35 protein-coding genes are annotated in these 44,234 nt (G+C 49.3%); 13 read left to right on the forward strand and 22 right to left on the reverse strand.

The genetic code is table 11. The annotated features are described in order from the left end of the window. A partial coding sequence (gene ppk1, locus EII41_RS07230) for a polyphosphate kinase 1 (RefSeq protein WP_124790045.1) occupies nt 1–1,816 on the forward strand: 1,816 nt, incomplete at its 5' end. On the opposite strand, the gene EII41_RS07235 is transcribed toward ppk1, so the two are convergent. Together EII41_RS07235 and EII41_RS07240 are read right to left on the reverse strand one after the other, a co-directional pair. Continuing rightward, nucleotides 1,813–3,159, reverse strand: a complete 1,347-nt coding sequence (locus EII41_RS07235) for a methyltransferase RsmF C-terminal domain-like protein (RefSeq protein ID WP_124790046.1) — start codon at nt 3,157–3,159, stop codon at nt 1,813–1,815. The two genes, ppk1 and EII41_RS07235, sit on opposite strands and share 4 nt — an antisense overlap. A gap of 49 nt (nt 3,160–3,208) precedes the next feature. Further along, nucleotides 3,209–5,032, reverse strand: coding sequence for an LTA synthase family protein (locus EII41_RS07240; RefSeq protein ID WP_124790047.1), 1,824 nt, complete (start codon nt 5,030–5,032; stop codon nt 3,209–3,211). A 134-nt stretch (nt 5,033–5,166) separates the two neighbouring features. On the opposite strand from EII41_RS07240, the gene EII41_RS07245 reads away from it, so the two are divergent. Both EII41_RS07245 and aroC read left to right on the forward strand, forming a co-directional pair. Continuing rightward, on the forward strand, nt 5,167–5,784 hold the full coding sequence (locus tag EII41_RS07245; RefSeq protein WP_124790048.1) for a peptidylprolyl isomerase: 618 nt from the start codon (nt 5,167–5,169) through the stop codon (nt 5,782–5,784). A 21-nt stretch (nt 5,785–5,805) separates the two neighbouring features. Beyond that, nucleotides 5,806–6,894 (forward strand): chorismate synthase, encoded by a 1,089-nt coding sequence (gene aroC / locus EII41_RS07250; RefSeq protein ID WP_124790049.1) that lies wholly within the window; start codon nt 5,806–5,808, stop codon nt 6,892–6,894. Here aroC and EII41_RS07255 read toward each other — a convergent pair. Both EII41_RS07255 and EII41_RS07260 read right to left on the reverse strand, forming a co-directional pair. After that, nucleotides 6,871–8,304: a S41 family peptidase gene (locus tag EII41_RS07255; RefSeq protein WP_124790050.1), complete on the reverse strand. Its 1,434-nt coding sequence runs from the start codon at nt 8,302–8,304 to the stop codon at nt 6,871–6,873. The two genes, aroC and EII41_RS07255, sit on opposite strands and share 24 nt — an antisense overlap. Before the next feature lie 135 nt (nt 8,305–8,439). Next, the gene (locus tag EII41_RS07260) at nt 8,440–8,682 is read right to left on the reverse strand and encodes a DUF4834 family protein (protein ID WP_124751223.1); all 243 of its coding nucleotides are present in this window, start codon (nt 8,680–8,682) and stop codon (nt 8,440–8,442) included. A gap of 484 nt (nt 8,683–9,166) precedes the next feature. On the opposite strand from EII41_RS07260, the gene EII41_RS07265 reads away from it, so the two are divergent. Further along, on the forward strand, nt 9,167–10,207 hold the full coding sequence (locus tag EII41_RS07265) for a 6-bladed beta-propeller (protein ID WP_124790051.1): 1,041 nt from the start codon (nt 9,167–9,169) through the stop codon (nt 10,205–10,207). A 29-nt stretch (nt 10,208–10,236) separates the two neighbouring features. On the opposite strand, the gene rseP is transcribed toward EII41_RS07265, so the two are convergent. The 6 genes from rseP to EII41_RS07295 form a co-directional block, all read right to left on the reverse strand. Then, nucleotides 10,237–11,556 carry an RIP metalloprotease RseP gene (gene rseP / locus EII41_RS07270; protein ID WP_124751221.1) on the reverse strand — a complete coding sequence of 440 codons (1,320 nt, stop codon included), beginning with the start codon at nt 11,554–11,556 and terminating at the stop codon, nt 10,237–10,239. Nucleotides 11,557–11,655: 99 nt separating this feature from the next. Further along, nucleotides 11,656–12,810 (reverse strand): 1-deoxy-D-xylulose-5-phosphate reductoisomerase, encoded by a 1,155-nt coding sequence (locus EII41_RS07275; RefSeq protein ID WP_124790052.1) that lies wholly within the window; start codon nt 12,808–12,810, stop codon nt 11,656–11,658. Nucleotides 12,811–12,812: 2 nt separating this feature from the next. Beyond that, the gene (locus EII41_RS07280) at nt 12,813–13,691 is read right to left on the reverse strand and encodes a M23 family metallopeptidase (RefSeq protein WP_124751219.1); all 879 of its coding nucleotides are present in this window, start codon (nt 13,689–13,691) and stop codon (nt 12,813–12,815) included. A 4-nt stretch (nt 13,692–13,695) separates the two neighbouring features. Beyond that, nucleotides 13,696–14,217, reverse strand: a complete 522-nt coding sequence (gene rimM / locus EII41_RS07285; RefSeq protein ID WP_124751218.1) for a ribosome maturation factor RimM — start codon at nt 14,215–14,217, stop codon at nt 13,696–13,698. Nucleotides 14,218–14,234: 17 nt separating this feature from the next. Next, nucleotides 14,235–15,539: a UDP-N-acetylglucosamine 1-carboxyvinyltransferase gene (gene murA / locus EII41_RS07290; protein ID WP_124790053.1), complete on the reverse strand. Its 1,305-nt coding sequence runs from the start codon at nt 15,537–15,539 to the stop codon at nt 14,235–14,237. Continuing rightward, nucleotides 15,536–16,144: a DUF4290 domain-containing protein gene (locus EII41_RS07295; protein WP_124790054.1), complete on the reverse strand. Its 609-nt coding sequence runs from the start codon at nt 16,142–16,144 to the stop codon at nt 15,536–15,538. Before EII41_RS07295 ends, murA begins: the two co-directional genes overlap by 4 nt. Nucleotides 16,145–16,363: 219 nt before the next feature. Here EII41_RS07295 and EII41_RS07300 point away from each other — a divergent pair, with 219 nt between their 5' ends. Together EII41_RS07300 and EII41_RS07305 are read left to right on the forward strand one after the other, a co-directional pair. Further along, nucleotides 16,364–17,905: a phosphomethylpyrimidine synthase ThiC gene (locus EII41_RS07300; protein WP_185711863.1), complete on the forward strand. Its 1,542-nt coding sequence runs from the start codon at nt 16,364–16,366 to the stop codon at nt 17,903–17,905. An 18-nt stretch (nt 17,906–17,923) separates the two neighbouring features. Next, nucleotides 17,924–20,044 (forward strand): Tex family protein, encoded by a 2,121-nt coding sequence (locus tag EII41_RS07305; protein ID WP_124790056.1) that lies wholly within the window; start codon nt 17,924–17,926, stop codon nt 20,042–20,044. Nucleotides 20,045–20,433: 389 nt separating this feature from the next. On the opposite strand, the gene EII41_RS07310 is transcribed toward EII41_RS07305, so the two are convergent. Continuing rightward, nucleotides 20,434–21,678 (reverse strand): hypothetical protein, encoded by a 1,245-nt coding sequence (locus EII41_RS07310; RefSeq protein ID WP_124790057.1) that lies wholly within the window; start codon nt 21,676–21,678, stop codon nt 20,434–20,436. 181 nt (nt 21,679–21,859) lie between these two features. On the opposite strand from EII41_RS07310, the gene EII41_RS07315 reads away from it, so the two are divergent. From EII41_RS07315 to galK, 3 genes are all read left to right on the forward strand, one after another. After that, nucleotides 21,860–22,939: an aldose epimerase family protein gene (locus EII41_RS07315; RefSeq protein WP_124790058.1), complete on the forward strand. Its 1,080-nt coding sequence runs from the start codon at nt 21,860–21,862 to the stop codon at nt 22,937–22,939. Between the two features lie 47 nt (nt 22,940–22,986). Continuing rightward, on the forward strand, nt 22,987–24,294 hold the full coding sequence (locus EII41_RS07320; RefSeq protein WP_185711864.1) for an MFS transporter: 1,308 nt from the start codon (nt 22,987–22,989) through the stop codon (nt 24,292–24,294). A gap of 75 nt (nt 24,295–24,369) precedes the next feature. Beyond that, nucleotides 24,370–25,509, forward strand: a complete 1,140-nt coding sequence (galK, locus tag EII41_RS07325; protein ID WP_124790060.1) for a galactokinase — start codon at nt 24,370–24,372, stop codon at nt 25,507–25,509. A 139-nt stretch (nt 25,510–25,648) separates the two neighbouring features. On the opposite strand, the gene EII41_RS14740 is transcribed toward galK, so the two are convergent. Further along, the gene (locus EII41_RS14740; RefSeq protein WP_124790067.1) at nt 25,649–25,738 is read right to left on the reverse strand and encodes a transposase; all 90 of its coding nucleotides are present in this window, start codon (nt 25,736–25,738) and stop codon (nt 25,649–25,651) included. A gap of 240 nt (nt 25,739–25,978) precedes the next feature. Between EII41_RS14740 and EII41_RS07335 the strand changes: the two genes are divergently transcribed. Together EII41_RS07335 and EII41_RS07340 are read left to right on the forward strand one after the other, a co-directional pair. Then, nucleotides 25,979–29,086, forward strand: coding sequence for a glycoside hydrolase family 2 TIM barrel-domain containing protein (locus EII41_RS07335; protein WP_124790061.1), 3,108 nt, complete (start codon nt 25,979–25,981; stop codon nt 29,084–29,086). 334 nt (nt 29,087–29,420) lie between these two features. Beyond that, nucleotides 29,421–30,500, forward strand: coding sequence for a retron St85 family RNA-directed DNA polymerase (locus EII41_RS07340; protein ID WP_124751208.1), 1,080 nt, complete (start codon nt 29,421–29,423; stop codon nt 30,498–30,500). A 115-nt stretch (nt 30,501–30,615) separates the two neighbouring features. Here the strand turns inward: EII41_RS07340 and EII41_RS07345 are convergent, their stop codons facing one another. Genes EII41_RS07345 through EII41_RS07365 form a run of 5 tightly spaced genes read right to left on the reverse strand, consistent with a single transcriptional unit; the run spans nt 30,616 to nt 33,924 of the window. Continuing rightward, a complete protein-coding gene (locus EII41_RS07345; RefSeq protein WP_124790062.1) occupies nt 30,616–31,155 on the reverse strand; it encodes a DJ-1 family glyoxalase III in 540 nt (179 codons plus the stop codon). 36 nt (nt 31,156–31,191) lie between these two features. Beyond that, entirely contained in the window at nt 31,192–32,028 is an 837-nt protein-coding gene (locus EII41_RS07350) for an energy transducer TonB (protein WP_124751206.1), read from the reverse strand. Further along, nucleotides 32,025–32,444, reverse strand: a complete 420-nt coding sequence (locus tag EII41_RS07355; protein ID WP_124751205.1) for an ExbD/TolR family protein — start codon at nt 32,442–32,444, stop codon at nt 32,025–32,027. The genes EII41_RS07350 and EII41_RS07355 overlap by 4 nt, the downstream gene beginning before the upstream one ends. A 5-nt stretch (nt 32,445–32,449) precedes the next feature. Then, nucleotides 32,450–33,163: a MotA/TolQ/ExbB proton channel family protein gene (locus EII41_RS07360; protein ID WP_124790063.1), complete on the reverse strand. Its 714-nt coding sequence runs from the start codon at nt 33,161–33,163 to the stop codon at nt 32,450–32,452. Nucleotides 33,164–33,192: 29 nt separating this feature from the next. After that, nucleotides 33,193–33,924: a pyridoxine 5'-phosphate synthase gene (locus EII41_RS07365; RefSeq protein ID WP_124751203.1), complete on the reverse strand. Its 732-nt coding sequence runs from the start codon at nt 33,922–33,924 to the stop codon at nt 33,193–33,195. Between the two features lie 112 nt (nt 33,925–34,036). Here EII41_RS07365 and EII41_RS07370 point away from each other — a divergent pair, with 112 nt between their 5' ends. Both EII41_RS07370 and secDF read left to right on the forward strand, forming a co-directional pair. After that, entirely contained in the window at nt 34,037–34,912 is an 876-nt protein-coding gene (locus EII41_RS07370; protein WP_124751202.1) for an NAD kinase, read from the forward strand. 291 nt (nt 34,913–35,203) lie between these two features. Then, nucleotides 35,204–38,233, forward strand: a complete 3,030-nt coding sequence (secDF, locus tag EII41_RS07375) for a protein translocase subunit SecDF (protein WP_124790064.1) — start codon at nt 35,204–35,206, stop codon at nt 38,231–38,233. A 720-nt stretch (nt 38,234–38,953) separates the two neighbouring features. On the opposite strand, the gene EII41_RS07380 is transcribed toward secDF, so the two are convergent. The 5 genes from EII41_RS07380 to EII41_RS07400 form a co-directional block, all read right to left on the reverse strand. Beyond that, nucleotides 38,954–39,862 carry a hypothetical protein gene (locus EII41_RS07380; protein WP_124790065.1) on the reverse strand — a complete coding sequence of 303 codons (909 nt, stop codon included), beginning with the start codon at nt 39,860–39,862 and terminating at the stop codon, nt 38,954–38,956. Between the two features lie 41 nt (nt 39,863–39,903). Further along, entirely contained in the window at nt 39,904–40,440 is a 537-nt protein-coding gene (locus EII41_RS07385) for a hypothetical protein (RefSeq protein ID WP_124751198.1), read from the reverse strand. Between the two features lie 531 nt (nt 40,441–40,971). Further along, complete coding sequence (locus EII41_RS07390; RefSeq protein WP_124751197.1) at nt 40,972–41,349, reverse strand: DUF805 domain-containing protein; 378 nt, start codon at nt 41,347–41,349, stop codon at nt 40,972–40,974. 151 nt (nt 41,350–41,500) lie between these two features. Continuing rightward, on the reverse strand, nt 41,501–42,550 hold the full coding sequence (locus EII41_RS07395; protein WP_221620704.1) for an Ig domain-containing protein: 1,050 nt from the start codon (nt 42,548–42,550) through the stop codon (nt 41,501–41,503). 53 nt (nt 42,551–42,603) lie between these two features. Further along, complete coding sequence (locus tag EII41_RS07400) at nt 42,604–43,803, reverse strand: hypothetical protein (RefSeq protein WP_124790066.1); 1,200 nt, start codon at nt 43,801–43,803, stop codon at nt 42,604–42,606. Nucleotides 43,804–44,234 lie beyond the last annotated feature (431 nt).

Raw genomic sequence — 44,234 nt, forward strand, 5'->3', positions numbered from 1 at the left:
GGAAGAAACGCTGAGCGAGATTACGGATGAGGTCAACCGTCAGCAGCAGGCCTTCTACCGGATTTTTAACGAAGGAATCCTGCCTGAGTTGCGTCGGCAAAAGATCTGCCTCTATCAGGGTGAAGAGCCGGAGCCGTTTCATCGCGAGTTTGTCCGCAATTATTTTAACGAGGAAATATTTCCGTATCTTTCCCCCGTAACGATTCATGCCGGTTTTCGCACCTTTATTCGTGATCGGCGTCTATATCTGATTACCCGCATCATCCGGAAAGAGACGGGAGAGCCGCTTTATGTACTCATTAAAGTGCCGCATTCGAAGGTGCCGCGTTTTATAGCCTTGCCTCCGCATGAGGGCATGCACTATTTTATGTTTATCGATGATGTGATTCGTTACAACTTGCCCAGCATTTTTCCGGGTTATGAATTGGACGGATGCTACAGCATCAAGATCTCGCGCGATGCCGATATCTACGTCGAAGAGGAGACGTCGCAGAGCATTGTGCAGGCCATCCGTCGCAAGGTGGAGAAGCGCAAGATCGGGGCTTTGAGCCGCTTTATGTACGATCGTGCCATGCCGCGCGATTTTCTGGCGTATATTTGCGAGGCTTTCGATATCGTTGATGATGATCTTGTCGTCGGCGGCCGTTATATGAATCTTCAGGATATGAGCAAACTGCCGAATCCTGTCGGCAAGGTACTCGAACAGCAGGTTCCGTCGCCTATGCGTGTGCCGTATCTCGAAGAGGCGACATCGATGTTTGGCGCCGTGAAAGCACGTGACGTGTTGCTCTACTTCCCTTATCAGTCGTTCGACTATCTGTTGCGTTTCCTGATGGAAGCGGCGTTCGATCCTGACGTGGAGGAGATCAAGATCACGCAGTATCGCGTAGCCGAGAACTCGGCGGTGATCCATTCGCTGATCAGTGCCGCCCAAAACGGAAAGAAAGTGACGGTGTTCGTCGAGTTGAAAGCGCGTTTTGATGAAGAGAACAACATGAGTACGGCCGAAAAAATGAAAAAGGCCGGCATCAAAATCATCTACAGTATTCCCGGGCTCAAGGTGCATGCGAAGGTGGCCGTCATTCTGCGTAAAGGAGATGCGACGGATTTTGCCTATGTGAGTACGGGTAATTTTAACGAGAAAACGGCGAAAATCTACGCCGACATGGCTTTACTGACATGCAACAAGGCGATTGTCGATGATATCAACCGGGTCTTTTCTGTGCTGGAAGGGACGCTGCAGGAGCCGCAATTTAGTTGTTTGCTTGTCGCACGTTTCAATATGGTGCCGGAACTGATTCGTATGATCCGGCGCGAAACGGAACATGTGAAAGCCGGCAGGAAAGGTCGAATTATTTTGAAGATGAATGGGCTGCATGACCGGCGGATGATCGACGAACTGTATCGTGCCGGCTCGGCGGGTGTAGAAATCGACCTGTTGGTACGTGGTATCTGCTGTCTGGTGCCCGACCAGCCGTATAGTCCGAATATTCGTGTGACGCGGATTGTCGACATGTTTCTTGAACATGCGCGCATCTGGTATTTTTATAACGATGGGGCAGAGGACTTGTACCTTACCTCGTCGGACTGGATGAACCGTAACCTGAATCGTCGTATCGAGACGGCTGCTCCCGTACTGTTTCCATCCGTCAAACGTGAAATAATCGACATCCTGCATATCCAGTTGCGGGATAACGTCAAGGCTTACCGTATCGACGCGCAATTGCGGAATATCTTCGTTCGTAACGACGCGCCGCCCGTGCGTTCGCAGCAGGCCATTTACGATTACATCCAAGCAAAGACCGAGGGCTGTTAGCCGTTCTTTTTACGTATCCGCCACTCGTTGGGATAAAGATTGTTGGCACGTGTGCCGAGGTTTTTCACAAAGCCCAGCGGGACATCTCGGTAGGTCACCAACGTGAAACCGCGCGGTACATCGCCGGGCAGCGTGAGCGCTTCGTTTTGCAGGTAACGGATGGCTTCCTCGCGCGATACATCCACACGGGCGAACGCGTCGCGGCGCATCGCCGTGCTGAGCGCCAACGCCGGTGACGGCAGCACGTCTTTCCCTTTGACTTCGCCGATTGTCATGCCGGCCGACAGAACATGCAATTGTTCGCCGAGAAGCTGTACCGTCTCCCGATGGACTGACGGAATGCCTCTTACCACATCCCCGATTCGTTCAAGATGATAGGCCTCCGGTTCTGTAAGCCATTTTTTCGCCTGCGCAGGGACCGGTTGTGGAATATGTTTCTGTCTACGCTTACGACAAGCAGCATGCTCTGCCCCGCACGGCTTGCGCAGTACGGCCAGACAGAACCCTTCGCCTCTCGTGCGGTGCGGGAAAAACCGATAGATGGGAAGTGTGCCGGACAAAGCTCCGGATATGCTCCACTCGGAGGGTAGGTCAAGGGATACGGCTTCCGCCCCGAAGGTCTCGGCGATATATGCGATGTTTTCTTCGTTTTCTTCCGTGTTGAATGTGCACGTGCTGTAAATCAGCAGTCCGCCGGGCTTCAATGCGTCCCATACGTCGTGAATGATCCTCCGTTGACGGGCGGCACAGTGCCGGACATTCGCGACGCTCCATTCCTCGCGACCGGCCGGGTCTTTGCGAAACATCCCTTCGCCCGAACAGGGCATATCGGCCACGATCAGATCGAACAGTTCGCGCAGGGCACTGAAATCTTTCGGGTCGTTGTTCGTTACGACGCAGTCCGGTATTCCCCATTTTGTGATGTTTTCGGCCAAGATACGGCTCCGGCTTCGGATCACTTCATTCCCCACCAGCAGGCTGCCTGCCGGCAATACGCTCAGCAGATGGGTTGATTTGCCACCGGGAGCGGCACAGAGGTCGAGCGTGAGAGCCGGAAAAGAGAGGAGTTGTCTGACAGCTTCTCCGACGAACATCGATGCGGCTTCCTGCACATAATACGTGCCGGCGTGAAACAACGGGTCGAACGTAAAGGATGGACGTTCGTGTAGATAGTACCCCTGTTCACACCACGGAACCCGTTCTCCGTCGACCACATCGAATCTCTTCGACGGGTTCAGGCGGATGCTTACGGGCGGATCCGTTTGCAGCGCCTGTTCAAGCAGATCATATTCGTCATCGAGTAACCGGCGGGTACGTGCTGTAAATTCGGAAGGAAGTATCATATTGCTTTAAGTGCTGAAACAAGGTTGTGAAAGTACGTGTATCTGAGATTTAACGCGCAAAATAGTCGTAACGGATGATGGCGTCGGAGACTTTCCATGCGTCTTTGAGATGTCGGATTTCCGTTTCCGATACGTGACCGGTTTCACCGTAAATATTTCCCTGTGCATCGATAGCCACTCGTTTGTTATTCGCATCAATGATGCTTACACCTAACCCCTGCCATGTGTAGTCGGTCAGTCCGAGGAGTTGCAGCAAGGTCGGATAGATATCGACCTGTCCCATCACCTGCTCGTAACGCCCCCCTTTCGGAGCGTTGAGAATAATGAGCGGTACCATCGGATCTTCGGAAACAAGCCCGCGTCCCCCTCTGCTGGTACACCATTCGCTCCGCATATCGACGAGGCCTTCATGATCGCCGGTGATGACGATGAGCGTATGCTCGTAGATACCGGCACTTCGTAAGTGTTCTACAAACTGTCCGAGTGCTCGGTCGGTATAATTCGCCGTCATCATGTAATCGCGCATCCGTGAAGGGAAGCGATCGGAGAATGTGACTTGTCGCAAATATTCGGGCAGGGCGAAAGGGAAATGTCCGGAGTACGTGACACATTGCAGCAGCATCTGTCCGTTGTCGTCCCACACCTCCCTGCGACGTATCTTATCGGCTATCTGACGCATCAGAGAGCCGTCGCCAATCTGTGGCCGGTAATGTGGTCCGACCGGTTCGTCATTCACAAAGTCGGCTTTCGAAAGCAGACCATCGTAACCGAACGCCGGTTCGATAACGCTCTGATTCCAGACCATCGGTTTATCGCCCGTCAGGGTGTACGCCTTGGCCGAGGCGCCGTATTTCTGCTTCATCGCCTTGGCCAGCGAGGGGTAGGTAGAGTGAGGATATTTCAGACTGTAAACGCCATTATCTATCGGTAACAGCCCCGTATTCAACATCAGTTGAGCATCGATCGAACGTCCGCCTTTTACCTGCGAGACGACGTAAGGAGCGTAAATGGTCGTCGAATCTTTCAACAGGCGATTCAGATAAGGGGTCAGCTCCTGTCCCTCGACGGTTTGCTCCAGCACCCAGCTTTCGAGCGATTCGGCAAGAATCACGATGCAATGCGTGCGGGTTACCGTATCGGCAGGGATACTTATCGGCGGGTGTTGCTTGAGCCAATCGTCGATGTATATGCCGATCTCAGGCGTATAAGTCTCCGCATCTCGCATATAGTCATAACATACGGATCCGAATACGGTGTACATCGGGGTTCCGCACGTATGCGTGTAAGAGCCTTGCAATGCTTCGTAAGCTTTTTTGAAACCGCCTTGCACCCAAAGCATACTTCCGGCAATGAATACAAGTCCTCCCGTGAGTAATGCGTAGACACGTATCTCTTTCGTGTTTCGGGATGAGGCGGCAGAACCTTTCATTCTCCTACGCGCCATGACGACTGCTGCGGTCGACAGCGGAAAAACAAGATCGGTCATTCTGAACGATCCCCATACGCTGTCTGTAAAGTCTTTCAAGTTGCCTACGAGCCAATAACTGTCTAATGGAATCGCCGTATAATACGTTCGGAAATACATCAAGTTGCAGACAAGCAGTATATCAAGCAGTATGGCGGTGATCCACATTGTCCGCTCCATACGCCAGACTACGAAAAGAAACAGCAGGGTCAGGCTGGCCAGTGCCGCATAGAGATACGTTTCCGGCGATGAAAACGGCCGGAAGGTCGAAAGCAGGCACCAGCAGAAATCGAACCACAGGAATTTGAAAAACAGCAATCCTCCCAAAAGGTAAAGCAAAGTATGCCGCCCCTTGACGGAAGGGGAAGAGGATGGCGATAACTTACGGATTACATGATGCTCACTCATCGGGTATGCTTGATTTCAGTCTATGTTTTTAAAAATGCGCAAAAGTACAAATAATAATGAATGCTGCGACATCATCTTGCCTTTTTCGTCAAATCTTTCTACCTTTGCCCCTTCATTTTAAAAAAGAACAATATATGAAAATCTCAAGAAATAAATTCGTTGTGGTCACTTATGACCTCAACGTGGGCGAAGCGGGTGAATATGAACTGATGGAACGTGCGACGAAAGAGAACCCGTTGAAGTTCATTTTCGGAACCGAGATGATGCTGAAAGACTTTGAAGAGAATCTGAGCGGTCTGGCAGTTGGCGACAAATTTGAATTTACACTTACTCCCGATCAGGCATACGGCGAACGAAATGAAGACCATGTGATGGAATTGCCGAAACATATCTTCGAGATTGACGGCAAATTCGACAGCGAGCATATCAAAGAAGGCGAAACCGTACCGATGATGAGTACGGACGGCAACCGTATGAACGGTTCTGTGCTGGAAGTGAGGGACGATATCGTCGTGATGGATTTCAATCATCCGCTGGCCGGCGAGACGCTTCATTTCAGTGGTGAGGTCATCGATGTACACGAACCGACGGATGAGGAAATTATAGAACTGAATCAGCTGATGAGCGGAGGTTGCGGAAGCGGCGGATGTTGTGGCTGCGAAGACGACTCGTGTGGTTGCGGAGACGATTCTTGTGGCGACCATGCGCACGGGAGCGGCGACTGCTGTGGTGGTGGATGCCATTGCGGATAAAGATGAATCAAGCATTTTGAGGTGAATACTTTTGGTACGAAATATCGGCTGACCTCGTTCGGTGAATCGCACGGGGCGGCCATTGGGGGCGTTATTGACGGCTGCCCGGCAGGAGTGGTGCTCGATATGGATTTTATCCAGCGTGATTTGAGCCGTCGCCGTCCGGGACAGTCAGCGCTTACCACCCCGCGCAACGAAACCGATACGGTCGAGTTTCTTTCGGGTATTTACGAAGGTAAGACGACGGGGGCACCGATCGGCTTTATCGTTCGAAACAAAGATCAACATCCGGCCGACTACGACGAGATGAAGAAAGCCTTTCGCCCCTCGCATGCCGATTACACGTATCAGACCAAGTATGGGATTCGCGATCCGCACGGAGGCGGTCGGAGTTCTGCCCGGACAACGATCGCACAATGTGTGGCCGGGGCTGTTGCCAAGCTGATTCTGCGGCAACACGGAGTCGCGATACAAGCATATACTTCGCAGGTCGGGAACATACGTCTGGAAGGAAGTTACAAGGAGTATGACCTGAACCTGACGGAGAGCAATGCCGTGCGTTGTCCCGACACCCGGAAAGCGGCCGAGATGGAGGCGTTGATTCGCGAGGTGAAAGCCGACGGCGATACGGTGGGAGGAGTCATCACGTGCGTGGTCACGGGGGTTCCCGCCGGTCTTGGCGAGCCGGTTTTCGGAAAGCTGCACGCGGCGCTCGGCGCGGCGATGCTCAGCATCAATGCCGTCAAGGGCTTTGATTACGGCGACGGTTTCGATGGCGCCTATTATCGCGGCTCGGAGCATAACGATCTTTTCTTTAACGACAACGGAAAAGTGAGTACGCGCACGAATTATTCGGGGGGCATACAGGGAGGTATCTCCAACGGGCAAGATATCTATTTCCGTGTGGCGTTCAAGGCTGTGTCTACCGTTTTACGCCCACAGGCTACCGTCGATACGGATTATAACGAGACGATATTGGAAGCAAAAGGACGCCACGATCCGTGCGTCCTTCCGCGTGCCGTTCCCATCGTTGAAGCGATGGCGGCGATGACTATACTCGATTACTGGTTAGAAGCAAACTGCCGGTTATTCCGTCAAGGGGGAGCTTAAGAGCTCCATCCCCGATGGCATGGTGGAAATCATTTTTTCGTTCAATGCCCGGCGGTCTTCTGTCGGCAAAATCGTATAAGGAGGAATCTGTTCCTGCGAACGCACTTTTATCATCGGCTGGCCTGTAATCAATGAAACCGCTTTACCGAACAAATGGTCGCGCTCGTCTCCGAAGGGGTAGAGTGCATAGTAATTTTCCTCTTCTACATGCTTGGGAACAATACCGTTTATAAACTCATCGTCGTTGATGTTGGCAAATCGGTACACCATCATATATATTCCCCAGTCTTTGATATCATCGGCTTTTCCTTTGCCCCACAAATCTTCAGGATTCACCAGAATGCCGCCACAGAATTTGCCGCTTGTCGTATCGCCAATCTGTACCAGATCGAGGTAGGGATGGAGTCCCGTAATCGTCGACTCCGAGGCGGATGCCGTGCGGCGTGTTGTCAGGACATACAGACGGTTGAGGTTCATATTGACGGATAGCGTATCGATGAAATATTCGGTAATCCGGTCTTCCATCTTTTTCTCTTTCCAGTATTTCATATACTTGTCGTTCCATACCTGCGACAGCAGCTTTGCCTTCTTCTTCACGGCCGATTGCGGGCCGAGAATACTGCAAAGAAGACGCGAGGTACGTGCCGTTCCTCCTCCGTTGTAACGCAGATCGAGTACGACGTCGGTAACTCCCTGGGATTTGAACTTCGAGAATACTTCAAGCAGACGAGGCTCCGACTTCAAGGTGTAGTCCGCGTAGCAGAGGTAGCCGATTTTATGCGAGCCTTTTACGATGACGGAGTCTTTCAGAATCGGGTCTTCATACATCTCTAAGGCTTTCATTGAAATCGCAGCCGGCAGAGTACTTATCTTTCCGTCTACCAAGACTCCTTTTTTTACGGAAATGGAAGATGCATTGTAAAGATTCCGGTAGTTCGTTTCTGTGATGTCTCCTCCGTTTAATCCTACGAGCAGATCGCCGCGCTTGATACCGGCTTTCTCAGCCGGCGTGTTCGGATAAACGAATAACACAATAGCGAATAGAGCCTCTTTGTTTGAAAACCTTCCGAAAATCAGTTGATAACCGAATGTGGTCGAAACCCCCTGAAACGCGTTTTGGAGTTCTGATACGCGGTCTGTCAGCATCGACCAGCGGTCGTGTTTATGACGTATTTTTTTAAAAAGCTTCTGTGAGTTTTCTTCGGTTTTGTAATCAATCGCATCCCAATTTACCGTCTTGGTCCATAAATAAGCGTCCGACATCATATCGACAATAAAATGGTTCACCCGCTGAGTCTTTGTTTCCTCGTCGATAATGCCTTTTCCTTTGTCCGAGCATGCGCTGACTATGCAAAGGCATCCGATGCCCCATGCTATTGCTCCATATTTCCATCCATTTTTTTTCATCATGCAATCATCGTTTAAAGTTTATACTGATATGTTATTTCTCTCGGCCGTAATCGTCTCAACGATCAGCGATAGAACGAGGCAAAGGTAAGAAAATGTATCAGAAATGCCATATCTTCTTTATCTTCAACCGACGCCTTATTTTATTTCTTCGTAATCGACGTATTCACCTTCATCCTCCGCAATGACTTTTTTCCGGGCAGGCGTTCGAGAGGACGAAGCTTGATCGGATCGACGAGAAGAGGACGCCGTATGACGTTTGGCATGCGTAGTGTTTGAAGGCCCGAAGAAAAAAGACTTCACTGTACGTATGATGGAAAATCCTGCTAACAGAAGAAGCAAGATGACGAAAAAAATGATAAAGAAAAAAATCTTGAACATAGTCCGGTCTGTATTTATATTTTACGGACACAAATCTACCGAATAATTTCGAATTATGAAAACGTAAGGAAGAATTTCATACTAAGTCTTTTCGTTTTGCGTTATTAGCTTAAAGTAAGGATGACGTCCTTAATCTTAAGGAATACTTCCTTAAGATTAAGGAGCCTTTCCTTAAGATCAAGGAACGCTTCCTTAAGGTCAAGGAGTCTTTCCTTAAGATCAAGGAACACTTCCTTAAGGTCAAGGAGACATTCCTTAAGATGAAGGACGCTTCCTTAAGGTCAAGGAGCCATTCCTTAAGATGAAGGAATGCTTCCTTAAGGTCAAGGAGACATTCCTTAAGATGAAGGAACACTTCCTTAAGGTCAAGGAGACATTCCTTAAGATGAAGGAATGCTTCCTTAAGGTCAAGGAGACATTCCTTAAGGTCAAGGATTGTCTCCTTATGATAGAGAATAAAAGAAGTTTTTAAATAAATCGTACGATGAAGATCGCATATTGGGTGGTGTTTTTGGGGATTGCTTCGTGTGTGAACCGGAGCGTGGTATCGGTAGAGGAAACGAGCGAAGCCTCTCTTTCGGAGATTGCGGAACATGTGGTAGCTATTCCGCTGGAGACGAATGAACGGTGCCGGATGGGGCACGTAGATGCGGTGAAACGTGCCGGGAACGAATTCTTTATGCTCAGCAACCGGAAGCTTTATCGTTTCGATCGTGAAGGGCGGTTTCTCAGCCGCATCGCTTCGGACGAGGACGGACGCGATTCAGCCATCCGCGATTTTGCGGTAGATCCGCAGCGCGGACAGGTCGTGGCCATCGACACGTGTGGGAATGCGCTGTTTTTTACATACGACGGAACTCTGATTCGTCGCAAAGCTCTTGCCGACAAGCCGTGGCAGAGTCTGCTGAAGATCGCGTATCACGACGGACACTTTTGGGCAACGACCGAGCAATGCGCTACCTCGGCATCGGGCGGGGAGAGGAAGATCGAGAAGTGGCTCTATCGACTCGATGCGTCGTTCGATGTGGTGGACGGCACACCGTTGTGCGACGTCGATTTAAAACGTTTTCACCTGAGTAGTCATTTTGAGCCTGAGTTATGCGTATCTCCACACGGACTGTATGCCTACACCGCTTCGTATGAGCCGGAAAAACTGTTGGCCGACACGCTCGCCCTGATCGAGGGCAATGGACTGAAAAAGATTTTGCATGCCTCGACTGACTATCCCGTCCCGATGCTGCCTTTCCGTTTTGGACAACGTTTCCTGATGGCATCGAACGGAAAAAACGGAGAGGAAAGCTACTATTTCTATTGCTACGACCAGCTTGAACAGCGTGCGTTTCGGTTGAAGAACGGCTTTACGGACGACTTCTATCAAACAGGCCATGTGCCCGACCTGCAAGCACTCGATGTGTATTGCAACGAGTTCTGCTATTGTCGTTCGGGGCAAGCTGTCTCTCGCTTATGCCCCGAACGCGCGGCAACAGATAATCCCGTATTATTTTTGGTACGCCTGAAAGCATGAAAGCAGCGCTTCCCTTACCCCTTTCCGTGTTAACGGGAGAAATAACGGAAGATATCGTTGCCGTTGGCGTAAATAAGCAGTCCGAAGAGAAGGATCATCCCGGCAATCTGCGCGTATTCGAGGAACTTTTCACTCGGTTTGCGTCGCGTCACCACCTCGTAGATCAGGAACATGATATGTCCGCCGTCCAGCGCGGGGATGGGAAGAATATTCATAAACGCCAGAATGATACTCAGGAAAGCCGTTCGCATCCAGAACACCTGCCAGTTCCATTCGGCCGGGAAAAGACTGCCGAGCGTCCCGAAGCCGCCGATCGAAGAAGCGCCCTCTTTCGTAAAGACATATTTCATATCGCTCACGTAGCCTTTCAACGTCGTGATACCGAGATTCACCCCGGCCGGGAACGACGAAAAGAAGCCGTACCGCACAGTGGTCATCTCATAAAGCGAAGCCGGCATTTTCATATGAACGCCGATGCGACCGAGCGAGTCGACCGGTACGGTCAGCGCCATCTCCGCGCCGTCACGCACGACGCCGATACGCACCGTCTGTCCGCGATACGCATACAGCGCTTCTCTTGCTTCGAGCGACATGACTGCCAGAGAATCACCGACCGACACGACACGGTCGCCCGCCCATACTCCGGCCTCCTTCGCCGACGGACTTACCACCTCTTCGATGACCATCGGGAAGCGATAGTCCGCAAATCCGTCTTTATTCCGAAGCAGCCGTTGCATCATATCGGCCGGGATCGTGATCGTCACCTCCTGACCTTCGCGGAGCACGGTTACCGACTGCGCGTTGACTACCTGACGGAAGTTGTGCTCGTTGAGGCGTAGCAGCTCTTCGCCGTCGGCACGAAGAAGAATATCACCGTCTTTGAAACCGACTTCCTTGAACGTCGCGCTGTAATACATGCCGTCCGTCGCGTTCTTAAGCGGCAGGTACGTATCTCCCCACGTGAAAAGCACCATCGAATAGATGAAGAGTGCCAGCAGGAAGTTGAATAATACGCCACCGACCATGATCAGCAGGCGCTGTGCGGACGACTTGGAACGGAATTCCCATGGTTGCGGCGGCTGCGCCATCTGCTCCTTGTCCATCGACTCGTCGATCATCCCGGCAATCTTGCAATATCCGCCGAGTGGCAACCACCCGAGACCATACTCCGTATCGCTGTTTTTAGGTTTGAATTTGAAGATCGAAAACCACGGGTCGAAAAAAAGGTAAAACTTGTCGACACGTACTTTGAAGAGCCGTGCAAAGAGAAAATGCCCGAACTCATGTACTAATACCAGAATCGATAAACTTAAAATCAGCTGTAAGGCCTTAATCAAAAATATTTCCATAAAATCTATTCCTTATTATTTGTTTTTTGTTTGTTCAATCGATGTCAGCAGACAGATACCAGAGGTTTCTACCCGGGCTTTTTTGACTACCTGACATTTTCACCTGTTTAAAAACTCCGCTGCGATCCGTCGCGCTTCGGCATCGGTTTGTACATAATCCTCATACGTCGGTCGGGCGACGAATGTCGCTCGCTCCATCGTTCGGGCGATTACGTCGCTCATCTCCAAAAAACCTGCTCGCTCTTCGAGAAAAGCGGCTACGGCGACTTCGTTGGCCGCGTTGAGAATGCACGGCATGTTACCTCCCTTACGGATAGCCTCGAAGGCATACGCCAAATTACGGAAACGCTTCATATCGGGCTCTTCGAATGTGAGCGAGGCGTACTGCCGGAAGTCCAGTCGCGGCATCGCGTTTTTCAGACGCCTCGGATACGACAGTGCGTACGCGATGGGCAATTTCATATCAGGTAATCCCAGTTGGGCCAGTACCGCACCGTCTTCGAACTGCACCATCGAATGAATGATCGACTGCGGATGCACTACGACTCCGATCCGTTCGGGCGGGAGATTGAACAACCATCGCGCCTCGATCATCTCGAAGCCTTTGTTCATCATCGAGGCCGAATCGATGGTTACCTTGGCTCCCATATCCCAATTGGGATGACGAAGTGCCTGGTCTCTTGTAACTGTCGCCAGCTCGTCGAGTGTTTTCGTGCGGAACGGACCTCCGGAAGCCGTCAGCCATATTTTTTCCAGCGGATTGTCCCACGTTCCCGAGAGACATTGGAAGATGGCCGAATGCTCGGAGTCGACCGGCAATATCGGTGCATTCTTTTCTTTGGCCAGTGTCGTGATCAGTTCGCCCGCGACGACGAGGGTTTCCTTGTTGGCCAGTGCGATCACTTTTCCGGCTTCGAGGGCGGCGATGGTCGGACGCAAGCCCGCATACCCCACCAGCGCCGTGAGTACCATATCGATCGGCTCCATCTGTACGACTTGCGCGATGGCGTCGACGCCTGCCCACACCTTCACGGGCCAATCGGCAAGCGCCTCTTTTAATTCGGGATAGTGCTGTTCGTTGGCAATCACAACGACTTCGGGCATGAAGCGGCGTGCTTGACGGATCAGCAAATCGACCTGATGATGAGCGGTGAGCGCATACACCTCAAACTCGTCGGGATGTTCGCTGACGACTTCAAGCGCCTGCGTTCCGATCGAACCGGTCGATCCTAATATAGCGAGTCTTCTTTTCATTTTTAAAATGCAATGTATTCTTCGGGATTGACGGAAGCGCCTTTGTACCACAACTCGAAATGCAGATGGGGGCCGGTAGACAGTTCGCCTGTATTGCCTACCAGCGCAATGGCTTCGCCGGCCACGACATATTGTCCGATCTCCTTCAACAGGGAGTGATTATGTTTATAGACCGAGATGAATCCGTTCCGGTGCTGCAACGTGATCACATTGCCGAATTCCGTATCGTAGCCTGTGTAAATCACCGTGCCGTCGAGTGTGGCCAGAACGCTTTCCTTTGGTCCGGCTACGAGATCTACCCCATAATGACGATTCTCCAGATCGTAATGTGCCGAGATGGTCCCGTTCACTGGCTTATAGAAAAATACGTTGTCGGTCAGGCGAGGCGTATTGCTGAAAGCCGTGAGGTTATATTTTTCTTCCTGCTCGTAGTGTTTGATGAATTCTTCTTCCGTCTTCGAACGGGGTATATTGTAATCCGCCTTGATAAACGCGGCCGAATCTGTGGCGTGTACCGAGTCGATCGTCATCGTTCCGCTCATAATGGCCGTGACATTTCTCAGGTAGAGCGACTGTTTTCTTAACGCGGCATCTAACGAGTCGGCGCGAATCGCGCTTTGCACAATCGCTTGACGCACCTCGGCATCCAGATAACCGGGCAAATAGTTCCGTATGGGAGTCGTGATGATGATTAACGACGTGATCGTAATCATGAAAAGCGCGAAAAGGCAGACGGCCGAGAAGAACCACAATTGCGATACGCGACAGTTCCATACTTCTTCCAACGTCGATTCGTTAATGAAAGACAGCTTATATTTAAAACGAACCTTTTTCCAGAACGACTTCTTCTTGTTCTTTAGTTCTTTTTTCTTTTTGCTCATAACGTTAATTCAAATCTAAAATCCCTTCCGGCAACGATACGATCATGCGTTTGCCTTGCTCATCGATGGAACAAATCATCTCTTCGGCCATCGGAATCAATCGTTCTTTGCCCTGATCATCGACACGGAACACAATATTGGCTGTGGATTCGTCTACATCGGCTACCGTCCCGATTTCGCCCAACACTTCGTCGGTCAACATATAACCGATAAAACGCGTCCATGATTCGTTATCATCATCTTCCGGCAATGCATCGGCAGGATAATAAACCGTTCGGTTGGTAAATTTCTTCGCTGTGGTTTCATCGTTTACTCCCTCCAGCTTCACCAACAGAGACGATGTACTTTTTGATCGGAATGATTCGACAAAAAACGGCACCCAAATACCGTCCATCTCACAAACCACATACGGGTTGTCCGTGTCTTCAAATAGCCTGTTGTAATTGGTGACTAATGTCAGTTCGCCTTTAATACCATGCGGTTTGGCAAATTGTCCGATCGTTGCGATGTCTTCTTTTCGTATCATGCGTCCACCTCCGTTTCTTACATTCTCGTAATGCAAGCGCCAAGCTTGTTCAGCCGTTTGTCGATTTGCTCATACCCCCGGTCGATCTGTTCGATGTTGTCGATACGGCTCGTCCCTTCGGCACTCATGGCGGCAATCAGCAGCGCGATACCGGCGCGAATGTCAGGCGAAGCCATTCTCGCACCGCGCAGTTTGAAACGGTTACCCAGCCCGATGACAGTTGCCCGATGAGGATCGCACAAAATGATTTGCGCGCCCATATCGATCAGTTTATCGACAAAGAACAGGCGGCTTTCAAACATTTTTTGATGGATCAGCACGCTGCCGGTGGCTTGTGTGGCTACGACGAGCAAGACACTCAGCAAATCGGGTGTCAATCCCGGCCAGGGCGCATCGGCAATCGTCATGATCGAACCGTCGATAAACGTCTCTATCTCGTACGAATCATGAGCAGGCACATGTATATCGTCACCTTCCTGTTCTACCCGGATGCCTAACCGACGAAAAGAGGCGGGAATAATACCCAAATGGTCAAAACCGGTATTTCGGATCAACAAACCGGAACCGGTCATCGCGGCCATCCCGATGAAACTGCCAACCTCGATCATATCCGGCAAAATCGTGTGTGTGGTCCCTTTCAACGAAGAGACCCCTTCGACCGTCAGCAGGTTGGATCCGATCCCCGAAATACGTGCGCCCATGCGATTGAGCATAACCGAGAGCTGTTGGATATACGGTTCACAAGCGGCATTATAAATGGTGGTAACGCCTTCGGCAAGCACGGCAGCCATCAGAATATTGGCCGTACCTGTCAGAGAGGCTTCGTCGAGCAGCATATAGGCGCCGCGTAGCTTTTCGGTACGGATGTCGCTCAACTGTCTGGCTCTGTCGTAACGGATGTTCGCTCCTAATTTGCGAAAACCGAGCAGATGCGTATCGAGTCGTCTCCGCCCGATCTTGTCGCCGCCGACATTCGGCAGGACGGCTCGTCCGAACCGGGCCAGCAACGGACCGGTCATCATCACAGAACCGCGCAACGAAGCCGCACGCTGCATGAACTCGTCCGTTTCAATATATTTCAGATCGATCGTATCTGCCTGAAACGTATACGCAGTGGCAGACTGTCGCTCGACCTTCACTCCCATATCGCGTAGCAACGCGATCAGGTTATGAATATCAAGAATATCGGGGATGTTGCGGATTTCTACTTTCTCGGATGTCATCAGTACGGCACAAATCACTTGCAAGGCTTCGTTCTTCGCACCTTGAGGCGTTATTTCGCCTTGTAATTTGTGTCCTCCCTCTATGACAAACGAACTCATCGGTTTTTTCGGAACTGCTTTTTGCTCTGATTCTGCGGGCGATTCTGGGCTTGTACGACCTCACGGTTGTCAATCAGTTTGTAGTGCTCTTCGTTCAATACGATCAGATCATCGGATAATTCGGCCAAATCGCTCAGGATCTTCCGGTCTGTTACGGTATCTTTGTTCCAGATGATAAACGTTTTCTTCATGTGATTGGCCAGCATTCTTACCAAGACGTCTTTTTCCGGACTGTTTTCTTTCTCCGTCGTTTTCCGGATCATCTGTTCCAATATCTTTCCGTAATGACGGTAGCGGATGCGTGAGTCGCCATACGGCAGACGAGGCGGACGGCTATACAGATTTTCTTTTTGGATTATTTCGTATGGGTAGTCCACATCAAGTTTAAAATCAGACATAATGGCTAAATGATCCCACAGAATATGTTTGAAGTCATTGACATCTCTCAGATGCGGAAACAGATTTCCCATGATACTGATAATCGCGTTGGCGCATCGGTTACGTTCTTCCCGATCTTCAATCGTTACACAATGATCGACCATGTTTTGAATATGACGTCCGTATTCAGGCAACGCCAGTCGTTTCTCTGTCGTGTTATATTTCATTTTTAATACTGAATATGATAATGTGGCGGCAAAAGTAGCTATTTTTCGCGGATAAAAAGCATCCAAGTCGTTTAATATTCGTGCAAATATTTGTATAAAAGTAAATATTTTTCTTGGATAACGCCTGTTTGTAACGGAACTTTTATATTTTCTGCTTATTTTTGTCTCGTCAAAAAAATAATCATCCATACATAACATAAAACAAAAGCAAATATGGCGATGAGCACAAAGCATACAGCCCCTTTTGCGGGCAAAGTTTATATTTCCGGCAAGATCGACAAAGTTCATGTCGGGATGAAGCAAGTCCAGCTGTCCGACACGATCGTGGTCGATGCAGAGGGTGCGCAGACGGTCAAACCCAATAGTCCGGTCACGCTTTATGATACGTCCGGCCCGTATTCCGATCCGCGGTATATTCCTTATATGGCCAAAGGGATACCGCGCATACGGGAAGAGTGGTACGGACGCCGAAAAGATATTGTGATTCGGGAAGGAAAGGTGTCTCCAGGCCCGAAGAAAAAAGGCGCATTTCCGGTGACAAAGCCTGTTTTTCATGCTCGTAACGAAAGAAATATCTCACAAATGAGCTATGCCAAAAAGCGAGTTATCACCCCGGAGATGGAATACGTGGCGATCCGTGAAAATCAGCAGGTCGAAGCTTTAGGTTTGAAATCATACATCACGCCCGATTTCGTGCGCAGAGAAGTCGCATCGGGACGTGCCATTATCCCGGCCAACATCAATCATCCGGAGGCCGAGCCGATGATTATCGGGCAGCGTTTCCTCGTAAAAATCAATATGAACTTCATTCCTTCGGGCGAAGGCTATGAAAGGGATACCATGCGGATGACCGAATATTGTCGTTTGGGTGCCGATATGCTGACGGACTTATCCGACACGGTCGAGAGCAAGCAAAACCGGGATTGGCTGTTGCGTAACTGCCCGGTACCGATTTGTACCAGCCCGCTGCATGAGGCATTGGCACAAGCCGGAGGAGAACCGGCCGACATTACGTGGTCGATTTTCCGCGATACACTGATCAAACAGATGGAGCAAGGAGTCGATGTCATCGCAATCCATGCGGCCATGCACCGTAAACACCTGAATCTGGCCGAGAATCGTTTGACACATCTCGCTTCGCGAAGCGGATCGATTCTGAGTCGTTGGATGCAAGCGCACAAACAGGAAAATTTCCTTTATACGTATTTCGATGAGATTTGCGAAATCCTCCGAACCTACGACGCCGTGCTGTCTATCGGTAGCGGACTGCGTCCGGGCTCTATCTATGACGCTAATGATCGGGCACAGTTTGCCGAACTGTCCGAAATGCGCGACCTGACCGAGAGAGCCTGGAAACAGTATGTGCAGACGATGACCGAGGGGCCGGGACATGTGCCGATGAACAAAATCGAAGCCAATGTGAAGGAACAGTTGTATGTCTGCAAAGGTGCCCCATTCTTCACACCGGGCATGAAAACGACCGATATCGCCGGTAAGTACGATTACATCGCCTCGGCCATCGGTAGCGCGCAGGTGGCTTGGTACGGAGCGTCGCTCATCGGCGGCAGCACACGACAGGAATACCGGGAGCGACCGACGGGTGAAGAGGTGCAAGCCAGCATTATCGCTCATAAAATTGCCGCACATGCGGCCGATCTGGCCAAAGGTCATCCCGGAGCGCAGGTGCGCGACAATGCGCTGGGTAAGGCACGTAAAGAAGGACGTATGGAAGATATTTACGCCCTTTCTTTCGGATGGTAAAGCCTTTGTAACATACGCATGCACAGAATCATTCCGGCGCGGATTGCCGAAAAATTACAGATCAGCGAGCGGCAAATAGAAAACACCTTGCAGTTGCTCGACGACGGTGCAACGATTCCTTTTATCAGCCGTTATCGAAAGGAACGAACCGGCGGATTGGACGAGTTGCAGATCGCCGATATTTCCGGAGAATACAAACGTCTGCTCGATATCCAGAAACGCAAGGAAACGATCGTCTCCAGTATCGAAGAGCAGGAGAAAATGACCGAGGAGCTACGGCAAAAGATCGAAACAACGTGGTCGTCGACAGAACTTGAAGATCTGTACTTGCCGTTTAAGCCGAAACGTCGTACGCGTGCACAGATCGCCCGCGAAAAAGGACTTGAACCGTTGGCTAAAATGGTGATGAGCCGTCGAAACGATGTGGAAACTGCCGCTCTACGCTTTGTGACGGATGAAGTTCCGACGCTCAATGACGCGCTGGCCGGCGCGCGTGACATTATCGCGGAGTGGATAAACGAAAATACTGCCGCGCGGAACGCGGTACGTTCTGTTTTTGCAGGCGAAGCGGTGATATCCAGTCGTGTCGTCAAAGGGAAAGAAGCGGAAGGCGATAAATACCGTGACTATTTCGAGTGGAGCGAACCGTTGCGGCGTATCTCGTCGCACCGACTGCTGGCCATCCGTCGTGGCGAGGCTGAAGGCATCCTGCGTGTCGATATTTCGCCCGACGAAACGCATGCTCTCGAACGGTTGCACCGACTGTACGGCTGTACGGCCGCATCCGCCGGCGAACAGGTGCGCATGGCTGCCGACGATAGCTATAAACGCCTGTTGAAACCTTCTATCGAGACGGAGTTCGCGGCTTCAAGCAAAGAAAAAGCCGATCTGGAAGCAATTCGCATCTTCGAAGAGAACTTGCGTCAGCTCCTTCTTTCGCCCCCACTCGGACAGAAGCGTGTCATGGGAATCGATCCGGGTTTTCGTACCGGATGTAAAGTCGTTTGTCTCGACCGACAAGGCAATTTGTTGCACAACGAAACGATTTACCCGCATCCACCGAAGAATGACCGGACGGGTGCGATGAAGAAAATCGCTCATTTGGTCGAGCAATTCGATATTCAAGCGATCGCGGTCGGTAACGGAACTGCCGGACGGGAGACGGAACAATTGGTGCAAAATATACGGTACGACCGGAAGGTGCAGGTGTTCAGCGTCAGTGAAAACGGGGCAAGTATTTATTCGGCTTCCAAGATTGCACGCGAAGAATTCCCCGACTACGACGTGACGGTGCGCGGGGCTGTGTCATTGGCGCGCCGGCTGATGGATCCGCTCGCGGAGTTGGTGAAGATCGATCCGAAATCGATCGGAGTCGGACAGTACCAGCACGATGTGAACCAGAAGGCCTTGAAACTGTCGCTCGATCAGACCGTCGAGATGTGTGTGAACAAAGTAGGAGTCAACGTGAATACGGCGAGTCGTCATTTGCTGACGTATGTGTCGGGCATCGGTGCAACGCTTGCACAAAACATCGTGGATTACCGTGCCGAGCACGGGGCGTTTCGTTCACGGAAAGCCTTGATGAAAGTTCCAAAAATGGGAGCCAAATCGTTCGAGCAGAGCGCCGGTTTCCTGCGGATCGACGGAGCGGAGAATCCGTTGGACAACTCGGCCGTACATCCCGAAAGTTATGGAGTCGTCGAGCAGATGGCTGCCGACTTGCATTGCCGTGTCGACGATCTGCTGGCCGACGAATCATTACGTAAGAAAATCGTGCTCGAACATTATGTAACGGAAACAGTCGGGCTGCCGACGCTCCTCGACATCATGGCCGAGCTTGGCAAACCCGGACGCGATCCCCGCGAAACCATCCGCGTCTTTGAGTTCGATCCGAACGTAAAAACCATCCACGATCTGCGGCCGGGGATGGTGCTGCCCGGTATTGTGACGAATATGACGAAATTCGGCGCTTTCGTCGATGTCGGCATCAAGGAGAACGGGCTTGTACATGTTTCTCAAATGGCCGACCGTTTCGTCAGCGACCCGACGGAAGTCGTTTCACTCCATCAGCATGTATCCGTCAAAGTGATCGAAGTCGACGAAGCACGCAAGCGAGTCGGACTGAGTCTGCTGATATAAGCCGGAAATTGCCTCGATGATTCCGATCTATCTGCATCTTGATTCATTTGCCGCAAATCGAATGGTTAAAAATCCTTTTGTGATTTGTTCGCCGCAAATTGATTGGTTAAAAATCCTTTTGTGATTTATTCGCCACAAGTTGTTTGGTTAAAATTCCTTTTGTGATTTATTTGCCGCAAATTGATTGGTTAAAAATCCTTTTGTGATTTGTTTGCCACAAATTGATTGGTTAAAAATCCTTTTGTGATTTATTCGCCGCAAATTGTTTGTAATCAATCACAGTTGTGATTGATTCGCCACAAACCGATTGTAATAAATCACAGTTGTGATTGATTCGCCACAAACCGATTGTAATAAATCACAGTTGTGATTGATTACGATGACGCTGGTCAGAAACGTTTGATCAAGAACGAAGGACGGAAACGAAAAAAGACCCCGAACGAATAATTGAAGCGGTCTCCTTCCGCATCGTGACGTTTCTTCGGATCGACCATTCGCGCCCCTATCCGATAGAAAGCATCGGCATTGATGCCCAACGAAAACTCATGGCCGAATCTGCGGGTATACTCGGCTCCTGCGTAAACCATGCGAGGCTGTCGGTACACGGCATCATCCAAATACGTAGAGATTGCCCCGTAAAACGGATTGCCGAATAGAGAAATAAAATCATCACATTTCCAATAAGCGGCCCGGGCGCGGAAGTCGCACAAATCGGCCGTCATGCTTCCATACCATCCGTAGCCTCGTTTCAGCGGCCACAGATTGCCGGCATGCTGATAATAACCGGTCACGTCGATCTCCATCTGCAACTTTTTCAACACTCCGTGCCGTACATTCCAATCGACCCCGACCCCGGCCGCACCATTCAGCATGGTTTGCACCGACTGTCCATTGCTGATCGTATCCAGTTCACCTCCGCGATGTTGTGCCAGTGCCTGCATCAAAGCATACACATGAAAAGTCGATTCGGTCGAGTTGAACTTAAACCGCGAAGACCAACCGAACGTAAACGCTTCCTGATGTGTATCCAGCTTGTAAATAAAACTCTCCCAGTTCAGCCAAATATCTAAGTCCATCCAGCGCGGATGATATAAAATCTGTACCCCCGCTTCCGGATCGGACGATAAATTGAGTTCCGGATTGTAAAGCGGATCGATCAGGCCATGGTTACTCCCGCCATATAAATCGCCCAGAATCAGGTCTACCTGATCGGACAATGCCACGTGCGCCCGCAAATAAGGTAATAAATGTACATTGTGCTTCGATTCTTCCCCTCGCCAAACGGCAATGTCCTTATACGCGAATGCCGGATAACGAGTTGCTCCCCAAAACCAAACAGAATGCACACCACCTTCCAGCTTGATGTTTTCCGTCGGATAGTAAACGCCTTTGAGTTGCAACCAAAATCCGGGCAAGGTATATCCTTTTTGTGCAAAACTCGTACTCTCGGTATTTCGAAAGAAACTGAGGTTATCTAATGCAACAAACAGTTTACGTTCATTTTCAGAATTGATACGATAGTCGGTCCTGAATACTTTTTCCGCAAGCTGTGCGTGCAACCAAAAAAGATTCGTGCTTGCTCCTGCAAACAGCATACTCAGAAAGAATACTCGTAAACCGTAAAATCGTATCATGCCTTTTCAAAAACGGGTGCAAACATAAAAAAATTATGCCGAACTATGTATGCTAATGTCAGAAATTTAGCCGATATGTCCGAAACACTCTGGTAAAAACATGCTATATAACATCTTTTTAAGTTGTCACATTCGGCAGAAGAACGCTAATTTTACACGCAAAATTGACAAATGACTGATTATGGAGAATGATCAAACACAATCCGGTCTGCGTGTGGAAGATTTTCGCACGCAGATAGACGGAAAAGAAACTTCGCTATGTATTTTAACGAATAAATCCGGCGCCGAGGTGACTGTCAGCAACTATGGCGCCAAAATAGTCTCACTCATGGTGCCCGACAAGAACGCGCGACTGACAGACGTCGTTACCGGCCATCGTTCGATTCATGATTATCTTACTTCGGAAGAACCATACTTTGGAGCCGTTTGCGGACGCTATGGTAATCGCATTGCCAAAGGACGCTTTACGCTCGACGGAACGGTTTATGACAAGCTGGCCATCAACAACGGTCCCAACAGTTTGCACGGAGGTCTTAAAGGTTTCAATGCGGTAGTGTGGGAGATGGAACAAGTCGATCGGCAGACCGTCAAACTGCGATATGTCTCAGCCGACGGAGAAGAAGGATTCCCCGGAACTCTGACTGTTGAAGTGACTTACCGCTGGACGGACGATAACGAATTGGTGATCGCCTACCGCGCAACAACCGATCGGCCGACCGTACTAAACCTCACGAATCATTCGTACTTTAATTTGTCCGGTGCCGGAGACCCTTCGATCGGAGACCATCTGCTGACGATCGACGCCGATTATTATCTGCCGACCGACGAAACGGCCATCCCTCTCGGACCGAAAGCAACCGTAGAAGGCACACCGATGGATTTCCGCGAATGTCACTCCGTGGGCGAACGGATCGATGAACCGTTCGAACAACTGATTATCGGAAAAGGCTATGATCATACGTATGTGCTGAACCGCGCCTCCGACGGTCTGCCGGTATTTTGCGCCCGATGTGCTTCGCCTAAGACCGGCATCGTAATGAATACCTACACGACCGAACCGGGCGTGCAACTCTATACCGGTAACTGGATGACCGGTAACTTCGAAGGAAAGAAAGGACAACGCTATCCGATGCGTGCAGCCTTGTGTCTCGAAACTCAACACTTCCCCGACAGTCCCAACAAACCCGACTATCCGTCGACCGTGCTTCGTCCCGGCGAGGTGTTTGAGAGTACAACCGTCTACGCTTTTTCTGTGGAATAATTATTGAGAATAATAGACTAATAAAAAACTAAAAAGAACAATGAATTATGAATGACAAAAAGAATTACACATTACCAATTATCGTAATGATCTTCCTGTTCGGTATGATTTCGTTCGTAACGAACCTTGCCTCTCCGATGGGAGACATTTTGAAGTTTCAGTTCAATGTGCCCAACTGGATGGGAACATTAGGGGTATTTGCCAATTTTATTGCTTATGCCGTGATGGGATATCCTGCTGGTAACCTATTGCAAAGATTTGGGTATAAGAAGACAGCACTGATTGCAATTTCTATCGGTTTTGCCGGTGTAGGCATTCAGACGCTTTCGGGTACGATGGAAAGTTTTGGCGTATATCTGCTGGGGGCATTCATCGCAGGTTTTTCTATGTGTTTGCTGAATACGGTGGTAAACCCTATGCTTAATTCACTCGGAGGAGGAGGTAATAAAGGAAACCAATTGATTCAGATCGGTGGCTCGTTCAATTCGTTGTGCGGTACGGCTGTGATCATTCTGACAGGTATTCTTATTCCGGAAGGGATCAAGAATGCTCAAATTAGCAATGTGTTCCCGCTCATGTATGCAGCGTTGGCTATTTTTGCCTTTGCCTTTTTAGTGATTGCGCTGACCGCTATTCCTGAAAAAGATAAAGAGCAACAAGTGTCTTCTGAATCTTCTCAATATAGCCCGCTATCTTTCCGTCATTTTATCCTCGGTGCGATAGGTATTTTCGTATATGTCGGTGTTGAGGTAGGTATTCCGAACGTATTGAATAAATGGCTACAAAACCCTGATTTAGATGTGTTGCAATTAGGTGGTATAGGGAATCCCGAAGCGATTGCCGGCTCTGTAACCGCGACGTATTGGTTATTGATGCTCGTAGGTCGTTTGCTCGGGGCAGCAATCGGTAGCAAGGTATCGGCCAAGAGTATGTTACTCGTAGCTTCAGGATTAGGATTAGTACTTACGCTTGTGGCCATGTTTGCCCCTGTCAGCTCGTTGATTAATCTGCCTGTATTCAAGAATGATGCCAGTGGACTGTTCGGACTAGTTCAAGTTCCTGTAAGCGCAGCTTTATTGGTGCTTATCGGTTTGTGTACCTCTGTGATGTGGGGGGGGATCTTCAACCTGGCTGTAGAAGGGTTAGGCAAATACACCGAAAAGGCCTCCGGTATTTTTATGGTGATGGTTTGTGGTGGAGGTATTCTTCCGTTGTTGCAAAATGCAATTGTGGATATGAAAGATGGTATAGGGTATATGGCCAGCTACTGGGTAATTGTAGCCGGGCTGATTTACCTCCTCTACTATGCGCTGATTGGTTGTAAAAATGTAAACAAGGATATTCCTGTGAATTAATATAGACAAGTGCCGCTTCGTCCCACCAAAGGACGAGGCGGTAATTTTTTTAGTATAAAATAACGGATTAACAGTATGGAAGTAGAACATGTAAGAAGCCGGTTTATCAAACATTTCGACGGCACTACCGGCACCGTATATGCGTCTCCGGGACGTATTAACCTCATTGGCGAACATACCGACTATAACGGCGGTTTCGTATTCCCCGGAGCGATCGATAAGGTCATGATGGCCGAGCTGAAACGAAACGGTACGAATAAGGTACGTGCTTATTCGATCGACATGAAAGACTATGTGGAGTTCGGTTTTGAAGAGGCTGATGCCCCTCGCACAAGCTGGGCACGTTATATCTACGGCGTATGTCGCGAGATCATTAAACGAGGCGGAAAGCTCGAAGGTTTTAATACGGCGTTTGCGGGTGATGTCCCGTTGGGCGCAGGCATGTCATCGTCGGCAGCATTGGAGAGTGTGTATGCGTATGCGTTGAACGATATGTTCGATTTGGGCATCGACAAGTTTGAACTGGCCAAAATAGGACAAGCTACGGAGCATAACTACTGCGGGGTGAAATGTGGAATCATGGATCAGTTTGCCTCGATCTTCGGAAAGGCCGGCAGTCTGATGCGTCTTGATTGCCGTTCACTCGAACATCAATATTTTCCGTTCGATCCGAAAGGATACAAACTCGTTTTGCTCGACACCGTCGTGAAACACGAGCTTGCATCATCGGCCTATAACAAACGTCGCGAGTCGTGTGAAAACGTGGCGCGTGCCATCGGCGTAGAATTCCTGCGCGACGCCACCCTTGAGCAACTCAATGCGGTAAAAGGAAAAGTGAGTGACGAAGATTATATGCGTGCGGAATACGTGATTGAAGAGATTCAGCGCGTGCTCGATGTTTGCGATGCGCTCGAAAAAGGCGATTACGAGACGGTCGGCAAGAAGATGTACGAGACGCACGAAGGCATGAGCAAACTCTACGAGGTAAGCTGCGAAGAGTTAGATTTCCTCAATGACATTGCCCGTGAGTGCGGCGTAACCGGTTCGCGTGTGATGGGTGGCGGCTTCGGCGGCTGTACCATTAATCTGGTAAAAGATGAACTGTACGAGCCGTTCGTTACGAAAGCCAAAGAAGCTTATCGTGCCAAATATAACCGCAGTCCGAAAGTGTATGATGTGGTGATTAGCGATGGCGCGCGCAAAGTGTGCGACTAACAAGAATAATTATTGATAACGGGCTGTCCGGAGGAGAGAATAGCATCTCTCTTTCGGGCAGCTTTTTAGTTTATCCGACATTTCGCGTGATACGACATTCATGCAGGACATAATCCTTCGTGTGAAACAGCGTTCATCTCTAAATCCGTATGCGCTTCATGACTTTTATCCTGTTGTTAATGCCTTCGACCTTCCCGGTTGACAGAGGACAATCATACCATACAAGTATCCCCCACCCTGTGGAACATTAAGGTATTGGCCATTTTCTGAAGTTGTGGCACTTTACTCTCTTTTGATTTGCTCTCCCAATTATCAGATACAAAAATGAGATAAAACGCCTTTTATATCACGCCGTCGTATAGTTTTTCAAAATCATTGAAATGTCGTTTGCGTAGAAGTTTAAAGGGAAAAATACGTATCTTTACCCTCGATTTTTTACAAACAATTACCATTACACAACGAATGTACTATGAAAATTAAATTAACTGTCTGCGCTTTAGCGCTGTTGAGTCTTAATCTTTTTGCCCAAAAGGATGAATGGCGAAATCCGAAGGTGAATTTTGTTAATCGTGCGCCGATGCATACGAACTACTTTGCGTATGAGTCGGAACGTGCCGCGTTGGAGGGCATCCGGGAGAACTCCGAGAATTTTTTAAGCCTGAACGGACTCTGGCGGTTTTTCTGGGTGAAAGATGCGGAAGCTCGTCCGACGGACTTTTATCGGACAGACTATAACGACAAAGGATGGAACCTGTTGAGTGTTCCGGGTCTGTGGGAATTGAACGGTTACGGTGATCCGATCTATGTGAACGTCGGTTACGCTTGGCGAAATCAGTTTAAGAATAATCCTCCGTTGGTGCCGACAGAGAATAATCACGTTGGGTCGTATCGTCGCGAGATCACGATTCCTACGGGGTGGAACGGCAAAGAGGTGTTTGCTCATTTCGGTTCGGTCACGTCGAACATCTATCTGTGGGTGAACGGGCAATACGTGGGATATAGCGAGGATAGCAAGTTGGAAGCGGAGTTTAACATCACCCGCTACCTGAAAACGGGTAAGAATCTAATAGCCTTTCAGACGTTCCGGTGGTGCGACGGTACGTATCTTGAAGATCAGGACTTTTTACGTATGTCAGGCGTAGGGCGTAACTGCTATCTTTACGCACGTCCGAGAAATCATATCCGGGACATTCGTATCACGCCCGATCTGGATAAAGACTATAAAGATGGTACGCTGACGGTCGACGTGACGATGGCCGGATCCGCAGGTACGGTTCAGATCGAGCTGCTCGATGCGGAAGGCAACAAGGTCGCTTCGCAAGCGATGAAAGGTTCGGGTATGCAGCAGACGATCCTTTCGGTAACCGATCCGAAGAAATGGTCGGCAGAGACTCCTTACCTGTACAAGGTGGTGGCTACCCTGAAAGATGGTCGCGGAAAAACGCTCGAGGTCATTCCCGTCAGAACCGGTTTCCGCAAACTTGAAATCAAAAATGCCCAATTTCTGGTGAACGGACAACCTGTCCTGATCAAAGGCGCCAACCGTCACGAGATGGATCCGAAGACGGCCTATTACGTCTCGCCCGAACGGATGCGTCAGGATGTGCAGCTCATGAAAGCGTACAACCTGAATGCTGTGCGTACATGTCATTATCCGGACGATAATTTATGGTACGACCTCTGCGACGAGTACGGACTTTACGTCGTGGCCGAAGCGAATGTAGAGTCGCACGGTATGGGATACGGTGAACTGACGTTGGCCAAAAACAGAGCGTATGACATCGCACACCTCGAACGTAATCAGCGCAATCTTCAACGCGGATATAACCATCCGTCCATCGTCACATGGTCGATGGGGAACGAAGCCGGCTTCGGGCCGAATTTCGAAGATTGTTACCGTTGGATGAAAAAAGAAGATAAAAGTCGTCCGGTGCAGTACGAACAGTCCAAGCAAAATGAATATACGGATATCTTCTGTCCGATGTACTACAATTACGAACGAACGGAAGCATACGCGAAAAGTGATGCGCAAAGGCCGATGATCCAGTGTGAATATGCTCATGCGATGGGTAACTCGGAAGGAGGGTTCAAAGAATATTGGGACTTGATCCGTAAGTATCCGAAGTTGCAGGGAGGATTTATCTGGGACTTCGTTGACCAGTCGATTCACTGGAAGAATGCTGAGGGAACGCGTATTTACGGATATGGTGGAGACTTCAACCGTTACGATGCGTCGGACAATAATTTTATGAACAACGGACTGATCAGTCCTGACCGTGTGCCCAATCCGCACATGGACGAAGTAGCCTATTTCTACCAGTCTATCTGGGCTACGGCCAAAGACTTGGAAAAAGGCGAAGTGAATATTTTCAACGAACATTTTTTCCGTGATCTCTCAGCTTACTATGCTGACTGGGAAATCCTTGTCGAGGGTGAGAGCGTGCAGACCGGACGCGTCTCCGACTTGGCTGTTGCTCCTCAGCAAACGGAGACGATCCGTCTTCATTATGATCTTGCTTCGCTGCCGAAAGACCGCGAAGTGCTGCTGAATATTCACTTCAAGTTGAAAAAAGCGGAAACGATGCTTCCTGCCGGTCATACCGTCGCGCGCAATCAGTTGGTGATTCGTCCGTATAACGCGCCCGAGTTGCGATTGGCTAACGAGGCGGAATGCAAGCACTGTCCTGTTACGACCCCCGTCGTCAAAGACAATGACCTTAATTATTTGATCGTTCATGGAGACCGTTTTGTGATTGAGTTTAACAAACGCGACGGATGGATGAGCCGTTACTTTGTGAACGATGCCGAGATGATCAACGCGGGTAGTGCTTTGACTCCGAACTTCTGGCGTGCGCCGACCGATAACGACTACGGAGCCGGCTTGCAAAACAAATATGCCGTATGGAAAAATCCGGAGATGAAACTGACGTCGCTCAAGAATAACGTTGCGAACGGGATGGTTGAGGTCGTTGCCGAGTATGACATGAAAGACGTTTCGGCCAAGCTTCAGCTTACCTATCAGATCAACAATCGCGGAGCGGTAAAAGTGACGCAAAAGATGACGGCAGATGCATCGGCTGAGGTACCGAACATGTTCCGGTTCGGCATGCAGTTGCCCATGCCGAAATGTTACGACCGGATTCTGTATTACGGTCGTGGCCCGATCGAGAATTATTGCGACCGCAACCATTCGACAGCCCTCGGGAAGTATCGCCAGACGGTCGATGAGCAGTTCTATCCGTACATCCGTCCGCAGGAAACGGGTACGAAAACCGATATCCGCTGGTGGAAACTGACGACGATCCAAGGCGATGGACTCGAGTTTATCAGCAATCAGCCGTTCTCGGCTTCGGCTTTGCATTATACCATCGAGTCGCTCGACGACGGCGTGGAAAAAGACCAGCGTCATTCGCCGGAAGTACCTCAGGCTAATCTGACGAATTTCTGCATCGACCGGAAACAGATGGGGTTGGGCTGCGTCACAAGCTGGGGCGCTGTTCCGCTGGAAACGTATATGATGCCGTATGGGAACTATGAGTTTACGTTTATCATGCGTCCGGTTCAAGCGGTGTTTTAAGTGAAGAACTAAAAATTAAAAGTGAAGCCCTTCGGGCGTTGAAATGTTAGTTCGTTAGAGACCAACTGCTGAAAAGAGGCGACTGACAACTAAACGATGAAACATTTAAACGTCCGAGGGATTACTTCTTTTTACTTTTTGTGCGAAAGTTTTTCTGTTTGAACAAAAAGGATTAACTTTGTTGCGAAGAAGGTGAGCAGATATTTTAGCATACTGAGAGGTGTAGTCGCCTCATTAGTTCAAGTGTTTTCATAGAAAAGCATATTTGTAGACAAATATGCTTTAAGTAAAAGCTCTCACTTTCTTTTTTTTATATTTAATTCCATTTCTGAATATGACGGTCATTCTGGTAACCATTCTTATTTTTATATGTGGTATGATTCTTCTGATCATCAGGGAGAAGAAGAAAGAGAAGGATTTATTGAACCGACATCTGCCGAACGATAATTCATTTCGTAACGGGTCTGTCTTCTATCATACGGGTATCTGTAGACAAGCTGTTTATGATCCGGAAGCATTGAAATGGTGCGCAACGTTCCTGAATATCGGTGAAAAAGAGCTTTCTTCTTTTTTGCATCATCCTTCCGAGTGGTACAGTCTGTTCTGGTTAGCCAAAAGAGGAGGAGGCTATCGTATGATCGCTGCTCCGAAGAAAGAGTTGAAGGCCGTGCATCGTACGATTTATGAAAAAATCCTGATCAATAGTGAGATTCATCCTTCCGCTACGGGGTTCCGCCGGAATAAGTCAATTGTGGAAAATGTGCGTCCTCATTTGGGGAATGCTCAGGTACTGAAGGTCGACATCCATGATTTTTTCGGATCGATACGTAAACATACCGTTCGAAGAACGTTTAAGCAATTGGGTTATGAATCCGGTGTAGCGAAAATACTGGCCGCCTTATGCTGCAAATCGGGGCGATTGCCGCAAGGAGCACCGACAAGCCCGGCCTTGAGTAATATCATTGTGGCCGGTATGGATGAACAATTAGCCGCTATAAGTCGGTCGGTCGGCCTGACGTATACAAGGTATGCGGACGATTTAACGTTTTCGGGCAATCTATCCTCTCATCATGCGTTTCTCGCACAGGTAGAAAAAGTAGTTGCAGAACACAAGTTTGCGTTGAACCGGAAGAAGACGCGCTTTTTAGATATGTCGCATCGTAAGATTATTACGGGGATATCCGTCAGTTCGGGCACAAAACTTACGATTCCGAAAGTCTTCAGGCGCGAGATACGCAAGCAGGTGTATCATGTGCTGACAAAAGGGCTGGCCGAACATCAGAAATATATCGGTTCTTCCGATCCCGCTTATCTGAAACGTCTGATAGGGCGTCTTTCTTATTGGCATGCCGTTGAACCGGATAACACGTATGTGATTCGGTCATTAAAAGCACTCAAAGAGCTGAACCATTGAGCTGGCAACTTCTTTTATCTTGATAGCATGCGTTTTTTGTAGCGGTAAGGCTTGATGTGCCCTCGAAAAAAGGGAGGAGGCTGTTCTTGTCTTTGAGACAGCCTCCCCCCCTGGTTTATCTCAACAATAAATCTTTGGCGACCTGTTCAGCCGACTCGAGGCCTTCGAGATGTTCCAGTATAGCCAATCCGAAATCGAAAACCAGCCCCGGTCCCCGACCTGTGATGATAGAGCCATCTGTAACCGTTGGTACATTAACGACAGTCGCTCCTTTCAGATACTCTTCAAATCCCGGATAACATGTCGCGCGCTTCCCTTCAAGCAGCCCCAGCCCGCCGAAAACGAGCGGTGCGGCACAAATAGCAGCTAACGGTTTACCTGCATCGTGATGGCGGACGATTTCCTTTTTCAATTCCTCATAATCGTTGAGCATCGGACCTCCGCCGGGCAGCACGAGCACATCGGCATCTGCATAGCCGAGATCTTCAAATAGCGCATCGGCAACGACAAGGATATCATGTCCTCCCTTAACCGTCAAGTTTCCGGTCATCGAAACCGTTACAACGTGCATTCCTCCACGGCGCAGTACATCGACCGTACCGATCGCTTCGGCCTCCTCAAAACCGGTTGCTAAAAATACATAAGCCTTTTTCATCGTGTATAAGTTTTTAAAATGTTTATTACATGCGTTTTATCTTAATGAATAACGATACGTGATCGTGCCACTCTGATTATTCGTACCCTGAATGCTGTTAAACTTCGCTTTCCGCGCAGCTTCAAGCGCACTTTTTCGCATCGTGGCATGATCGATGTTCGTTCCTTTGCCGATCTCGGCCATGATGACGTTGCCCCGCGGATCGACGGTGATATTGATCACGATCCGCCCCTCTTCCTGAATGGTATAAGCCGGTCTGGGCAAGCCTCCCGCACCGATGGAACGGCCGTTCAAGTTGAAGGAACCGATACCGCCCACTCCTTCGTTTGCTCCGCTGTCGGAGTTGCCGAACGGGCTACCCTGATTGCCGCTGCCACTGGCCGCATCGCCCTGACTACTGCTCTCGCTGCCTCCGGTTGAGCCAAAAGCGCCGGCTACACGATCACGGATGGCCTGTTCCTTACGCCGCTGCTCATCAGCCTGTTTCTTACGTTCTGCTTCCGCTTTACGCTGTTCCGCTTCCCTTCTACGAACCTCTTCCTGTTCTTTCTTCTCCTTCTTTTTCCGTTCTTCTTCTTTCTTCTTATTTGTAAGTGAGACAGATTCCTCCATATCCTGCGTGATCATTTCTTCCCGTGGCGTGGGAGGAGCAGGCTGTGGCGGAGGAGCAGCTGTCATATCCGACGAAGTCGGCTCACCGCGCGGCTCAAACTGTCCGGCTGCAAGGTTGATATTGCCGAAATTCACCATGATACCGCTGTCTTCCTCCGGAACGATTGTTTTAAGTACCGTAAAATAGAGGAAGAGCAAAATCGCCAGATGAAAAATAATCGAGCCGATCAGCGCTATAATGTCGTTCTTTTCAAACTTCATGGCCTATGAGATGGTGGACGGGTGGCCAATACGACCTTGAATTTATTTTCGTTCGCAATATCCAGTACTTTCACGATTTCTTTATAAGGAACGGTTTCATCGGCATACAATGCCACAAACATATCAGGCTCCTGAGCATACTGTTCCTGAAGGAAAGAGGTGATCTCGTCGAACGCGACCATCCGTTCACGCTGCTTCCCCGCGGCAACATAGTACTTGCCCGCCGCATCGATCGTTACCCGTGTAAGTGGTTTGGCGGCCGTCTGTTTGTGTGCTTGTGGTAAGGTCAGTTTGATCGCGTTCGGCACCACCACCGTCGACGTAACCATAAAAAAGATCAGCAACAGAAAGATGACGTCCGTCATGGATGCCATGCTGAAGGCTGCATTGATCTTTGTTCTTCGTTTCAACGCCATGATCTTTACTTAGCCGGTTCGTTCAACAAATCCATAAACTCCATCGTATTAGCTTCCAGACGATTGACCACATTATCCACACGCGACACCAAGTAGTTGTAGGCAAAAAGAGCGATGATACCCACCACCAGACCTCCGACGGTTGTTACTAATGCTTCATAAATCCCCCCCGAGAGCAACGATACATCGACATTCGTTCCGGCATTAGCCATATCGTAAAAAGCACGTACCATCCCGGTTACGGTACCCAAGAAACCGATCATCGGAGCACCGGCAGCTGTCGTGGCAAGTACCGGAAACCCTTTCTCCAGCTTCGCAATTTCAATATTACCCGCATTCTCGATCGCCGCGAGTACATCGTTTGTCGGACGCCCCAGACGAATAATCCCTTTTTCAATCATGCGAGCTGCGGGTGTTTGAGTCGTACGGCAGAGATTGATCGCAGAATCGACTTTTCCTTCATACACATAATCCCGGATCCGGTTCATAAACGTTTCGTCGCTTTTGGCAGCCTGACGAATTACCAAAATCCGTTGAATAAAGAAATAAATCGCGACCAAAGAAAGGATAAGGAGTACCCCCATCACCCATCCGCCTTTCAGGGCCAAGTCGATAATATTCAGTTGCGCCTCTGTCGGGACGGTTTTCGGAGTCAGATTCATCGGGGTTGCGTCAGCCGGATTCGGTGCGACTTGTGCTAATGTTGCTAAGATGTTCATACGTTTTCTTCTGTTTTATGTTTTTGTTCTTAATTTCTTGAATTTACTTGCTGCAAGCAATTTTTATAGAGGCCAATCGTTTCTTTGAGACCGTAATAAAGAGCGTCACAGATCAAGGCATGACCGATAGACACTTCTTCGAGCCATGGAACACGTGACGCAAAGAAGGAAAGATTTTGCAGATTCAGATCATGACCGGCATTGATGCCGAGACCATGTTCATGCGCATACTTCGCCGCTTCAACAAATGGGGCTACGGCAGCCTCCCTGTCCGTATCATATCGCTGTGCATACGGTTCGGTATACAGTTCGATACGGTCCGCCCCCGTTTGAGCTGCCCATTCGAGGTTCGGCAGATCCGTTTCGACAAAAATAGATGTGCGGATGCGGTTTCGCTTGAATAACTCTGTTAACTCGCTCAGCAATTCGAAATGCTCCCGTACGTTCCATCCCGCATTGGAGGTTAAAGCATCGGGAGCATCGGGCACAAGTGTAACCTGTGTCGGTTTCACATCCAGCACAAGGTCGATAAACGATGCGCTGGGATATCCTTCGATATTCAGTTCGGTACGAATATTCGGCTTAATGGCATAAACGTCGCTGTACCGGATATGCCGCCCGTCGGGACGAGGATGAACAGTGATACCCTGAGCACCGAACGATTCACAGTCTTTGGCGATCTGTTCCACATCGGGCATATTTCCACCTCGCGCATTACGCAGAGTAGCCGCCTTATTGATATTCACACTTAAATTTACCATGCGAGATACGTCTTATTTCGTTCACTTTCCTTATATTTGTCGACAAATATACATGCAAATGTAGGATGAATTGAGGAATTATTAAAGAAATTCGGTGTAAAAGATTTATAAAATGAAAGTTGGATTATTCGGTAGCGGATATCACACGGATAAATTGCCGTTGATTCGCAGATTATTCAAAAAGTTAGCCGCATTGAACGCCAAAGTCTATGTTTCGCACGACTTCTATGCCTTTCTGGCCGAGTTTCCGGAAGTATGTCCGACAATTGACGGCGTGCTTCAAGCCCCTCCGTTCGATCTGGATATCGCATTAAGCGTAGGAGGAGACGGCACATTTCTCCGCACAGCCGAACAGATCAACAGGCAAAATATTCCGATTTTAGGAATCAACACGGGACGATTAGGCTTCCTGGCCGATATCGGGACAGAGCAGATCGAGGAAACACTCGACGAGCTTTACCATAAACATTATAATATAGAGAAGCGGATGTTGCTCCGTTTGGATATGGACAAGCATCCGTTTGAAGGTTACAACTGCGCTCTTAACGAAGTGGCTATCCTAAAACGTGAGACATCGTCCATGATCACGATTCACACAAGCCTGAACGATGAATATCTGACATCGTACCAAGCCGACGGGTTAGTCATTGCAACGCCCACCGGATCTACAGCCTATTCGATGAGCGTGAATGGCCCCATCATTTTACCGCAAAGCGATAACATTGTATTAAGCCCGGTGGCACCACACAGCCTCAATGTGCGTCCGCTTGTCGTACCCGGATCGTATAAAATTTCGTTAAATATCGAAAGTCGCACCCATTCCTTTCTGATCTCCCTTGACGGACGTTCCCAAAGCTGCCCGACGAACGTAAGACTTTCCGTTTGTAAAGCGGATTTTTCAATACATATCATCAATCGACACAACCAGACTTTTTATCAAACTTTGCGTGATAAATTAATGTGGGGAGCCGACAAAAGAGTTAAATAAATCTAACACGGCGCATTTTTATGCTGAAGAATTATGTTGGATAGCATAAAACGCCTTATCTTTGCATCGTGTTTTTCATGGTATTAGATTTAAGGTTAACAATGAAGATTGTGGTTGTCGTGAGACAACCATTTCTTTTTTATAGAAGTTCCTAAATTTCACCTCCCCATTTCCCTCTGCATAAAACAAGAATTAATTCCGTTTTTGTCATTAACTAATGAAAAAACGCTATATTTGCACCCTAAAAAAAAGAAGAATAAGAACAAATAACATATAAATCAAGAATTTCAAATGCAAAACAAAGGATTTGTAAGAGTTTTTGCGATATTGCTTACTCTGGTCTGCCTTTATTATTTGTCTTTCTCGTTTGTAACGAGAAAATATTATAAAGAGGCAGCTGAGTATGCAAACGGAAGCTCGTCGAAGGAGAGTTTTTATTTAGACTCGTTAGCCAACAAAAAAGTTTGGTTTGGCGCTTACACGTTGAAACAGTGCCGGGAAATGGAAGTAACCTTAGGGCTCGACCTGAAAGGGGGAATGAACGTTGTATTGGAGCTCAACGTACCGGATGTCATCCGTTCGTTGGCCAACAACAATCAGGATGCCAATTTCAACAAAGCGCTGGAAGCGGCTTACGCCCGTCAAGCAACCAGCCAGAAAAATTTTGTCGATCTCTTTGCCGAAGAGTACAAAAAGTTGGACTCGGGCGCACGGCTGTCTGCTCTTTTCAGCACCTTTGAATTAAAAGAGAAAATTAATCCACAAAGTTCGGACGATCACGTTGTTTCCGTATTGAAAGAAGAGCTACAAAGCGCCATTGACAACTCCTTTAATGTATTACGTACGCGTATAGACCGTTTCGGTGTCGTTTCTCCGAATATCCAACGTCTGGAAACTGCCGGACGCATTTTGGTCGAATTGCCGGGCGTAAAAGAGCCTGCACGTGTCCGCAAACTCTTGCAGGGAAGTGCCAACCTCGAATTTTGGGAAACGTACAACCTGACAGAAATTAATCAGCAACTGATGGCTGCCGATCAAGTATTGGCACGCGTTCTGACACCGGTATCGGCTGCGACTGACACGACAAGCGCATCCGTGACCACTCCTGAACCGGCGGCACCAGCCGATACGACAGCCACCCAAGCCACCGACTCGCTGATCGCGCAGTTGGGAAGTGAGGAACAGCAGACTCCCGAAGCCAACATGTCGTTGGAAGAATATGCCAAACAACATCCGTTGTTCGCTTTGTTACAACTGAACGTAGACCAAACCGGACGTTACCTGATTCCGGGGCCGGTAGTCGGCTATGCGAGAAAGACAGATATGGAAAAGATTACCGAATATCTGAATATGCCGCAAGTGAAAGCCGTACTTCCGAACAACGTCATCTTCCGTTGGGGGGTAAAAGCGATGGATGAAAACGATCAGTTCTACCAGTTGTATGCGCTGAAAGTAACGAACCGTGACGGTACGCCGGCCATGAGTGGCGACGTCGTGACCAATGCGGTGGCCGACTTCGCACAGCAACAAATCGGACGTTCGCAATATCAGGTGAGTATGACGATGAATGCCGAAGGAGCTCGTGAATGGGCGCGTCTGACGAAAGAAAACATCAAGCGAAGCATCGCGATCGTGCTGGACGGAATGGTTTATTCGGCCCCGACCGTTCAGACGGAAATTACCGGCGGACAGTCGCAAATTACGGGAGATTTTACGCAGGATGAAGGAAAAGACTTAGCCAACGTATTGAAATCCGGTAAGATGGCGGCTTCGGTCAATATCGTACAGGAAGATATCGTCGGACCATCACTCGGTCAGGAAGCCATCCATGCCGGAGTCATATCGTTCGTTCTGGCTCTGGTGATTCTGATGATATACATGTGTGCCATCTACGGTCTGGTACCGGGTATGATTGCCAACGGCGCATTGGTGCTGAATATTTTCTTCACCATGGGTATTCTCGCATCGTTCCAGGCAGTGTTGACACTCCCGGGAATCGCCGGTATGGTGCTTACGCTGGGTATGGCAGTCGATGCAAACGTATTGATTTATGAACGTACAAAAGAAGAATTGCGTAGCGGTAAGCAGTTGGCCAAAGCGATTGCCGACGGTTACTCGAACGCTTTCTCGGCAATTTTCGATGCTAACTTGACAACTGTCATCACGGGTATCGTATTGTTCGTTTTCGGAACAGGCCCGATCCGCGGATTCGCTACAACCCTGATTATCGGTCTGATCGCATCGTTCCTGACGGCTGTCTTCCTGACCCGTCTCGTATACGAGGCCTTATTGGCAAAGGATAAGATCAAGAATCTGACATTTACGACTTCGCTGTCGAAGAATATTCTGACCGATCCGAAAGTAAACTTCCTCGGCAAACGGAAAATCGGCTATCTGATTCCGCTAAGCATCATTATCCTCGGTACGGTTTCCATGTTTACCATCGGGTTGAACAACGGTATCGACTTTACGGGGGGACGTAACTATGTGATCCGTTTCGATCAGGATGTGCGCACGGACGAAATCCGGTCGGCACTCGAACCGCAGTTGCAAGGCGGATCGGTCGGTGTAATCACGATCGGATCACAGAATCAAGTGCGCGTATCGACGAACTATCGTATTGCCGACAATGCCACGGATGTAGACGACGACATTACCGGAAAACTGTATGCCGGACTGCAATCGTTCTTACCGCAAGGTACGACACTCGAACAGTTTGCAGCAGACCATATTCAGAGTTCACAGAAAGTAGGGCCGAGCATGGCCGACGATATTAAGAACAGTGCGTTCATGGCTGTGATTTTCGCCATGTTCTGTATGGCACTGTACATCCTCGTCCGCTTCCGCGACGTAGCCTTCTCGGTCGGCGTATTCGTTTCCGTAGCAGTAACGACGTTGTGTATCATCGCATTCTACACGTTGCTGTGGAAGATCATGCCATTCTCGATGGAGGTCGATCAGACGTTTATCGCCGCTATTCTGACGGTAATCGGTTACTCGATCAACGATACGGTAGTTGTCTTCGACCGTATCCGCGAAACGATTCAGACTTATCCCAAACGCGATCGTTATCAGGTGATCAACGATTCTTTGAACTCGACGCTTGCACGTACTTTCAGCACGTCGCTCTCGACCTTTATCGTTGTCTTGATTATCTTCTTGTTGGGTGGTTCTACGATTCAGAGTTTTACGTTTGCGATTCTGTTGGGGGTAATCGTCGGAACATATTCGACACTATTCGTAGCCACACCGATCGCTTACGAAATTCAAAAACGTAAATTTAAAACGGCAGAGCATGCTTCGGCAGTAGCGACTGCGTAAATTCTGTTTTTACATAGCTTGAAAGAGGCAGCTTTTCATCAACGATGAAGCTGCCTCTTTTGTATTTACCCAGATTACGCGATAAGAGCTTTATTTTAACCCGGATTCCGCAATAGAACAAATCATAATGAATTTCATTCAGGCCTTCAGCCCTCTGAACAAGGTCCGGACGTCGATCCCCCCACCCTTGCGGGATGGGGCTGAAATAATCCGGGCTTTCAGCCCTTGGTTAAATAATTGTTAATGGTTATGCCCTTCGGGCGTTGAGGTGTTGAGTTGTTGAGTTGTTTGCCGGTGAACATCCCCCCTTTCCCCCCTTCGAAGGGGGGAAGAGCGAAGCGAAGGGGGATGTCATCCCTTCAAAGGGGGAATTTACGATGTTCCGAACGCAAATGAACACAAATGGCGCAAATGAACGCAAATTTAAAAAAGTAGCAAAGTAGTCAAAGGTAGTTAGAGTAGTAAAGAATAACAATTAAATTTGCGCCCATTCGCGTCATTCGCGTTCTGATAACCTGCCAACACGACACAAAAAATAAGGGCGGACACAAGGCCCGCCCCTACATTGACTACATGAACTACTTTTCACTTTTCACTTTTCGTTTTTCACTTTTCACTTACTTCCTTTGTTCATTCAGAGCGGCGGAGGCGGGGTAAACGCGCGGGTTCGACACCGCCCCCGTTCACTCTTCATTATCTACACGTTGCCACTTGCACGTGTTAGAGCGATTTGACGACTTTCAGGATGCTTACGATTTTTTTCTCGCCGTCTTTTTCGAGCCAGACGCGTCCGATCTTACGGTCGATCTTGGTCACTTTGTAGCCTTCCTTGAAGCCGCCGACCCATACGGCCATGACGTTATCGCCTACCTTGATGTCTTGTTTGATGGGGATCAGCTTACAAGCCGAACGATCGAAGGCGTATATCTTGCCTGCGAATCCGATTGCCAGCACTTTGTCGTCGGTCGCATGGATCAAGATGCCCTCTTTCCACGCGCCCTTTTCGTAGGCAGCAATGGTGGCTCCGGGTTGCCATTTGCCGTCTTCGAGGACGTCGAACGAGGAGGCTTTGAGTTGCTCGTTGCTGTGCTGATTGCCGATCTTGGGTTTGTCCGGATCGTCGCTATAGTCGAGGTCGAGGTAATCGACCTTCGGCATTTCGGGATCGGAGGCGTCGGTGACGATGGCACGTTTCATCCCCGACCCCGATTGCCACCAGGTAAGCAACACATCGCCCACTTTCGCCTTCTTGCCTTTGGGCAGCAGGATGATGAGCGAGTTGGGCATCTCGACCTCGCCGACCGTCGAGTGAGTCTCGCCGTATTGGCTGAGTTTGGTCGAATAGAAGATGTAGGTCTCCTCCTCCGGCTTGTCCGACTTGACAATCTCGTTGGGGTAGAAGGTGTAGGGCGATAGCACATACTGTCCCACATCGGGGTTCTCGAGGGTAATGCCTTCGGGGAAATCCCATGGGAAGGCTTTGGGCGTTTTTTGCGTCACCTCGGTCGTTTCCTGTGCGGTTGAGTTGACTGCATTGTCAGTCGCCTCGCCGCCTTTCTTTGCATTGCATGCCGTGCTTATGATCAAAGCACCGGTCATGACGATCATTGCAAAAAAGTTTCTGTTCATGATTCATTGAATTTAAATGTTTATAATTGTGTTCAGCTTATTTATTCTATGGCTTTAACGGAGTCCATCACCGCGTCGACAAACTTGCTCAGCGTGGCTTTGTTGTTTTCGGAATATGCGAAAGTGACGGAAATCGCCTTCTTTCCTTTGACGAATATGCGCATGGAGGTATAGATCGTTTCGGAGCTGAGGCTCGGATCGTTCAATACCGTTTTTACCAGAATACCGTTTTCGAGCACTTTGTATTCGACCTTGGTCTTCGGATCTCCGGAAGTCATCTCTTTGCCGAATCGTTCGCCCGCTTCACGGGTGAACTCCGCGTTTGTTTCCGAAACTTCGCATGAGAGGGAGTTCATCATGTCTGTTTCGTCGAGCATAAAGAAGTTGGGTGCTGTTTCGTCGCTACCAAGTTGTTTGGCGGGCTTCAGCACATCGGGGCAGAGGAACGCGAACCCTTGATAGGTCACTTCGTGCATTCCGGCAGGTACTTTGTCGCTGCCGCCTTTCTCGTTGCATCCGGCGTTACCGACCATCAGGGTCAGCGCCAGTGCGGTCATCATAAAAATCTTTGTTTTCATCTTGTTACTTGTTTTTAATATAATACTTAATAAAATAGGAATGCTGTGATTTCGTTGGTGCGCTGTTGCACCGTAGTCTGTTTCGGTGCCCAAGAGACTGCGTTCGCGTTCTCTATCATTTAGCGCCAAGCGATGAATCTCACTCTTCACTTACTTTTTTCGAGTGAGATTCCTCACCGCGTTCGAAATAACAAGAGGAGAGCGCAATTCCTCGCAGGGTGCATGCGAGCCTCGTCGCACGGTGTATGCGAGCCTCCTCGCAGGGTGTATGCGAGCCTCCTCGCAGGGTGCATGCGAGCCTCGTCGCAGGGTGCATGCGAGCCTCGTCGCAGGGTGCATGCGAGCCTCCTCGCAGGGTGCATGTGAGCCTCCTCGCAGGGTACATGTGAGCCTCCTCGCAGGGTACATGTGAGCCTCCTCATAGGGTATATACGCACTTTGAGAGAGAAAGCGTACCTGTCATTCAGAACGTTGGCGATGAATCTCATTTTTCACTATTCACTTTTCACTTTTCACTGTTACGCCACTCGTTTACAGCGGCTTTTCGCCGAAGCGGTTGGCTTGCGGTTCACCTTCCTTAATCATGAGGATGAGATACCAGAGTCCGCCGATCAAGGGGATCATATTGATGAAGATCCATCCTCCGCCTTTGCCGATGTCGTGCAGACGTCGTACGTTGACGGCCAATGTGGGTACCAGCAGCACCAGCGCTACGATGCAGTAGAGTGCTATGACGATGTAGTACAAGGCTTTGACGCTTCCGAATAGTTGCATCAGCAGGCTGAAAGCAAAGCTAATGATAGCGTATACAATAATGTACTGCCAGAATTCTGCGCGCGAAGCGCGTCCTTTGAACTGAGCATACTTGCTCGTTACGATCTCTTTGAAATTTACAATGATGTTGTTCATAATACGTGTAATTTAAATGAAATGAAAATATATTTGTTCTTATCTGTCTCTTTTCAAACCCCTCTCCCTTGCATCCCGGCAAATGCCGGAAATGTGCGGGAGAGGGAGAAATGAAAAAGAATCAGTGTCTCTTCAGTATGAGTTATTCCGTTTAATCCAGTCCATTGAACTCATGCTCGAACGAAATGGGTGCCACCTGCGAAAGCATTCCGGTATTGCTGCTGATAATAAAGAACTTGCCTTTCTCTCCCGGTTCGCCCGGTCTTTTGGTCTTGAGCACGCTCACTCCGTCGGAACCGTGACTTCGCCCTTTGCTCTTTATTCGTAGGGAAAGAACGGTGCTCTGGTAGTGGTCGAATTTCTGATATGGCTTCGCGGGATCGACGAAGACTTCGACCGTGTAGGGCTTGGTCGGGTTGTATCCGTTGCCCGGCTCGGCGCCTTTGAGGTATGCGGCCGTCTGGTAAGGGCGGTTATAGCTGACATCTCCGCCGAAGAGTTCTTTAAGGAGATCGACTACGACGTTTGCATTCGTCGACGTATTGGTGAGTTTGATACATTCGAGGCCGATGTTTCGATCGCGACGGTACATCTCCATGGCCATCAATTCCAGAGCAACCGCACCATGCGGCTCGCCGCCTATTTTCTCGCGTACGGCCTTGAACTCATCGACCGATGCGGGGAAGCGGTTGAACTCGACCGTTCCGCTCTGTCCTTTGGTATAGGTCGTATGACTGATTGTTCCTGTTATCTTGACTTCAAGGGCGGCTAACGGTTTTTCCTCTTTTTTGACGGTGACGGCACAGGTGGCCGATGCGCTTCCGGCCTTGGCCGTGATGGTAGCCGTACCGGCAGCCACGCCGGTGACTTCGCCCGTACCCGACACTTTGGCAATCTTTTCGTTGCTGCTGCTCCAGGTGACGATCTTAACGGATGCATTGGCCGGTTCGATGGTGGCCGTAAGCGTTTCGCGCCCGTTGATTTGCAGTTCGAGCGTCGTCTTGTTCAGTTTGATGGCTGTGACGGCAACCGTGCCGCCGTTTCCACCTGAACCTCCGCCACCTCCGGGAGTCGTTCCTCCTCCTCCTTCTCCTTCGGGAGTGGGTTTGGGCGTCGGTTCATCTTTGGTACATGCCGTGAAGAATATGATACCGGCAATCGCCAGTAAAACGGTTCCTGTTCTAAAAAATACTCTTTTCATGTCTTTCTAATTTAAATTGTTATATATGTAATGAATAGCATCCTTGTTGGTATTCAAAATTTGAATTTCTCGAATTTGGGCAGCGCTTTTACGGAAGCCGGTATATCGGTCGAGAGTTTGTTTTTGGAGAAATCCACGAAAACTCCTTCTCCCAGTTTCTTGCATTGTCCTAATTCGGCGGGTATGGCTCCCGTGAGCTGATTGTTGTCCAATTTCAGGCTTTTCAGGTTGATGAGTTTACCGATCTCGCGCGGGATGGAGCCTGTCAGTTCGTTATCATGGAGCCAGAGGGTTTCGAGCGTTGTACAGTTGCCCACGGCGACGGGTATCGTGCCGCTCAACTTGCAGTCGTATATGGAAAGCTCTTTGAGATTGGGTAAACTGAACACTTCGGCGGGTATTTCGCCGGTGAGTCCGAGATCAATCAGGCTCATATTTGTGAGATTTTTCATGTTACCCATCTCTTTAGGCAGCGTCCCTTTCGTCGAGATGCCTCTGAGGAAGATTCGTTTCAGTTCGGTCATCGTCCAGAGCGATGCGGGCAACTCGGCATCGGGGATGTTGACCTTCCCGATAAACCCTGCCGTATGGTCGATAAGCAGGAAGGTGAGCTTCTTCAAGTTGGCAATGTCGGGCGATAGTTGTCCGTCGTAGTTGTCCGTTCGGATAAACAGTCGGTTCAGCTCCGTGAGTGTATACAGACTCGGAGGCAGCGCACCTTTGATACCGTTCATCTCGAGATTGGTCAATGCCGTCAGCCCTGTCAGGTCGGGATAATCGTCAAATCCGCTGATATCAAGTTGAGTGAGCTTGGTGAGTTTGGCGAGCGAAGGCGTGTTGACTCTGCCTTTGCTGTTGACGACGAGGGTGAGCTCCTCGAGGTTCGTTAACTCGCCGATTTCTGCAGGTATGCAGTCGGGCGTTTCCATCTTGTAATTCTTGAGCACAACGGTCAGCTTTTTCAGTTCGGTCAATCCTCCGATGGCAGCAGGCAGACTGCCTTTGATGCTGTCGCCGATGAGGTACAACTCCGTGACGCGTCCTTGTTCGTCGGTCTTGACGTTTGCCCATTCGTTCAACGGTTGCTCGCTGCACCAGTTTTTGCGAAGATTGTCGTTCCAGTTTTCGCCGTTGGCACTCTTGAAAATAAGAATTAAAATTTCTTTGTCGGTGAGGTTCTTCTTTTCACCGTTACAACTGCCGAATGCTATCGCAAACAGCAGACTTACTGTTAAAAATGCAATTTTTTTCATCGTTCTTTTTTTTATTGGTTTATAATATGATTAATTGTCAATTGTTATGCCGGGTACCCGCCGAATGATGTACCCGGCAAATAACCATTGACCATTAACATTAAAATACATCAGGCTTTCAGCCCTCCGCCGAGGGGTTGCCTTTTTTTCCCAACGCTGCGCATTGGGCTGAATTATCTCGCCCTTGTAAGGGCGAACACACAGGTTCGCCCCTACCTTGACTACCTTGACTACATTTGACTACATTTTTCACTTTTCACTTTTCACTTTTCACTTACTTCTTTTGTCATTCAGAGCGTCGAGCGATGAATCTCTTTTTCTGTCACTTTTGGCTTGACCCAAAAGTAACCAAAAGGTCAAGGCTTCGTGCGCTTCGCTCGCCTGCGCGACGTTCGGAGGTCTAAAATCCGGAGAACTCACTTCGCTACGCT

The organism is Tannerella forsythia, assembly GCF_003860135.1.
Classification (GTDB): domain Bacteria; phylum Bacteroidota; class Bacteroidia; order Bacteroidales; family Tannerellaceae; genus Tannerella; species Tannerella forsythia_A.

Coding starts and splice junctions, on each gene's coding strand:
- EII41_RS07235 (WP_124790046.1), bottom strand. CDS start 3,159: ATGATACTTCCTTCCGAATTTACAGCACGTACCCGCCGGTTACTCGAT.
- EII41_RS07240 (WP_124790047.1), bottom strand. CDS start 5,032: ATGAGTGAGCATCATGTAATCCGTAAGTTATCGCCATCCTCTTCCCCT.
- EII41_RS07245 (WP_124790048.1), top strand. CDS start 5,167: ATGAAAATCTCAAGAAATAAATTCGTTGTGGTCACTTATGACCTCAAC.
- EII41_RS07255 (WP_124790050.1), bottom strand. CDS start 8,304: ATGATGAAAAAAAATGGATGGAAATATGGAGCAATAGCATGGGGCATC.
- EII41_RS07260 (WP_124751223.1), bottom strand. CDS start 8,682: ATGTTCAAGATTTTTTTCTTTATCATTTTTTTCGTCATCTTGCTTCTT.
- EII41_RS07265 (WP_124790051.1), top strand. CDS start 9,167: ATGAAGATCGCATATTGGGTGGTGTTTTTGGGGATTGCTTCGTGTGTG.
- rseP (WP_124751221.1), bottom strand. CDS start 11,556: ATGGAAATATTTTTGATTAAGGCCTTACAGCTGATTTTAAGTTTATCG.
- EII41_RS07275 (WP_124790052.1), bottom strand. CDS start 12,810: ATGAAAAGAAGACTCGCTATATTAGGATCGACCGGTTCGATCGGAACG.
- EII41_RS07280 (WP_124751219.1), bottom strand. CDS start 13,691: ATGAGCAAAAAGAAAAAAGAACTAAAGAACAAGAAGAAGTCGTTCTGG.
- rimM (WP_124751218.1), bottom strand. CDS start 14,217: ATGATACGAAAAGAAGACATCGCAACGATCGGACAATTTGCCAAACCG.
- murA (WP_124790053.1), bottom strand. CDS start 15,539: ATGAGTTCGTTTGTCATAGAGGGAGGACACAAATTACAAGGCGAAATA.
- EII41_RS07295 (WP_124790054.1), bottom strand. CDS start 16,144: ATGAAATATAACACGACAGAGAAACGACTGGCGTTGCCTGAATACGGA.
- EII41_RS07300 (WP_185711863.1), top strand. CDS start 16,364: ATGAGCACAAAGCATACAGCCCCTTTTGCGGGCAAAGTTTATATTTCC.
- EII41_RS07305 (WP_124790056.1), top strand. CDS start 17,924: ATGCACAGAATCATTCCGGCGCGGATTGCCGAAAAATTACAGATCAGC.
- EII41_RS07310 (WP_124790057.1), bottom strand. CDS start 21,678: ATGATACGATTTTACGGTTTACGAGTATTCTTTCTGAGTATGCTGTTT.
- EII41_RS07315 (WP_124790058.1), top strand. CDS start 21,860: ATGGAGAATGATCAAACACAATCCGGTCTGCGTGTGGAAGATTTTCGC.
- EII41_RS07320 (WP_185711864.1), top strand. CDS start 22,987: ATGAATGACAAAAAGAATTACACATTACCAATTATCGTAATGATCTTC.
- galK (WP_124790060.1), top strand. CDS start 24,370: ATGGAAGTAGAACATGTAAGAAGCCGGTTTATCAAACATTTCGACGGC.
- EII41_RS07335 (WP_124790061.1), top strand. CDS start 25,979: ATGAAAATTAAATTAACTGTCTGCGCTTTAGCGCTGTTGAGTCTTAAT.
- EII41_RS07340 (WP_124751208.1), top strand. CDS start 29,421: ATGACGGTCATTCTGGTAACCATTCTTATTTTTATATGTGGTATGATT.
- EII41_RS07345 (WP_124790062.1), bottom strand. CDS start 31,155: ATGAAAAAGGCTTATGTATTTTTAGCAACCGGTTTTGAGGAGGCCGAA.
- EII41_RS07350 (WP_124751206.1), bottom strand. CDS start 32,028: ATGAAGTTTGAAAAGAACGACATTATAGCGCTGATCGGCTCGATTATT.
- EII41_RS07355 (WP_124751205.1), bottom strand. CDS start 32,444: ATGGCGTTGAAACGAAGAACAAAGATCAATGCAGCCTTCAGCATGGCA.
- EII41_RS07360 (WP_124790063.1), bottom strand. CDS start 33,163: ATGAACATCTTAGCAACATTAGCACAAGTCGCACCGAATCCGGCTGAC.
- EII41_RS07365 (WP_124751203.1), bottom strand. CDS start 33,924: ATGGTAAATTTAAGTGTGAATATCAATAAGGCGGCTACTCTGCGTAAT.
- EII41_RS07370 (WP_124751202.1), top strand. CDS start 34,037: ATGAAAGTTGGATTATTCGGTAGCGGATATCACACGGATAAATTGCCG.
- secDF (WP_124790064.1), top strand. CDS start 35,204: ATGCAAAACAAAGGATTTGTAAGAGTTTTTGCGATATTGCTTACTCTG.
- EII41_RS07380 (WP_124790065.1), bottom strand. CDS start 39,862: ATGAACAGAAACTTTTTTGCAATGATCGTCATGACCGGTGCTTTGATC.
- EII41_RS07385 (WP_124751198.1), bottom strand. CDS start 40,440: ATGAAAACAAAGATTTTTATGATGACCGCACTGGCGCTGACCCTGATG.
- EII41_RS07390 (WP_124751197.1), bottom strand. CDS start 41,349: ATGAACAACATCATTGTAAATTTCAAAGAGATCGTAACGAGCAAGTAT.
- EII41_RS07395 (WP_221620704.1), bottom strand. CDS start 42,550: ATGAAAAGAGTATTTTTTAGAACAGGAACCGTTTTACTGGCGATTGCC.
- EII41_RS07400 (WP_124790066.1), bottom strand. CDS start 43,803: ATGAAAAAAATTGCATTTTTAACAGTAAGTCTGCTGTTTGCGATAGCA.